52 protein-coding genes and 4 pseudogenes (2 of these 56 cut by a window edge) are annotated in these 53715 nt (G+C 74.2%); 24 read left to right on the top strand and 32 right to left on the bottom strand.

Features of this window, described 5'->3' with window-relative positions; translation table 11 throughout:
* A protein-coding gene (locus ACFY00_RS13310; protein WP_388030586.1) for a M56 family metallopeptidase crosses the window boundary here: on the top strand, positions 1-263 show its 3' end. The gene continues 685 nt to the left of window position 1, outside the view; only the last 263 of its 948 coding nucleotides appear in the window; its start codon lies beyond the left edge, outside the window; the stop codon is at positions 261-263.
* A gap of 95 nt (positions 264-358) precedes the next feature.
* On the opposite strand, the gene ACFY00_RS13305 is transcribed toward ACFY00_RS13310, so the two are convergent.
* The 4 genes from ACFY00_RS13305 to ACFY00_RS13290 form a co-directional block, all read right to left on the bottom strand.
* Positions 359-1207, bottom strand: coding sequence for an SDR family NAD(P)-dependent oxidoreductase (locus tag ACFY00_RS13305; protein ID WP_388030584.1), 849 nt, complete (start codon positions 1205-1207; stop codon positions 359-361).
* Positions 1204-1803 (bottom strand): TetR/AcrR family transcriptional regulator, encoded by a 600-nt coding sequence (locus ACFY00_RS13300; protein ID WP_388030582.1) that lies wholly within the window; start codon positions 1801-1803, stop codon positions 1204-1206. The genes ACFY00_RS13305 and ACFY00_RS13300 overlap by 4 nt, the downstream gene beginning before the upstream one ends.
* A 145-nt stretch (positions 1804-1948) precedes the next feature.
* Positions 1949-2701 (bottom strand): aminoglycoside phosphotransferase family protein, encoded by a 753-nt coding sequence (locus tag ACFY00_RS13295; RefSeq protein WP_388030579.1) that lies wholly within the window; start codon positions 2699-2701, stop codon positions 1949-1951.
* A 178-nt stretch (positions 2702-2879) separates the two neighbouring features.
* Positions 2880-3515, bottom strand: a complete 636-nt coding sequence (locus tag ACFY00_RS13290) for an NAD(P)-dependent oxidoreductase (protein ID WP_388030576.1) — start codon at positions 3513-3515, stop codon at positions 2880-2882.
* Positions 3516-3662: 147 nt separating this feature from the next.
* Here ACFY00_RS13290 and ACFY00_RS13285 point away from each other — a divergent pair, with 147 nt between their 5' ends.
* The 3 genes from ACFY00_RS13285 (at position 3663) to ACFY00_RS13275 (ending at position 5879) form a co-directional block, all read left to right on the top strand.
* Positions 3663-4430, top strand: a complete 768-nt coding sequence (locus ACFY00_RS13285) for an SDR family NAD(P)-dependent oxidoreductase (protein WP_388030573.1) — start codon at positions 3663-3665, stop codon at positions 4428-4430.
* Positions 4431-4503: 73 nt separating this feature from the next.
* Entirely contained in the window at positions 4504-5121 is a 618-nt protein-coding gene (locus ACFY00_RS13280; protein WP_388030571.1) for a TetR/AcrR family transcriptional regulator, read from the top strand.
* 335 nt (positions 5122-5456) lie between these two features.
* Entirely contained in the window at positions 5457-5879 is a 423-nt protein-coding gene (locus ACFY00_RS13275) for a hypothetical protein (RefSeq protein WP_388030570.1), read from the top strand.
* Here the strand turns inward: ACFY00_RS13275 and ACFY00_RS13270 are convergent.
* Both ACFY00_RS13270 and ACFY00_RS13265 read right to left on the bottom strand, forming a co-directional pair.
* A pseudogene (locus tag ACFY00_RS13270) lies at positions 5798-6100 on the bottom strand (transposase); the annotation flags it as partial. The gene ACFY00_RS13275 and the pseudogene ACFY00_RS13270 sit on opposite strands and share 82 nt — an antisense overlap.
* An 83-nt stretch (positions 6101-6183) precedes the next feature.
* On the bottom strand, positions 6184-6747 hold the full coding sequence (locus tag ACFY00_RS13265; protein ID WP_388030568.1) for a hypothetical protein: 564 nt from the start codon (positions 6745-6747) through the stop codon (positions 6184-6186).
* Here ACFY00_RS13265 and ACFY00_RS13260 point away from each other — a divergent pair.
* Positions 6746-6868 carry a hypothetical protein gene (locus ACFY00_RS13260; RefSeq protein ID WP_388030566.1) on the top strand — a complete coding sequence of 41 codons (123 nt, stop codon included), beginning with the start codon at positions 6746-6748 and terminating at the stop codon, positions 6866-6868. The genes ACFY00_RS13265 and ACFY00_RS13260 overlap by 2 nt on opposite strands.
* Positions 6869-7017: 149 nt before the next feature.
* On the opposite strand, the gene ACFY00_RS13255 is transcribed toward ACFY00_RS13260, so the two are convergent.
* The gene (locus ACFY00_RS13255) at positions 7018-7524 is read right to left on the bottom strand and encodes a DUF6542 domain-containing protein (RefSeq protein WP_388030564.1); all 507 of its coding nucleotides are present in this window, start codon (positions 7522-7524) and stop codon (positions 7018-7020) included.
* Positions 7525-7758: 234 nt separating this feature from the next.
* Between ACFY00_RS13255 and ACFY00_RS13250 the strand changes: the two genes are divergently transcribed.
* The 3 genes from ACFY00_RS13250 (at position 7759) to ACFY00_RS13240 (ending at position 9590) form a co-directional block, all read left to right on the top strand.
* On the top strand, positions 7759-8424 hold the full coding sequence (locus ACFY00_RS13250; RefSeq protein WP_388030562.1) for a transglycosylase SLT domain-containing protein: 666 nt from the start codon (positions 7759-7761) through the stop codon (positions 8422-8424).
* An 84-nt stretch (positions 8425-8508) separates the two neighbouring features.
* Positions 8509-9087: an EF-hand domain-containing protein gene (locus tag ACFY00_RS13245; RefSeq protein WP_388030561.1), complete on the top strand. Its 579-nt coding sequence runs from the start codon at positions 8509-8511 to the stop codon at positions 9085-9087.
* Positions 9088-9164: 77 nt separating this feature from the next.
* Positions 9165-9590 (top strand): Clp protease N-terminal domain-containing protein, encoded by a 426-nt coding sequence (locus ACFY00_RS13240; protein ID WP_388030560.1) that lies wholly within the window; start codon positions 9165-9167, stop codon positions 9588-9590.
* Here the strand turns inward: ACFY00_RS13240 and ACFY00_RS13235 are convergent.
* The gene (locus tag ACFY00_RS13235) at positions 9571-9966 is read right to left on the bottom strand and encodes a hypothetical protein (protein WP_388030559.1); all 396 of its coding nucleotides are present in this window, start codon (positions 9964-9966) and stop codon (positions 9571-9573) included. The genes ACFY00_RS13240 and ACFY00_RS13235 overlap by 20 nt on opposite strands.
* Before the next feature lie 101 nt (positions 9967-10067).
* On the opposite strand from ACFY00_RS13235, the gene ACFY00_RS13230 reads away from it, so the two are divergent.
* Positions 10068-10811, top strand: coding sequence for a VIT family protein (locus ACFY00_RS13230; RefSeq protein ID WP_388030556.1), 744 nt, complete (start codon positions 10068-10070; stop codon positions 10809-10811).
* 111 nt (positions 10812-10922) lie between these two features.
* On the opposite strand, the gene ACFY00_RS13225 is transcribed toward ACFY00_RS13230, so the two are convergent.
* Complete coding sequence (locus tag ACFY00_RS13225) at positions 10923-12020, bottom strand: chemotaxis protein (protein WP_388030555.1); 1098 nt, start codon at positions 12018-12020, stop codon at positions 10923-10925.
* Positions 12021-12103: 83 nt separating this feature from the next.
* Entirely contained in the window at positions 12104-12556 is a 453-nt protein-coding gene (locus ACFY00_RS13220; protein ID WP_388030553.1) for a DUF2809 domain-containing protein, read from the bottom strand.
* A 150-nt stretch (positions 12557-12706) separates the two neighbouring features.
* On the opposite strand from ACFY00_RS13220, the gene ACFY00_RS13215 reads away from it, so the two are divergent.
* Positions 12707-13231 (top strand): 2'-5' RNA ligase family protein, encoded by a 525-nt coding sequence (locus tag ACFY00_RS13215; protein WP_388030550.1) that lies wholly within the window; start codon positions 12707-12709, stop codon positions 13229-13231.
* Positions 13232-13238: 7 nt separating this feature from the next.
* Here ACFY00_RS13215 and ACFY00_RS13210 read toward each other — a convergent pair whose 3' ends face one another.
* Positions 13239-14324: an epoxide hydrolase family protein gene (locus ACFY00_RS13210; protein WP_388030548.1), complete on the bottom strand. Its 1086-nt coding sequence runs from the start codon at positions 14322-14324 to the stop codon at positions 13239-13241.
* Positions 14325-14435: 111 nt separating this feature from the next.
* On the opposite strand from ACFY00_RS13210, the gene ACFY00_RS13205 reads away from it, so the two are divergent.
* The gene (locus ACFY00_RS13205; protein WP_388030546.1) at positions 14436-14900 is read left to right on the top strand and encodes a MarR family winged helix-turn-helix transcriptional regulator; all 465 of its coding nucleotides are present in this window, start codon (positions 14436-14438) and stop codon (positions 14898-14900) included.
* 52 nt (positions 14901-14952) lie between these two features.
* On the opposite strand, the gene ACFY00_RS13200 is transcribed toward ACFY00_RS13205, so the two are convergent.
* The 4 genes from ACFY00_RS13200 to ACFY00_RS13185 form a co-directional block, all read right to left on the bottom strand.
* Positions 14953-16215, bottom strand: coding sequence for a hypothetical protein (locus ACFY00_RS13200; protein WP_388030544.1), 1263 nt, complete (start codon positions 16213-16215; stop codon positions 14953-14955).
* Positions 16208-17749, bottom strand: coding sequence for an alkaline phosphatase D family protein (locus ACFY00_RS13195; RefSeq protein WP_388030541.1), 1542 nt, complete (start codon positions 17747-17749; stop codon positions 16208-16210). Before ACFY00_RS13195 ends, ACFY00_RS13200 begins: the two co-directional genes overlap by 8 nt.
* Before the next feature lie 105 nt (positions 17750-17854).
* Positions 17855-18481 (bottom strand): hypothetical protein, encoded by a 627-nt coding sequence (locus ACFY00_RS13190; protein WP_388030539.1) that lies wholly within the window; start codon positions 18479-18481, stop codon positions 17855-17857.
* Between the two features lie 240 nt (positions 18482-18721).
* Positions 18722-19504 carry a hypothetical protein gene (locus ACFY00_RS13185; RefSeq protein ID WP_388030537.1) on the bottom strand — a complete coding sequence of 261 codons (783 nt, stop codon included), beginning with the start codon at positions 19502-19504 and terminating at the stop codon, positions 18722-18724.
* A gap of 196 nt (positions 19505-19700) precedes the next feature.
* Here ACFY00_RS13185 and ACFY00_RS13180 point away from each other — a divergent pair, with 196 nt between their 5' ends.
* On the top strand, positions 19701-20477 hold the full coding sequence (locus ACFY00_RS13180) for a methyltransferase domain-containing protein (RefSeq protein ID WP_388030535.1): 777 nt from the start codon (positions 19701-19703) through the stop codon (positions 20475-20477).
* A gap of 373 nt (positions 20478-20850) precedes the next feature.
* Here ACFY00_RS13180 and ACFY00_RS13175 read toward each other — a convergent pair whose 3' ends face one another.
* Positions 20851-21213 carry a DUF6194 family protein gene (locus ACFY00_RS13175; protein WP_388030691.1) on the bottom strand — a complete coding sequence of 121 codons (363 nt, stop codon included), beginning with the start codon at positions 21211-21213 and terminating at the stop codon, positions 20851-20853.
* Between ACFY00_RS13175 and ACFY00_RS13170 the strand changes: the two are divergent.
* A pseudogene (locus tag ACFY00_RS13170) lies at positions 21157-21300 on the top strand (MerR family transcriptional regulator); the annotation flags it as partial. The gene ACFY00_RS13175 and the pseudogene ACFY00_RS13170 overlap by 57 nt on opposite strands.
* Before the next feature lie 264 nt (positions 21301-21564).
* Here ACFY00_RS13170 and ACFY00_RS13165 read toward each other — a convergent pair.
* From ACFY00_RS13165 to ACFY00_RS13140, 6 genes are all read right to left on the bottom strand, one after another.
* Positions 21565-22356 (bottom strand): hypothetical protein, encoded by a 792-nt coding sequence (locus tag ACFY00_RS13165; protein ID WP_388030532.1) that lies wholly within the window; start codon positions 22354-22356, stop codon positions 21565-21567.
* 112 nt (positions 22357-22468) lie between these two features.
* The gene (locus tag ACFY00_RS13160) at positions 22469-22837 is read right to left on the bottom strand and encodes a transcriptional regulator (RefSeq protein ID WP_388030531.1); all 369 of its coding nucleotides are present in this window, start codon (positions 22835-22837) and stop codon (positions 22469-22471) included.
* Positions 22834-23574 carry a hypothetical protein gene (locus ACFY00_RS13155; protein WP_388030530.1) on the bottom strand — a complete coding sequence of 247 codons (741 nt, stop codon included), beginning with the start codon at positions 23572-23574 and terminating at the stop codon, positions 22834-22836. Before ACFY00_RS13155 ends, ACFY00_RS13160 begins: the two co-directional genes overlap by 4 nt.
* Positions 23575-23699: 125 nt before the next feature.
* Positions 23700-24101 carry a pyridoxamine 5'-phosphate oxidase family protein gene (locus ACFY00_RS13150; RefSeq protein WP_033252168.1) on the bottom strand — a complete coding sequence of 134 codons (402 nt, stop codon included), beginning with the start codon at positions 24099-24101 and terminating at the stop codon, positions 23700-23702.
* Positions 24102-24205: 104 nt separating this feature from the next.
* Positions 24206-26569, bottom strand: coding sequence for an amidohydrolase family protein (locus ACFY00_RS13145; RefSeq protein WP_388030527.1), 2364 nt, complete (start codon positions 26567-26569; stop codon positions 24206-24208).
* Positions 26566-27909, bottom strand: coding sequence for a uracil-xanthine permease family protein (locus ACFY00_RS13140; protein WP_388030524.1), 1344 nt, complete (start codon positions 27907-27909; stop codon positions 26566-26568). Before ACFY00_RS13140 ends, ACFY00_RS13145 begins: the two co-directional genes overlap by 4 nt.
* 325 nt (positions 27910-28234) lie before the next feature.
* Between ACFY00_RS13140 and ACFY00_RS13135 the strand changes: the two genes are divergently transcribed.
* The 4 genes from ACFY00_RS13135 (at position 28235) to ACFY00_RS13120 (ending at position 32277) form a co-directional block, all read left to right on the top strand.
* Positions 28235-29755 carry a DUF2252 domain-containing protein gene (locus ACFY00_RS13135; RefSeq protein WP_388030522.1) on the top strand — a complete coding sequence of 507 codons (1521 nt, stop codon included), beginning with the start codon at positions 28235-28237 and terminating at the stop codon, positions 29753-29755.
* 135 nt (positions 29756-29890) lie between these two features.
* Positions 29891-31045: a hypothetical protein gene (locus ACFY00_RS13130; RefSeq protein WP_388030520.1), complete on the top strand. Its 1155-nt coding sequence runs from the start codon at positions 29891-29893 to the stop codon at positions 31043-31045.
* A 54-nt stretch (positions 31046-31099) separates the two neighbouring features.
* Positions 31100-31672, top strand: coding sequence for a GNAT family N-acetyltransferase (locus tag ACFY00_RS13125; protein ID WP_388030518.1), 573 nt, complete (start codon positions 31100-31102; stop codon positions 31670-31672).
* The gene (locus ACFY00_RS13120; RefSeq protein WP_388030515.1) at positions 31669-32277 is read left to right on the top strand and encodes a TetR family transcriptional regulator; all 609 of its coding nucleotides are present in this window, start codon (positions 31669-31671) and stop codon (positions 32275-32277) included. The genes ACFY00_RS13125 and ACFY00_RS13120 overlap by 4 nt, the downstream gene beginning before the upstream one ends.
* Positions 32278-32285: 8 nt before the next feature.
* Here ACFY00_RS13120 and ACFY00_RS13115 read toward each other — a convergent pair whose 3' ends face one another.
* Positions 32286-33476, bottom strand: coding sequence for an IS110 family transposase (locus ACFY00_RS13115; RefSeq protein WP_388030513.1), 1191 nt, complete (start codon positions 33474-33476; stop codon positions 32286-32288).
* A 533-nt stretch (positions 33477-34009) separates the two neighbouring features.
* Between ACFY00_RS13115 and ACFY00_RS13110 the strand changes: the two genes are divergently transcribed.
* From ACFY00_RS13110 to ACFY00_RS13095, 4 genes are all read left to right on the top strand, one after another.
* On the top strand, positions 34010-34801 hold the full coding sequence (locus ACFY00_RS13110; protein WP_388030511.1) for an ATP-grasp domain-containing protein: 792 nt from the start codon (positions 34010-34012) through the stop codon (positions 34799-34801).
* A 110-nt stretch (positions 34802-34911) separates the two neighbouring features.
* A complete protein-coding gene (locus tag ACFY00_RS13105) occupies positions 34912-35316 on the top strand; it encodes a RidA family protein (protein ID WP_388030509.1) in 405 nt (134 codons plus the stop codon).
* 138 nt (positions 35317-35454) lie between these two features.
* Entirely contained in the window at positions 35455-36723 is a 1269-nt protein-coding gene (locus ACFY00_RS13100) for a cytochrome P450 (protein ID WP_388030506.1), read from the top strand.
* Positions 36720-36956, top strand: coding sequence for a ferredoxin (locus ACFY00_RS13095; RefSeq protein ID WP_388030503.1), 237 nt, complete (start codon positions 36720-36722; stop codon positions 36954-36956). Before ACFY00_RS13100 ends, ACFY00_RS13095 begins: the two co-directional genes overlap by 4 nt.
* A 130-nt stretch (positions 36957-37086) precedes the next feature.
* Here ACFY00_RS13095 and ACFY00_RS13090 read toward each other — a convergent pair whose 3' ends face one another.
* The 5 genes and pseudogenes from ACFY00_RS13090 to ACFY00_RS13070 form a co-directional block, all read right to left on the bottom strand.
* Positions 37087-38136: a LacI family DNA-binding transcriptional regulator gene (locus ACFY00_RS13090; protein ID WP_388030501.1), complete on the bottom strand. Its 1050-nt coding sequence runs from the start codon at positions 38134-38136 to the stop codon at positions 37087-37089.
* 163 nt (positions 38137-38299) lie between these two features.
* Entirely contained in the window at positions 38300-38884 is a 585-nt protein-coding gene (locus ACFY00_RS13085) for a hypothetical protein (RefSeq protein WP_388030499.1), read from the bottom strand.
* Between the two features lie 101 nt (positions 38885-38985).
* Positions 38986-39858, bottom strand: a pseudogene (locus ACFY00_RS13080) (DUF1996 domain-containing protein); the annotation flags it as partial.
* Between the two features lie 105 nt (positions 39859-39963).
* Positions 39964-40383: pseudogene (locus ACFY00_RS13075) on the bottom strand (discoidin domain-containing protein); the annotation flags it as partial.
* A 133-nt stretch (positions 40384-40516) separates the two neighbouring features.
* Positions 40517-44008 (bottom strand): discoidin domain-containing protein, encoded by a 3492-nt coding sequence (locus tag ACFY00_RS13070; protein WP_388030496.1) that lies wholly within the window; start codon positions 44006-44008, stop codon positions 40517-40519.
* Between the two features lie 304 nt (positions 44009-44312).
* On the opposite strand from ACFY00_RS13070, the gene ACFY00_RS13065 reads away from it, so the two are divergent.
* Positions 44313-45626 carry an extracellular solute-binding protein gene (locus ACFY00_RS13065; RefSeq protein ID WP_388030494.1) on the top strand — a complete coding sequence of 438 codons (1314 nt, stop codon included), beginning with the start codon at positions 44313-44315 and terminating at the stop codon, positions 45624-45626.
* Between the two features lie 166 nt (positions 45627-45792).
* On the opposite strand, the gene ACFY00_RS13060 is transcribed toward ACFY00_RS13065, so the two are convergent.
* Positions 45793-47409 carry an MDR family MFS transporter gene (locus ACFY00_RS13060; RefSeq protein ID WP_388030491.1) on the bottom strand — a complete coding sequence of 539 codons (1617 nt, stop codon included), beginning with the start codon at positions 47407-47409 and terminating at the stop codon, positions 45793-45795.
* Between the two features lie 209 nt (positions 47410-47618).
* Here ACFY00_RS13060 and ACFY00_RS13055 point away from each other — a divergent pair, with 209 nt between their 5' ends.
* Positions 47619-48215 (top strand): TetR/AcrR family transcriptional regulator, encoded by a 597-nt coding sequence (locus ACFY00_RS13055; protein ID WP_388030490.1) that lies wholly within the window; start codon positions 47619-47621, stop codon positions 48213-48215.
* Positions 48216-48263: 48 nt separating this feature from the next.
* On the opposite strand, the gene ACFY00_RS13050 is transcribed toward ACFY00_RS13055, so the two are convergent.
* The gene (locus tag ACFY00_RS13050; RefSeq protein WP_388030487.1) at positions 48264-49313 is read right to left on the bottom strand and encodes a M23 family metallopeptidase; all 1050 of its coding nucleotides are present in this window, start codon (positions 49311-49313) and stop codon (positions 48264-48266) included.
* 340 nt (positions 49314-49653) lie between these two features.
* Between ACFY00_RS13050 and ACFY00_RS13045 the strand changes: the two genes are divergently transcribed.
* Positions 49654-50760, top strand: a complete 1107-nt coding sequence (locus tag ACFY00_RS13045) for a threonine aldolase family protein (RefSeq protein WP_388030485.1) — start codon at positions 49654-49656, stop codon at positions 50758-50760.
* A gap of 95 nt (positions 50761-50855) precedes the next feature.
* Here the strand turns inward: ACFY00_RS13045 and ACFY00_RS13040 are convergent, their stop codons facing one another.
* Positions 50856-53135, bottom strand: coding sequence for an immune inhibitor A domain-containing protein (locus ACFY00_RS13040; RefSeq protein ID WP_388030688.1), 2280 nt, complete (start codon positions 53133-53135; stop codon positions 50856-50858).
* 439 nt (positions 53136-53574) lie between these two features.
* Positions 53575-53715: the end of an ATP-dependent Clp protease ATP-binding subunit gene (locus tag ACFY00_RS13035; protein ID WP_388030484.1), read on the bottom strand. It continues 2379 nt past the right edge of the window; the window shows 141 of its 2520 coding nt (coding positions 2380-2520); its start codon lies beyond the right edge, outside the window; the stop codon is at positions 53575-53577.

Genomic DNA, 53715 nt, shown 5'->3' with positions numbered 1-53715 from the left:
CCCGCGCGGTGGCCCGGGCCGCCCTGGTCACCCGTGGCAGCGGCCCGGCCCCGTCCTTCGCCGCCTTCGCCGCCCCCGGTCCGGTGCCCCGCCGGGTCACCGCCCTGCTCAGCCCCGCCCTGGGCGAGGCCTGGCCGCCGCCCGCCTCGCCCGCGGGCCTGGCCGCGATGGTCGCCGCCGCGGGCACCGCGGTCTCGGCCGTCTCGGCCCTGAACGCGGCGGTGGCGCTGCTGCTGCTGGTCAAGGCGGCGACGCCCTGGTGAGGACCGGCCGCCGCTGAGGGCCGCCCGAGGGGCGGGCACTCACCGCACTCACTGTCCCGTATCGCCCGTGCCGCCCCCGCCGGCCCCGGGCGCGGTCAGGCCGGCTCGGGCAGCGGGAAGCTGCGGCGCATCAGGGCGTCGAAGGCCGCGTCCGGCAGCAGGCGCTTGGCGAGCATGGTGGAGCGGGCCAGCGCGCCGATCGCGTACCGGGCGCGCGGCCGGGCGACGGTCGCGGCGCGGACGATCACCTTGGTCGCGGCCTCCGCGGGAACGGCGCCGTTGCGACGGGTGAACGTCCGCTGGGCGTACATGTCGACGAGCCGGGTGCGGAAGGAGCGGTACGGGTCGGCGGGGTCGGCGGCGGGGTGCATGGTGCCGACCGCGGTGGCGCCGAACTCGGTGATGGTGGGCCCGGGTTGGACCACGACGACCTCGATGCCGAACGGTGCGACCTCCAGCCGCAGCGAGTCGCTGATCGCCTCCACCGCATGCTTGCTGGCGTGGTAGAAGGCGCCGCCGGGCGGAGAGAAGCGGCCCGCCATCGAGGAGATGTTGACGATCCGGCCCCGCCCGGCGCGGCGCATCCCGGGCAGCACCAGCTGGGCCATCCGGACCAGGCCGAAGACGTTGGTGTCGAACTGGGCGCGGACCTGGTCCGGGGTGGCGGACTCCACCGGCAGGTGCAGCCCGTACGCGGCGTTGTTGATCAGGACGTCGACGCTGCCGTGCGCGGCCTCGACCGCGGCGACGGCGGCGGTCATCGAGCGCTCGTCGGTGACGTCGAGCGGCAGGGTCGCGATGCCGAGCGCGGCCAGGTCGGCGAGGGTCTCGGGGCGGCGGGCGGTGGCGTACACCCGGTGGCCGAGGCCGTGCAGGGCCAGGGCGGCCTGGCGGCCCATGCCGGAGGAGCAGCCGGTGATCAGGACGGTCCGGGGCGGGGTCATCGGTCGGCCTTTCGGTGGAGGAGGTCCCAGACGGCGGCTTCGGCGCGGTCCAGGTCTTCGGCGGGGAGGGCGTCGAGGCCGCCCGCCGGGCGGAGGAGCTTCACCAGGCCGGCGAAGGCGCCGAGGGCGAGGCCGACCAGCTGCTCGGCGTCGCCGTCGCGGATCGCGCCGGCGTGCTGGCCGCGCTCGATGAAGTCGGCGGCCAACCGGTGCAGTTCGTCGGCCAGGGCGCGGCTCTCGGGGTCGAGGAAGGTGTCGTGCTGCTGGTGCTCCAGGAACACGAAGGCGTCCGGATGGGCGCTCGCGTAACGGGTGAAGCCGCGCCAGAAGCGGGCGAACTCCTCCCGGGTGGTGCCGGTCGGGCCGCCGTCGGCGAGCGCTCCGGCGAGGGTGTCGAGCAGGGTGCGCTTGGCGTGCCGGAACGCGGCGTTGCCCAGCGCCTCCTTGCTCGGGAAGTACCGGTAGATGCTGCCCACGCCGACGCCCGCGCGCTGGGCGACGGCGGGCATCTGGGTGCCCTCGTAGGTGCGCTCGGCGAACAGCGCGAGGGCGGAGTCGATCAGCAGCCGGTCCAGGTCCGTTCGTTTCGGCGTCACGGAATGAATGTTCATTCCGCTGAGTGGCGGATGTCAAGCAATCTCGCTCCCTCGGGCACCGGATCCCCGGAGGTCGTACCGAGCACGTCTCCTCGCGGACCGGTCGCCCTCCACCGGACCGCGGCTCTCGGCGAACGCGGCACCGCTAGTCGATCGAATGCCGGTTGGCCCGACTCCACGCGACCCGGCCCCGGAGCTCCTCCAGACGGCCTTCGGCAACCCAGGTGGCCTGGGGTTCGTGGCCCTGCTCGGCGAGGCGGCGAACAGCGTCGACGCTCTCCTCCTGGACGGCGATGACGGCGTCGACCAGCCCTGCCGTGCCCGTGACACCGTACGCGGCGGCGAACACCTCGAGGCGGCGGCGCCGGTCGGGCGGGCGGGGGTGGCGCAGCCAGCGCACGCACTCGGCGTCGTCCCGGAACGGAACGGCGTACTCGAGCGCGTAGGCGACGTCGTGCAGCCGCCGTGCCGGACGGGCGTGGTCCCAGTCGAGGATCCCGATCGGCCGGCCGCCCCGCCAGACGACGTTCCACGGCCCGAAGTCCCCGTGGCAGATCACCTCGTCGCCCACCGGCCCGGCGGTCCCGGTGGACCAGCGGGTCGTACCGGCAGGACGGTAGTCGGCGACGGCGTCGTGGTACTCGCGCAGCAGACGGGCGAAGGCGATCAGGCCCCGGTCGTTCACGACCCCGGCCCAGCCGTCCGGACCGGATGCGCCGTCGATCCAGGTCAGCACCTCCCTGCCCTGCCCGTCGAAGCCGAGCACCCGGGGCGCCCGCTCGTAACCGACGGCCTCCAGATGGCGGAGCAGCCCGTGGACCGCCGGTGTCCACGGCCCCGCCGGTCGGTGCACCGTGTTGCCGATCCGCTCCACGCGGCCGAGGTCCCGAGAGGTCACGTGGCCAAGGTGACGAAGTATCGGCCGGGACGCAACCGACTGTCGCCTGCGAACCGTGGAGGCCGCCGGGTCGAGGCGGACGGACCGCTCGGCCGTCGGCCGCCCCGAGGTGCGCCGCCCGTCCGGCAACGGGCCGCGCAAGGAGAGCGGGCCCTCGTCCCGGCAGGGCCGCGCCCGGTCACGCGTCGGCGACGTGGACGACCCTCCTGAACGTCTCCGCGTCCCGCAGGTGGGCGACGATCCACGCGGCCACCGTGGCCCGGGCGGCGGTGCCCGCGCGGGGGAGCGGGTGGTCGTACGAGGTCCGCGGGCGCGCGGAGGCCGGCCCGTCCTTGAGCACGGGGACGCGCACGACCGTCCACGGGGTGTCGGACTGCGCGAGCCGGGCCTCCATCCGGACGAGGTCCTGGTGGATCTCCCGGTACAGCCGGTCGACGACGAGAGTGGTCACCAGCCGCTGGGCGAAGGGCAGCCGGGAGGTGTCCAGCCCGGCCGAACTCATCGCGACCAGGTGCCCGACGCCGCCCGAGGCGCAGGCGGCGGTCAACTCCCGTGCGCCGTCGGAGAAAACGGTGGTCGCTCCGCGTCCGGCCGTGCCGAGCGCGGCCACGACGGCGTCCTGTCCGGCCAACACCCCGTGCAGGGAGCCGGGGCGGCCGACGTCGGCACGGGCGGTGAGCGGGGTGCCGCGGGGGAAGGCCGGGATCTTGGCGGGGTCGCGGGCGACGGCCGTGACGGTGTGCCCGGCGGCGAGGGCGAGGTCGACGACCAGACGGCCGGTGCGACCGTTGGCGCCGACGACGGCGATCTTCATCGGTTCCTCCTACGTGACGGTGGGGGCGGTCCTCGCGATCCGCGACCCGTCCTTGTGATTCATTCATACGAGCTGTATGAATGAATGAGTTTCACCACAGGGAACCAGCAGCGGACAGCCGGCGCAAGCCCGAAGGAGCGAGCGGACATGGGAGTTCAGCACACCGACCTGGACGGCAAGGTCGTCGTCGTCACCGGGGGAAGCCGGGGCATCGGCGCGGAGACCGCCCGCGCCTTCGCCCGCCAGGGGGCCGCCGTCGCCGTCCTCGGCCGCGACGGGGCGGCGCTCGCCGCCGTCACCGCCGAACTGCGCGGGATCGGGGACGCGGGTGCCCTCGGCCTGGTCGCCGACTGCACCGACGCGGCGGCGCTCGCCGAGGCCGCCGAGCGGATCGAGGGCGAGCTCGGCCCGGTCGACGTCCTGGCCGCCTTCGCCGGGGGCGACGGCTACCCGGTGCCCACCGTCCGGGAGACCGAGGAGCACTGGCGCTCGGTGGTGGACGGCAACCTCCACGCCACCTTCCTCACCGTCCACGCCTTCCTGCCCGGTCTGCTGGAGCGCGGCACCGGTTCGATCGTCACCATGGCCTCCACGGCCGGCCGGCTCCCCGGCGGCTCCTCCGCCGCCTACGCGGCCGCCAAGGCGGGGGTGCTGATGTTCACCCGCCACCTGGCCCTGGAGGTCGCCGGCCGGGGCGTGCGGGTCAACGCGATCGCACCCGGCGCCGTCCGTACGGAGACCACCGCCGAGCGGATGCCGCCCGAGGTCCGGGCGGCCGTCGCCGCCGCCCACCCGCTCGGGCGCCTGGGCGAGCCCGAGGACATCGCTTCGGCCGCGCTCTTCCTGGCCTCCGGGGCGTCCTCCTGGATCACCGGCCAGACCCTGGACGTCAGCGGCGGCCGGGTCATCCTCTGAGCGGCCCACCGCCGGGATCGGGGATACTGCCGACGCGGAGCGCGCACGTGCTGGCAGGGCGGAGGAGGACGGGATGAGCCCCCGGTCGTACCGGATGGGACAGCGGCAGGCCGAGGTCGACGAGACCAGGGCCCGGATCGTCGCGGCCGCGAGGGCCCAGCTCACCGAGAGCGGGACCCTCTCCCTCGACGCCGTCGCCCGCCGGGCCGACGTCGCCCGCGCGACCGTCTACTACCAGTACAAGTCCAGGACGGGGCTGCTGGAGGCCCTGTGCGACGCCCTCGCGGCCGAAGGCGGCATGGCCCGCCTCGCCGAGGCGTTCGGGCACCCCGACCCCTGGACGGCGGTGGACCGCTTCGTCGAGGTGATGGCGGGCTTCTGGTCGGTCGACCCGGCCTGCACGCGACGGCTGCGCGCCCTCGGGGCCCTCGACGAGGAGGTGGGACGGATCATCGTCGAGCGTGACGCCCGTCGGCGCCAGGGCGCCTCCGTCCTCGTCGGCCGACTGCCCGACGCCCCGCCCGGTGCCGCTTCGCTGCTGTACGTCCTGACCTCCTTCGAGACCTTCGACGCGCTCGCGTCCGAAACCCCCTCCGCGGCCCCCGGGGGCCCCTCCCCCGGATCCCTCGAAGCCGCCGTTCCGTCCGTCATCAGGCTCGCCCGCGCCGCCCTCGGCGCGGCCTCGGGTTAGGCCGCTTCTTTCCGATCATCGGATCGTTGGTTTGATGTGTCGCCGCCTGATGCCCAGTGGGCGCGGACAGAGCCGTTGCCGCCGGACCGGAGCCCGTCAGAAGGGGCCCGGCCGGCGAGCCGCCCGACCATGTCCCCGGACGCTCCCGCGGCGGACCGACCGCCAAGGTCCACCTCGTCGCCGACGGACGCTGCAGGCCGCTCGCGCCGCCAGGACCGACGTCCCGGTGCTGTGGCCCGATGCGGAATTGATATGAACACGCCACTTCATGTTCATGATCACCGGTGATCGTACACCGCGGGAACGACCGTTCACTTTTCGTGGAAAGAGGGACGATGCGCAGGGTTTTCACGGCACTTGCGACCGGGGCGATCACGGCGGCGCTGGGGCTGGCCACCGTACCCGCCCACGCTGCCACGACCGACGTGAACATGTCCTTCGGCATGTCCTACGGCAACAGCACCACCTCGGGAACGATCCACTTCACCGACGGCTACACCGCCACCGTCTCGGGCGCGGTCCACGCCGCCAGCGGACAGCGGAGGATCTGCAGCGAAGCGACGAACGGCGACTACTACCTGAGCGGCCCCTGCAGCGCGTGGGCATCCGCAGGGGGCGCGAACCAGCCGTTCACCTTCGACCTGCGCATCCCCCTCCCGGGCGGCGTCCAGCGCGTCTACCTCACCATGTACGACGAGGGTGGCAGCGGAGTGGCCCGTGAGTACTGCACCCGCAACGGCTGCACGAGGGTGTACTGACCGAGCGGCTTGAGGCGGTTGATCCCGCACTCCGCCGCGTGGCGCTTCTGGGCCTGCTCGGCCTGCACCGTCCCCCATGGTCCGTAGCGCGCCGACAGGTCCCTCCACGGCATCCCGGTGCGGGTGCGGAACCGTATGCCGTTGATCAGCGGCCGCTTGGTGCGCAGCGGAGGCCGGCCGGGCTCGACACCCTGCGGCAGCAGCGGTTCCGGCGCGGCCCACTGGGCGTCCGTCGGATCTCCCCGGGCCGTGGAACGTGATCATCGCATGGCCTTGGTCCACTTCTGGGGGCGGGCCGCTTCCTTCAGCCGGTCCTCGGTGACGGCTCCACGGGTGGCGGCTCGGATGAGTAGCGAGCCCTGTTGGCGTTGAAATGGGCGAGGTAGTAGGTGACACCGTCGAGGTGCAGCTCCATGGGCGGAGGATCGGTGACCAGGGGGGACCAACTGTGCCGACCGTCCAGCTGCGCCTCCATCTTCGGCGTGTTCCAGGAGCGCGCCCACCTCTCCGCCTCTTCCGGGGACCACAGGAAGCGGGCGCCGGACTCCTTCTCCTCGCCGGGCTCCGCCGCTGTCAACGCCCTCACCAGCGCCGGGCTGTAGACGGCGCGGACCCGGAAGTTCACGAGGAACCGCCTCTTGATCACGATTCGCGCGTAACGACGGCTGTTGCCCCGGTGCCGCCCGGCCACGATGACGCTTTCGCCGCCGTCGCCCCAGACCGGCGGTGCGACCCACACCTTCGCCCCCGGCGCGAAGTGCCGATGCCCCTTGCGAATCTCCAGCCCGCCTTCGCCCTGGCTGGTCTCCGGGGCGATGTTGGCCACGATGCACAGGCCCAGCGGCTCAGGTCCGGTTCCATCCGTCATGGCTGCCATCATCGCCAGGCCCGCACACGGTGTCGCGTTCTTTTTGCGGGCCGGACTCGTGGCGCGGAGCCGTCGCGACGCCGGGAGCGTGCTGGGCGCAGCCATCGACGAGCGGCTGTGACCAGCACTTTCACGACACGCCCCAGGGCCCGTCCGGGACTGCGGGGCGCGCGGCCGGTCTCGGTCGACGCGGGGGACGCCGCCCGCCTTCAGCCGGTGGGCCTGCATCTGCCGGGTGGTCGCGGGGGGACGGAGGCGGGGCCCCGGCGTTCAGGTGCGGCGGGCCCTCCGGGTGCGGAGCGCGCGCAGGCCGACGGTCAGCAGGGCGGCGGCGAGGGCGGCGAGCATCCACGGAAACTGGGCGCTGACCAGTTTCAGGCCCTCGGTGCCCAGCCCGGTGCCCCGGTACTTGTCGCCGCGGGCCAGGCAGTCGACGCCCCCGGCCGCCAGCAGGGTGACCACCGGGGCGCCGCTGACCACCCACCACCAGCCCGCCCGGCTGCTGACCAGCGCGGCCACCACCGGCCCGAGCACGGCGCAGACCGCGTAGCCGGCGCCCAGGCCGGGGCCGGCCAGTTCGTCGGCGAGCGCGCCCAGCACCGGGAGGCCGAGCGCGGGCAGGACGGCGGGCGTCCGGTTCCACGCCCGGCCGCCGCGCCCGGCCGCCCGGCGGGACCCGCCGCCGCCGTCGGGGGCGGGCCGCTCCTCCCGTTCGTCCCGCTCGTCCCGTGGCAGCGGTGCGCCGCCGTGCGTGCCGACCGGCCCTCGCCCCGTCATCGCCACCTCTCGTCCACTGCCGCGCCGCGCCTGCGGCGTCCGACCGTTCCGGGCTACAGACGCGTGGCGGGCACCCCCGGTTCCTCTACGCCGCCGTAGAAGTTCGTGCGAGGCGCACAAATCCGCTCCGGGTACGTAAGCTCGCCCCAGGTCGCCGCCCGGCTTCGAACGGCGACCGGCAGAACGCGACAGCCCGGAGAACTCCGGCGACACGTACGGGAGAAGGAGTCAGCGGTGGCGGAACGCGGCGCGAAGTGGCCGTGGGCGGTACTGGCGCTGGCCGTCCTGGGGATCTGGCTGTACGAGCGCGGCGACGACCACCCCGCGCCGCCCGACGCCGCCCCGGCCGCCACCGCCTCCCCCTCCCCTTCGCCCTCCGCCTCCCCCGCGACCGCCTCGCGGCCCCCGGGCGACTACGCGCCGCGGTACTTCGCGGCCGAGGTGAAGCAGTACGCGGCCGAGGCGGGGGTCAACCCGCAGCTGGTGATGGCCGTCCTGTTCAACGAGGCGTACAAGCCACACGGCCCGGACGTCGAGCGCGCCTGGCAGAAGATGAAGCCCGACGCCTCGTTCGGCATCGCCAACATGCACCGCGCCGCCTACGAGGAGACCCGGCAGGGCCGCCCCTTCGCCGACCGCCCCTGGGAGGACCTCCCGGACGACCCGGCGCTGGCCGTCCGCGCCGCCGCCTGGTACCTGCACGACCTGGGCGCCCAACTGCCCGCGCACCCGGCGGCCGCGCTGAGCCGCGACGAGCTGATGGCCCTGGGCTACAACACCGGCGCGGGCAACATGCTGCTCTTCGCCCGCGGCACCAAGCCCGGCGCCGAGGCCCGCGCCTACCTCGACAAGCTGCACGGCAACTGGTCCAGATCCGCGGAGGCCCTCGCCGCGCACTGACACCCGCCGACGGCGCACCGGCAGCGCGGCGCAACGGTCGGATAGGATGACGCTCCGTCAACTACCGCACAACGGAGGGTCACCGTGTCCGACGACCTGCTCATCGCGAAGATCAGCCACGGCTTCGACCACCTCGACGCCGACGGGGACGGGCGGCTGACCGAGCACGACCACGTCCTGATGGGGCAGTCGGTGGCGCGCGCGCTCGGGCACCCGGCCGGGTCCGCGGAGGAGCAGCGGATCGTCGGGGCGTACGTGGCGATCTGGCGGGAGCTGCACCTGCCGTACCTGCCCGCGGGGGCGCAGGAGATGGGCCGGGCCGAGTTCCTGGCATCCACCGCCTCGCTGGCCGACGACCCGGAGGCCGCGGAGGCGACGCTCGGGGCGCTGGCCCGGGCGTTCCTGGCGGTGGCGGACGCGGACGGCAACGGGCGGGTCGACGCGGACGAGTTCTTCGCCTTCCAGCGCGGCCACTTCCCGCAGTTGCGGCGCAGCGAGGCCGACACCGCCTTCGCGCACCTGGACCGGGACGGCGACGGGGAGCTGTCCGCGGCGGAGTTCGAGCGCGCGATCGTCGAGTACTGGACCAGCCGCGACCCGGCCGCCCCGGGCAACTGGTGGGCGGGCAGCCCGCAGGGCGCCCCGGACCCGACCGCGTCCTGACGGCCGCCCCGGCGCTCAACTGGTGCCCGCCGGTTCCGGTTTGACCGGGCGGCGGCGCCCGGGAGAGCCTGAGCGGCATGACGGAGCACGCCCTCGAGCCGACCGACGGCCCCCACGCGCTGGACGACCTGCTGGACGCCGCCCGCGCCGTGGCGGTCGAACGCGGTCACACCGAAGTCACCACCGCGCACCTGCTGCTGGCGCTGCGCGGCCAGGTGCCCGGCGTCGCGCCCGGTGCGCTGGCGGAGGCGGTCGACCGGGCCCTGGCCACGCACACCTGGTGGCCGTTCCCGGTGCCGCCCGGCGAGTTCCCCCCGCTCTCCCGGTACGCGGGCGAGGTCCACGCGCGGCTGCTGGAGGGCGGGCCCGGCCCGCTGGCGGCGCGGGTGCCGCTGGCCGTCCTGGAGTGCGAGCTGGCCGGGCCGGGTCGCCTGGCGCTGCACGCGCTGGGCCTGACGACCCGGCGGGCGCACCGCGAGCTGGTCAGCGCCGCGACCGGCTGACCTTCGGCACCCGCCGGGCGGCGGACCGGCGCTCGGCGAGGTCCGCCACGTCCCGGGTGACCAGGGCGCGGGCGACGGGCAGGCCGGTGCCCGCGGCGGCGGCGAGGCGTTCGCGGACCTGGCGCGGGGTGCGCGGCCGCCAGCCGGGGCCGCAGTCGCAGGCGCCGGAGTCGAAGCGGACGCCTGCGTGCAGCAGTGCGGTGAGCGCCCGCCAGGCTGCGGCGTCCCGGCGGCGGGGGACCTCGAGGTGGCGCCCGGCGTCGATCAGCGGGCCGCGGCAGCGCGGGCAGAGCGCGGTGGTGCCCGTCCGCTTGTAGGAGGCGCGGCAGGGCGGGCAGACGTGGTGTCGGCCGGGCGCGGTCGGGGCGGTGCTCATGCCCGCCATCCTGACGCGCCGCCACCACCAGCGGCCACGCGTTTTCCGGCGACCCGCCCGGGCTGCGGGGTGGAACGGCGCCCGGCGGGCACACTGGCGGCATGACCGATTCCCGCACCGGGGGCACGGGCCCCGCACCGCCGCCGGACCACGACGAGGCGCACGGCGGGGGGCTGGGCGGGCGGTTGAACTGGCTGCGGGCCGCGGTGTTGGGGGCGAACGACGGCGTGGTGTCGACGGCGGGCCTGGTGGTGGGTGTGGCGGGCGCGAACGCCTCGTCCACCGAGCTGTTGACGGCGGGTCTGGCGGGCCTGCTGGCGGGTTCGCTGTCGATGGCGGCGGGCGAGTACGTGTCGGTGAGCACCCAGCGGGACGCCGAGCAGGCGGCGCTGGCGCTGGAGCGGCGGGAGCTGCGGCTGACGCCGGAGGCGGAGCTGGCCGAGCTGGCGGGCCTGTACGAGGCGAAGGGGCTGGATCCGGAACTGGCCCGTCAGGTGGCCGTGCAGTTGACCGCGCACGATGCGCTGGCGGCCCACGCGGAGACCGAACTGGGCATCGATCCGGACGAGTTGACCAATCCGTGGCACGCGGCGTGGGCGTCCTTCGCGGCGTTCACGGTGGGTGCGCTGCTGCCGCTGCTGGCGATCGTGCTGCCGCCGCAGTCGGTGCGGGTGTGGGTGACGGTGCTGGCGGTGCTGGCGGCGCTGGTGGTGACGGGGTGGGCGAGCGCCCGGCTGGGCGGGGCGGAGCCGCGGCGGGCGGTGCTGCGCAACGTGCTGGGCGGCGGGGTGGCGATGGCCGTGACGTACGCGGTGGGGGTGCTGATGGGGGCGTCCACCGGCTGAGGGTCGGACGGGCGAGGGGCCCGCGGCCGGGTTCGGTTCGTCCCGGTGGCGGGCCCCTGGTGGGCGCGGAGGTCAGTGGCGCAGACCAGTGGCGCAGGTCAGTAGCGCAGGTCAGTAGCGCAGGTCGGCGGCGATCCGTCCGGCGTCGGAGAGGGTGCCGTCGGGGACGAAGCTGACGGTGGCGCCGGTGTCGAGGACGCGTTCGATGACCTCGTCGACGATGTCCGCGCGGGCGCCGGGCTCGTCCTCCTCGGCGGGGACGAGGTGGTCGCCGTCGTCGCGGGCGGTGGTGCGGAAGTTCTCCTCGACCACCAGCAGGGCGATCCGGCCCTCGGCGGCGGTCTGCCAGACCTCGTCGAGCCCGGCGGCGAAGGCCTGGCGGCCGCGGGCCTTGTCGAGGCGGGCGAGGGCCTCGGTGATCTCCTGGTCGGCGTGCGCGCGGACGGCGGGCTCGACCGTCTGGCGGACGGTCTCGGCGGTGGCCTGGGCCAGGCCGCCGTGCGGGATCTGCGAGGTGGTGGCCTTGGTGATCGGGCCGACGGCGTCCAGCAGGGCGAGCGCGGGGGCGTCGCCGACCACGTACAGCGGGCGGGGGTCGGCGGCGAGCACCTTGCCGATCGCGGTGTCGGCCTGCCGCAGGAAGGTCTTGGTCTCCTCGTCGCGGAAGGTGCTGGGGGTGTCGCCGATCCGCTCCTGGCGCTCGGGGTCGGGGTTGTCGTAGACCCGCACCAGCGGGAAGCCGTGGGCCTGCTCCTCGGTGACGCGCTCCTGGTTTCCGCCCCACAGGACCACCCGGTCGGCGGCGACCGCGAGCACCCAGTACGGGCGTTCGGCGATCTGCGAGGAGACCAGGTTGCGGGTCAGGAAGGTGTCGGACAGGACCACCCGGGCGGGGGCGGTGCGGCCGAGTGACCAGACCTGGTGCTCGCCGGGGGCGACCAGGATCGCCAGGCCGTCCTCGGCGTGCACCAGGTCGACCTCGGCGACCGCCCTGTCGAGCTGCTCCAGGACGTCGATCCGGGTGGCGCGGGAGACCTCGGGGTCGGCCTGGACCCTCTCCTTCGCCTCCGCCACCAGGTTGCGCAGGCGCACCGGGTCCTGCGCGTTGTCCGGCTCGCGACGGTGCGTGGGCATCAGGATCGACACCGCCGGGTACGGGCGGGGCCGACGCAGCTCGGCGAGGACGGCGGGGCTGAGGGCGGGGTGCATGGAGACCCTTTCCGAAGGCGGTTCGGCCTTCTGTGCGTGGACGCGCGAAGCCTGTGTTCTGCTCCCGAATGTCCCAAATGTACCTATCCGCCCCCTGGCTTGCCCTTCGGCGCGTCGAACCGCCGGACGCGTCGGGCCCGGCGGCGGGCCAGCTGGTGGACGGCGACCAGGGCGGCCGCGCCGAGGGCGTAGCCGGGCAGGTCGGACGGGTCGAAGGTGGTGCCCAGGACGAGGCGGGCGAGCAGGCTGTGCCGCCCGAGCCCGGCGGGCAGCCCGCTCGCCTGGAACAGCTCCACCGCCCAGCTGGCGGCGAGCGCGCTGCCGCCCGCGGTCCACGGGCCGAGGCGGGGCGCGGCGGCCATCAGCACGGTGTAGAGCAGCGCGGTGTACAGCGCCCCGCCGAGCAGGGCGGCCGCCCGCCCCGGCACCAGCCCGGGCAGCGCCAGCCCGAGCAGCAGCACGGCGGCCGCGCCCGCCAGCCAGTACGCCCGGGCCCGTCGCTCCCCCGGCGGATCGGCGCCCTGACCGTGCGCCATTTCCGGTGCGGGGCCCGGTCGGTGGCTCTCGGGGCGGGGCGGCGGGCGCCGGTCGGTGGTGCGCATCCGCCCAGCCCATCACACGGGGCGGCGGGCGCGGCCGCCGGGGCGGGTTCCCGCCGACGCGGGGGCGACCCCTACGGTGTGGGCATGCGGACCATCGAGTTGACCTGCGACCCGGCCTTCGACCGGGCGGTGCGGGCGGTGTGGCGGCTGCTGGCCGACGGCGGGGTGGACTCCCTCGCGGACAACCCGCACCCGGGGCACCGCCCGCACCTGACCCTGGCGGCGTGCGGGGAGATCGCGCCGGACCGGCTGGCCGCCGTGAGTGAACTCCTGTCCGCCGCACTGCCGTTACCGGTGCGGCTGTCGGGCCTGCTGTCCTTCTCCGCGCGCAGCCGCCGCCGGGTGCTGACCTGGGGCGTGGTGCCGGGCCCGGAGCTGGTCGACCTGCACCGCGAGGTGTGGCGGCTGCTGGCGGACGCGCCGGACCCCGACCCGCACTACCTGCCGGGCCGCTGGATGCCGCACCTGGGCCTGACCCGCCGGGTGAAGCCGGAGGCCCTGGCGCTGGCGCACCGCCTGCTGGGCCGCCACCCGGACCTGGTGGGGGCGTTCGACGCGGCCCGCTCCTTCGACGCGGGCAGCCAGTCGACCGTCCCGCTCGGCGGCTGACCCGCCGTCAGGGGGCCGCGGTGAGCGCGGTGAAGAACCGCCGGACGTCCTCGGCGAGCAGGTCGGGCACCTCCATCGCGGCGAAGTGGCCGCCGCGGTCGAACTCCGACCAGTGCCGGACGCGGTAGCGGCGTTCGACCAGCGGGCGGACGGCCAGGGTGATGTCGTGCGCGAAGACCGCGACGCCGAGCGGGACGGGGCAGGGGGTGGCGCCGCGCGGGGTCTCGCGGGCGAGGCGGGCGGAGGAGGCGGCGGTGGCGGTCAGCCAGTACAGGCTGACGTCGGTGAGCAGGCGCTCGTCGTCGACGGGGGTGGCCGGGTCGGTCCAGTGCGCGAAGCGTTCGGCGATCCAGGCGAGTTGGCCGACCGGGGAGTCGGTGAGGGCGTAGCCGAGCGTCTGCGGGGTGGTGGCCTGCAGGGACTGGTAGGGCGGCCGGTTGGCCTGGAGGGCGCGGACGGTGTCGAGCCGGGCCTCGTCGGCGGCGGAGAGCGGTCCGGCGTCCGGGTCGGGCGGCAGCGGCAGGTAGGTGACGTGCGCGCCGACGACCCGGTCGGGGGCGTGCGCGGCGAGGGCGGTGGAGATGCCCGCGCCGAAGTCGCCGCCGTGGGCGCCGTAGCGTTCGTAGCCGAGGCGGTGCATCAGTTCGGCCCAGGCGCGGGCGACCCGGGCCACGTCCCAGCCGCGTTCGCGGGTGGGGCCGGAGAAGCCGAAGCCGGGGATGGACGGGACGACCAGGTGGAAGTCGCGGCGCAGCGGTTCGAGGACGTCCAGGAACTCCAGGAAGGAGCCGGGCCAGCCGTGGGTGAGGACCAGCGGGAGGGCGTCGGGGTCCTCGGCGCGCAGGTGCAGGAAGTGGATCCGCTGGCCGTCGATCTCGGTGGTGTGGTGCGGGAGTTCGTTGAGCCGGGCCTCGTGGGCGCGCCAGTCGTAGCGGGTGCGCCAGTGCTCGGCGAGTTGCCGGAGGCGGGCCAGCGGGAAGCCGTAGTCCCAGCCGGCGCCGTCGATCTCGTTGGGCCAGCGGGTGCGGGCGAGGCGGTCGGCGAGGTCGTCGAGGTCGGCCTGCGGGACGTGGATGCGGAAGGGCTCGATCATGGGGTGTCACCTCGGGGTGGCCGGTGGCGCAATCGTTAGCGCCACAAACGTTCGTCGCACTAATGAAGGTAGACTGTTAGTGGCACTAACGCAACAGTGGGAGGACCGAGCATGAGCCCCGCACCCGAGGACGCCACGCCCGAACGGCTGCGCGCCATCCCCAGCCGCCTGCTGGCCGGGGCCGCCGCGGCCGCCGACCGGCTGGTGAACGAGCGGCTGGCCGCCGAGGGGGCCCGCAAGTGGCACTTCGCGGTGCTGGTCGCGCTCGCCGAGACCGGCCCCGCCAGCCAGTCCGAGCTCAGCCGCCGCACCGGCGTCTACCGCAGCGACATGGTCGCCGTCCTGAACGAGCTCGCCGAGGGCGGCTACCTGGTCCGCGACCCCGACCCGGTCGACCGGCGCCGCAACGTCATCACCCTCACCCCCGCCGGCCGCGACCGGCTGCGCCGCCTCGACGCCCTGGTCACCGCCGCCCAGCAGGACCTGCTCGCCCCCCTCTCCCCCGCCGAACAGGCGGAACTCACCCGCCTGCTCGCCCTGCTGGACGCCCGCCACCGCCCCCCGCACGAAGGCTGACGGCCCGCCGGGGGGGGACCCGGCGGGCCGTCGGACGGCCGTCAGGACGCCGTCACCAGTCCGAGTTGCTCGCGCCCAGGCCCAGCAGCACCTGGTCGAAGCCGTTGCCGTCGTTGTCGTCGGTGTACGACAGCGCGAGGGTGCCGAACGGGGAGGAGGCCACCGCGAGCTGCTCCTGGCGGCCGGTGGTGTCCCGGCTGACCGACTGGGCGGGCAGGCGGCCGGTAGTGCTGCCGTCGGGGTTGAGGCCCCGGGCCCACACCGCCGGGTCGGCCCCGGCGACGCTCCAGCCGACCACCACGGCGCGCTGGTCGTCGATGCCGATGCTCGGGCCGCCGGCCCCGGTGCCGGTGGAGACCTCGACCTCGGCCGCCCCCGGGGTCCCGGCCGCGGTGAAGGACCGGGCCCAGACGCTGCGGGTGCCGGTGTGGTCGGACTCCCAGGCCACCGCGAAGTCGCCGTTGAAGTCGGCGGCCACCGCCGGGTGCTGCTGCTGTCCGGCGCTGATGCCGTTGGCGCTGCGGCGGGTGAGCGTGACGGCCCCGTTCGCCTTGGCCAGCCCCACCAGGCCGATCTGGTAGTAGCCGTTGCCGTCGGTGTCCTCGTCCCAGACCACCACCGCGTCCCCGGAGGCGGAGGTCGCCACGTCCGGGTTGTGATGGGCCCCGCCGGTCGCGTTGACCGTCACCTCGTACGCCTTGGTGGTCGTCCCGGTGAACCCGGCCGCCTTGACGGTGGCCGCCGCGGTGCCCTGGACGTCCTCCCAGACCACGGTGAACGCGACCGCGCCGGTGCTGCCCGGGGCGCCGTCCGGGTCGACCGCGACGCGCGGGTGGACCTGCTGGCCGTCGGCGTTCGCGTTGGCCCGGCCGGAGCCGAGGACCGCGCCGGTCGGGGAGAGCACCCGGTAGACCACGTTGTAGTAGCCGTTGCCGTCCGGGTCCTCGGCCCAGACCACGACGGCGTTGCCCCGGTCGTCCAGCCCCACGTCGGGCTGGAGGTGGCGCCAGGCGGTGCCCGCCGTCCCGCCCGCGGAGAGCTTCTGCTCGTAGACCGCCGTGCCGTCGTGGAACACCCGCACCCACACGTCGCTGTGCGCGTCGTCGGCCGGGTCGGTGGTGTCGCGGTCGTCCTCCCAGACCACCGCGGTGTCGCCGCGGCGGTTGGCCGCGACCGCGGAGGTGTCCTGGTCGCCGGTGGCGTCGCTGTTCGCGGCCGTCCAGCTGGTGGGTCCGGCCGCGGCGGCCGGGCCGGTCAGGGCGAGGACCGCGGCGAGGGCGGCGGCGAGCGTGCCGAGCAGCGGGAGCTTACGCATCGGCCAACCCCGGCTTCCCGTCGTGGATGACGAAGGTCCGGGCGGTGGTCGCCGCGGCGCCGTGCTCGGTCACCGTGGCCACCGACCGGAAGTCGGCGGTGATCTGCGCGGGCGTGATCCGGGTGCGGACGTAGCCGCGCCGGTCGGAGTAGAAGCGCAGGTGCGGGTTGAGCGACCCGTTGGGTACCGCCGTGGTGGCGCTGCCGTTGCCGCCGCTGGTGATCGAGGTGCAGACCAGTTCGGAGCCGATCGTCGCCGACGACGGGTTCGCGTAGTCGGCCTTGAGGTCGTTGCCCCAGGAGGCGTGCACGTCGCCGGTGAGGACGACCGGGTTGCGCACCGCCCGGTCGACGATGCCCTGCTGGATCCGCGCCCGGCTGGCCCGGTAGCCGTCCCAGGCGTCCATGTTCATCGCCCCGGCCGAGTTCACGTTGCGGGCGAAGAAGACCTGCTGGCCGATCAGGTCCCAGGTGCCCAGGCGCTGGCCGAGCCCGTCGAGCAGCCAGGCCTCCTGGGCCGCGCCGGTGATCGAGCGGGAGGCCAGGTCGGCGTCGGCGCAGACCTTCGTCCCGTCGCCGCAGGCCTGGTCGTCGCGGAACTGGCGGGTGTCGAGCATGTGGAAGGTGGCCAGGGTGCCCCAGCGGACCCGGCGGTAGAGCTGGATGCTGTTGCCCGAGGGGGTGGCGGCGGCGCGCAGCGGCATGTTCTCGAAGTACGCCTGGTACGCGGCGGTGCGGCGGGCCGTCCACTGGGCGGCCGTCAGCACGGGGCTGCTGTCGGCGCGGACCATGCCCGCGTAGTTGTTCTCCACCTCGTGGTCGTCCGGGACGACCAGCCACGGCGCGATCGCGTGCGCGGCCTGCAGGTCCGGGTCGGTGCGGTAGAGCGCGTAGCGGCGGCGGTAGTCGGCCAGCGAGACGATCTCGCTGCCCAGGTGCTGGCGCACGCCGTTGGTGGTGGCGCCGCCCTCGTAGATGTAGTCGCCCAGGTGCAGGATCAGGTCGGGGCGGTCGTCGGCCATCCGGCGGTAGGCGGTGTAGTAGCCGCTCTCGTAGTGGGCGCACGAGGCGAAGGCCATCGTGAAGTCGCGCCCGACGGTGGTCGGCGACGGCGCGGTGCGGGTGCGGCCCACCGGGGAGACGAACCCCTGGGCCCGGAACCGGTAGTAGTACTCCGCGTCCGGGGCGAGGCCGCCCGCCAGCACGTGCACCGAGTGGGCCTGGGCGTAGCGGGCGGTGGCCGTGCCGGAGGCGACCAGGGTGGCGAAGCTCTCGCTGGTGGACACCTGCCAGTCGACCGCGACGTCGGCGTCGGGCATGCCGCCCTGGCCGTCCGCGTTGGTCGGGGCCGGGGCCAGGCGCGTCCAGAGCACCACGCTGGTGTCGTCCGGCTCACCGGAGGCGACGCCGAGCGTGAAGGGGTAGGGGGTGGTGGCGGCGGCCGACGACTGTGCCGACGCCCCGAGTTGGAGCGCGGCGGCGCCCGCGGTGGTGAGCCCGCCGAGCAGGAAGATGCGGCGACTGAGGTTGCTCATGGCCGCCCATGCTGGCGGGCCCGGGTGAACTCCCGACCCTTCCGAGGAAGCCGTCAAGTGTCGTGGTGGAGGCGCGAGTTGACATGTGCTGACGGTGCGTCGGGATCAGTGCGCCCGGCAGGGGGCGTACGCGTACGGGGCCTTGAGGCCCTGGACGGGGCGCAGTTCGGCCGTCCACTCGCCGGAGATGACGCCGCGGCGCAGCAGGAACAGCTGGTTGGCGCGGCGGCGCAGCAGGGCGCGGTACCGCTCGGCGGTCTCCTCGCCGTTGACGGCGAGCTCGGTGACGAACTCCTCCAGCAGGCAGCTGCCGCACGCCCCGCCGAGGTGGTGCCGGTCGCGGGAGATCCCGGCCGCCTCCAGGCCCCGGACGGTGACGGTGCCGTCGGGGCCGACGCCGACCAGCAGGGCCTCCGGGGAGCCGTCCGCGGTGCAGACCGCCAGCAGGCGGGCCCGGAACGCCTCCGGGTCGACGGCGACCAGCGGCTGGGTCATCCGGCGGGCGGCCACCGCCAGCAGGTGCGCCAGCACCGTGGCGACGGCCGTCACGCAGCCCGCGGCCAGCAGCCAACCGGGGCCGTCGCCGAGACCCAGGCCGACGGCGACGCCCGACCAGAACAGCGCGGAGAGGTAGTCCCGCGCGCGGGCGCCCTGCCACGCGAAGATCCGCAGCGCGGACCAGCCGGCCAGCACCGGGATGACCACCAGACCGACGGTCTGCCACACGCTCATGCCTGCCCCCTGACTTCCCCTCAGCTGAGGATGTCCGCGCAACGGGACCGCCAACCTCCACCCGGGGACGGGGTGGGACGGGCGCTGCGCGCGGCGGGCCGGGCCGGCGGTGGCCCGTTCGTTCCTCGGCAACCGAGGCAGGCGGACGCTGTTCGAGGTGCGCCCGGCCCGGGCGGTGGCGCTGACCGAGTCGGCGGACGGGCCGCTGGTGTCCTGAGCGGCGCGCGGAGCGCCGGTCGGTCAGCAGTGGCAGGAGACGTCGAGCAGCACGGTGTCCGGGTCGAGGGCGTCCAGGTAGGCGTTGGCGTCGGCCAGGTAGTCGGGGTCGTCGTGCTTGTCGGTCCAGCTGCCGTCCAGCCGCAGCAGGGCGTACCCGGGGACCGCGTTGGCGCGGGCCAGTGCGGTGTTCCGGGCCCGGTCGCCGGTGAACCGGAAGGGCCAGTGGAGCGGGGCGGGGCCACCGGCCTGCCAGGCGTCGTGGTGCTCGGCGGCGAGCCGCTCGTGGGTGGCGCGCAGCGCCTCGAAGTCGAGCAGGCCGCGCGGGCCGCCGTCGCAGCGGTCGGGCAGGCCGAGCAGCAGGTCGCGCTCCTCGGGCACGTCGCCGTAGCCGTCGTACCTGGCCAGCAGCGGGCTCGCGGCGGCGTCCGGCCGGTGCAGCAGCCGCGGGCCGCCCAGGCGCAGGGCCAGGCCGTCCCACTTGCCGCGCGGGTTGTGGGTGGCGAGGAAGTAGCCGCGTCCGGCCTCGTCGACGTAGAGGTGGCTGCTGTGGCCCGGAGCGTTGCCGGTCCAGGCGTTCATCGCGCGGGCGACCTCGGCCCAGCTGACGTCGTCGCGGTCCGGGACGATGCCGCGTTCCCGGTTCGCCCGCACCCAGTACTCGTCGTTCGGGTCCTCCGGCTGGTAGTCGCGGTACTCGGGCACCTCCAGCTCGCTGAAGTAGGGCCGGAGGGCGGCGACCGCGGCCTCCCGGTACTGCGCGGGCGGCATCGGGGGCAGGACGACGAGCATGTCGTACGAGGACACCGGGCGCTCCTCTCCGTTCGTCGGCGGATCCGTTCGTCGGCGGACCACATCCTGGCGGACGGGGGTGCGCCGTCGCACCCGGGTTTCCGGGCCGGGCGGCGGGTGCGCCCTGCGGGACGGCGTGCGCCCCTTGTCGCGGCCTCCGGCAGGTGCCGGGATCTTCCCTGCCGGGGGCTGGTTTGGTTGACTGCCCGTCATGACCTCCCGTGTGTTCGAGTCCGTGCCGCCCGATCCGATCGCCTACCTGGACCGGCTGGCCGTCTCCGAACTGGGCCGGGAGTACAAGGCGGCGATGCTGGCGGCGCTGGCGGTCGAACGGGGGCAGACGGTGGTCGACCTGGGCTGCGGGCCCGGCACCGACCTGTCCGCGCTGGCCGAGGCGGCCGGGCCGGAGGGCACCGTGCTGGGGGTGGACCACGACCGGGAGGCGGTGGACACCGCCGCCGAGCGGACGGCCCACCTGCTGCAGGTCGACGTCCGGCTGGGGGACCTGCACGAGCTGCCGCTGGCGGACGGGAGCTGCGACCGGGCCCGCACCGACCGGGTGCTGCAGCACGTGGCCGACCCGGCGCTGGCGCTGCGCGAGGCCCGCCGGGTGCTGCGGCCGGGCGGGCTGCTGGTGCTGGGCGAACCGGACTGGGGCACCCTGACCGTCGACCACCCGGACGCGGCGCTGACCGCCGCGTACACCCGGTACGTCACCGACCAGGCGGTGCGTCACGCCCGGATCGGCAGCCAGTTGCCGCGGCTGGCCGCCGGGGCCGGGCTGGAGGTGCTGGACGTGCGGCCGCTGACCCCGGTCTTCCGCGAGGTGTCCGCCGCCGACCGGGTGCTGGGCCTACAGCGGGTCACCCAGCGCGCGGTGGCGGCGGGCTACTTCACGGCCGAGGACGCCGACCGCTGGCTGACCCACCTGGCGACCGGGACCTTCCTGGCCACCGTCACCTTCCACGTGGTGACGGCCCGCGCCTGACGGTCCGCCGTCCAGGGGGAGGGCGAGGGCGAGCAGCTCGGTGAAGACGCCGATCGGGTCGTCCCAGCCGCTCGCCGGATCGGTCCGTCGCCGTTGGTGTTGACGGTGAGCCGACGGGTGCCGTCGGCGGTGGCGAAGGCGTACGTCCAGGAGCCGATGGTGGCACCGCCCATGCCCCGGGGGGCCTCGGTGTCGCCGGGCGGCTCCCCGGCGCGGTCGGGGCGGGGCGGTCGGCCTCGGTGGGGAGGCACACGGGGACGAGCCGTTCCGGGAACTCGTCCCCTCCGGGGAGAGCGGCGCCGGAGCGCCGCTGACCGTGCCGCTCCCGGTCCGCCCGGCCGCCACCCTGCTGCGGCACATCCGCCCTGACGCGTCACTCCCCCGGCCGGGCCCGCCGTCCGTGGCGGGTACGGGCCAGCCGGTGGGCGGTGCGGAGCAGTTCGCGGGTGGCCGCGGCGGTGCGCTCGGCGGGGTTGGTCACGGCGAGCCAGCCGGCGGCGCCGTAGCGGGGGTGCGCGATCAGGGTGTCGTCGGCGGGGAACGACGGGTCGGTGTCCGCGGCGCAGTGGGCGAGTTCGGCCTGCCCGACCGCGATGTCGGCCCGGAAGGCGCCCGGACGGTCCGGGCGGGAAGCCGTGTCGCCGGGGAGCCGATCGGCGAGGCGAGTGCCTCGGACGCGATGGACGTCTCGGAGCTCGCCGCCGTCCTGGGCGTGCGCCCCTCCGCGCTGCGGCACCGGGACGCGGAGGGCCTGGTCGTCCCCGACCGCGATCCGGTGCGGGGCACCCGGCGTTACAGCCCCGCCCAGGTCCGCGACGCCCGGATCGTCCGCCAGTTGCGCCTGGCCGGACACCGGATCGGGCCGCTGCGCGCCCTGCTGCCCGAACTGCGCGGCGCCTGCGGCCCGGTGGAGGTCACGGCGGTGCTGGCCGCCCGGGACGAAGGGCTGACCGCCCGTTCGCTGGCCCTGCCGGAGGGGACCGCCGCGCTCGGCGCGCTGCTGGCCTGCGCCCGGGCCGGGGCCGAACCGGACGGGACCGAGCCGGACGGGGACCGAGCCGGACGGGGACCGAGCCGGGCCGGGCGGTCAGCAGTGACAGGAGACGGAGAGGACCACGGCGTCCGGGTCGAGGGCGTCCAGGTAGTCGTTGGTGTAGCTCCAGAAGCGGTCGGGGGCGTCCATCGGGTTCGGCCGCCAGTCGTTGGCGTCGGTCCAGCTGCCGTCCAGCCGCAGCAGGGCGAAGCCGGGGACGGCGGAGGCGCGGGCCCTGGCGATGTTGTCGGCGCGGTCGGTGGTGAACCGGAACGGCCAGTGCGACGGTTGCCAGCCGCCGGCGGTCCAGGCGTCGTGGTCCTCGGCGGCGAAGCGGGCGGCGGCCTCGCGCAGCGCGTCGAGGTCGAGCAGGCCGCGCGGGCCGCCGTCGCAGCGGTGGGGCAGGGCGGCCAGCCGGTCCGGCCTGCCGTAGCCCTCGGGGTGGTCGGTGTCCCACAGCCGCGGGTCCCCGGCGGCCTCCGGGCGGTACGGGAAGTGCGCGCCCTCCGTCCGGTACAGCAGGTAGGCGTCCCACTGTCCGTTCGGGTTCCACTCCCGCTGCCAGAAGCCCCGGCCGTTCCCGTCGAGGTACAGCTTCCGGTCGTCCAGCCGTTCGTAGCCGTGCGCGGAGTTGTACGCGTCGGCGACCTGGGCCCAGGTCAGCACGGCCTCCCGGGGCAGCGCTCCGGTGGCACGCAGTTCCTCGACCCAGGGGACGCCGTTCGGGTCCTCCGCGTCGTACTTGCCCTCCAGGGCGGAGTAGGGCTCCATCGCCTCGGCGAGCGCCTCCGGGTACCGTTCCGGCGGTGTCGGCGGCAGGACGACGATCACCTCGAACTTGGACATCCGTTCCCCTCCGGGTGGTCCGGCCCGGTCGAACGCGGGCGACCGGCGCAGCCTGGCACCCGTCCGGACGGGGATACACCCGGTTTTCGGGCTGCCGGGCGCGTTCGGCCGGTCAGTCGGTGTGGTCCCCGCCCGCGGTCTCGATCTGGTGGATCAGGCGCTTGAGGTGGGCGACCTCTTCGCGCAGGGCGCGTTCACCGGCGGGGGTGAGGGTGATCCAGGTGCGGGGGCGGCGGCCCTCGTAGCCCTTCTCGACGGCGATCAGGGCGGCCTTCTCCAGGACGGTGAGGTGCTGGCCGAGGTTTCCGGCGGTCAGGTCGAGGGTGGTGCGCAGGAGGCCGAACTCGGCGCGCCGGGCCTGGTGGGCGACGGTGAGGATGCCGAGGCGGATGCGCTGGTGGACGGTGTCGTCCAGGGCCTTGGCGGGGTGCTGCTCGGCGTCGTCGCCCACGGCGCCCGCGGCGGTTCCGGCGGGACTCATGCGGCGGCCTGCGGGCGGGCGCGGCGGTTGGCGAGGGCGAACAGGAGCGCGCCGGCGAGCAGGTACAGCGCGGGGACGCCGTGGCGGCTCAGCGCGATCCAGGGGCCGGCGGCCGCGCCCCACCAGCCGAAGGTGACGGGGGTCAGTTCGATCAGCAGGTAGCCGAGGGCGAACAGGGCCAGGGCGCGGCTGCGGTCGATCCGGGCGAGCACCAGCAGCGGGACGCCGATCGCGGCGGCCCCGCCGAGGAACTGCTGGACCAGCCGGGTGCTGCGGGTGTCGGCGGCCAGGTGCAGGCCCCAGAGGTCGAGGTCGGCGCCGGGTGCGGGCTGGGAGGCGCCCCACCAGGTGGTGACGGCGAGGGCGGTGACGGCGGCGGCCCCGGCGAGCACGTAGGGACGGACGGGGGTGCCGACGCCGCGGCGGCGGGAGCGGCGCAGGTACCACCAGGCGGTGGCGGTGTACGCGGCGATCAGGGCGATCGTCCAGTAGGCGGGGGAGCCCTGCCGCATCACGGTGCAGGTGCCGCCGGGGCCTGCCGGGCCACCGGGGCAGGGGACGGTCCCCTGCTGGAAGGTGAGTCGGCCGACCAGGACCCCGCCCAGGGTGACCAGGCCGAACAGCAGCAGCGGGATCCAGGCGTCGCGCTGGAGGGCTCGCACCCGTCGGGTCAACTCACCGAGGCCGGACAGGACTTCACGGGGGGTGCCGGGCAGCGGCACCGAGGCGTCTGTCATGCAGTCAGCTTTGCATCACAGAGCTATCGCCGCAAGAGAGCTGGCGGCGGGCAGGTGCGCGAAAGGGGCGGGCACCCGGTGGGTGCCCGCCCCTGGCGGCCGTGCCGGGCTGCGGCGCCGGTGCCTCAGGCCCGGCCGAGGGCCCGGTCGACGGCGATCTCGATCACCACCCGCTCGGGGTTCTCCCGGGGCTGGCGGTAGCGCTCGGCGTAGCGGCGTTCGGCGTCGGCGACGGAGGCGGCGTCCTGGCGGATCACGGCCCGCCCCTCCAGGGTCGCCCAGCGGGCCCGGTCGACCTGGCAGAGGGCGACCCGCTGCCCGGCCTCGCCCGCGGCCAGCACGTTGCGGACCTTGCGGCTCTCCCGGCTGCTGATCACCCGGGCGGTGCGGGTGGCCGGGTCGAAGGTCGCGCCGACCGGGACGACGTGCGGAGTGCCGTCGGGGCGCAGCGTGGTGAGGGTGCACAGCTGGTACTCGCGCCAGAAGGCGAGGTAGGCCGGGTCGAGGTCGTGGAGGTCGTGTGCCATGCCAGGCATGCTAGGCCAAGCGGTGGCGCGGGCCCGGCCGCCCGCCGCGGCCGGGCCCGCGCGTCCTGCCGGGCGGCCGTCACCACCGCCGCCGGACGTACTGACTAGCGGGCGAAGTTCGCAGCGATCCGCTGCTGGAGGTAGTCGGCCGCGGTGATCGGCGGGTAGCGACCCTCCGGGCCCTCGATCACCACGTCGCGGTCGGCCTGGGCGAAGAACGCGATGCTGTGGCGGGCCGACCGGTCGTCGTCGGGCCCCGGCGACCTGACCCGGTGGAAGTTCGACGGGAGCCGGTCGTCGCTCCACCGCATCAGCATGTCCCCGATGTTGCAGGTGATCACGGAGTCCGCGGGCTCGACCCGCGTCCACTCCTGCGCCTCGGCCTCCTTGCCCGGGCACACCTGCAGGCCGCCCTGCCCGTCCCGCTGGAACAGCAGCGTCAGGCAGTCGAAGTCGGTGTGCGCCCCGGCCCGCCACACGTTCGCGGGGATCACGGCGTCCTCGGGCACGGCGAAGTAGTGCAGCATCCGCAGGGTGGACTGGTACTGCGGGCTCGCCGGGTCGTGGGCGCGCGCGAAGAACCCGTCGGGCAGCCCCAGCCGGTCCGCGAAGCAGGACAGCACCCGCATCGCCAGCTCCCGGCAGCTCGCCTCGAACGCCAGCACGCGCTCCTGGAACCCGGGCAGCGCGTCGTCCGGCCACAGCCCGGCCATGTGCGGGCGGGTCACCTGGTACGACTCCTTCTGGTCGGGCGTCCCGATCGAGGGGCGCACCTGGGTCATCGACTCCCAGCCGGAGTTGAGCCCCCTCTTCAGGGCGTGCCGTGCCTTGGTCCGCTCCGGCAGGGCGAAGAAGGCCTCGGCGTCGGCGAACGCGCGGTCCACGACGCCGGGTTCGATGCCGTGGTTGACCAGTTGGAAGAAGCCGATGTCGGTGGCGGCGGCCCACAGCTCCTCGGTGATCTCCGCCTTGCGGTGCTCGAAGTCGGTGAGGTCGATCCGGCGGATCTCCCGGGCGGTGGTCTCCGTCCCGGCCCCGCCCATGCGGGTCTCCTTGGCCAACTCGTCGAGCGTGTACGCGGTGCTGGTGGTGTTCGTCATGGTGGCTGTCGCTCCTCCGGCAGGAAGTGGGGTACGGGGTGCGGTGACCGCGGGAGTCCAACAGGCGAGGCCGGCCGCCAACCGGCGCGACGGCAGCCGGACGTGCTCCCCGTCGCGCACCAGCACCTCGCCCCCGACCAGCACGGCCGCCACCGTCCTGCTGCCCGCGCAGGTCAGCAGCGTCGCCCCCGGGTCGCGGACCGGGAGGCAGGCGTAGTCGCGGTCGAAGCGGTGCAGGACGAGGTCGGCCCGCATCCCCACCCGCACCCCGCCGTCCGGGTTCTCCTCGATCCCGAGCACCCGGTTGGCGCCGCCCGCCGCCAGCGCGAACATCTCGGGGAACCCGAGCAGGTCCGCCGCGCGGTGCGCGGCCCGCTGCAGGTAGGCGCCGATGCGCAGCGCCTCCAGGATGTCCTGGGTGTCGTTGCTGGCGGCCCCGTCGACCCCGAGGCCGACGCTCAGGCCGGCCTCCAGCATCGCGGGCACCGGCGCGATCCCGCTGCCGAGCCGCATGTTGCTCAGCGGGTTGTACGAGACGCCGACGCCGTGCCGGGCGAGGGTGGCCCGTCCTTCGGCGTCGAGTTCCACGCAGTGCACGGCGAGCAGCCGCTCCCACAGGAACCCGGCCCGTTCCAGGTACGCGACGGCGCCGACCCCGGCGTGGTCGCGGCACGTCGTGTCGTCCGTGGTGGTCTCCAGCAGGTGCAGCGAGACGGGCAGTCCGCGCTCCTCGGCGTACGCGCGCACGGTGCCCATGCCCTCCGGCGTCAGGCAGCGCGGGTTGGGCACGGCCACGCCGATCTGCACCCGGCTGCCGCGCGTCCGGGCGATCAGTTCGTCGGTGTGCGCGAGGGCCTCCTCCAGCGGCTGCATCAGCCGCGGGTCGAAGCCCCACCGGCGGCTCGGGTCGGCCCGGTCGGCGACGCCCCGGCACAGCACGGCCCGTACGCCGCTGTCCTCGAGGGCCCGCAGGACCGCGTCGTGCACCTCGGGCGACGGGTGCGGCCACATGTGCTCGACGAGCGTGGTGGTGCCGCTGCGCAGGGCTTCGGCCGCGGCCGCGGCGGCGGCCGCGTAGGCCCGCTCGGGCGTGAGCCGCGCCGCCTCCTCGCCGACGGCGCGCAGCCAGGCGAGCAGCCCGAGCCCCTCGCCGGTGCCGCGCAGCCCGGCCTGGAAGAGGTGGGTGTGGGTGTTGACGAGACCGGGCGTCAGGTGTCCGCCGTGTCCGGCCAGGACCTCACCGCGGTAAGGGAGTTCGCCGTGCGCCGCGAGGGCCGTGACCCGTCCGTCGGCGAGGTGCACGTCCGTCCCGGGCAGCCAGCGGCCCCCGCTGTAGACGGTGACGTCCGTGATCGTCGCGAGCGTCATCGGGCGGACTCCTTCCGGCGCCGGGCCGCGCCCGTGTGGTGGAACAGCAGGTTGAGCAGGAACGCCGCGATCCCGGTGGCGGCGATGCCGCTGTCCAGGACGGTGCGCAGGTACGAGGGGAGCGGCGCGTAGAAGTCGGGCGCGCCGAGGGGGAGCATGCCGAGCCCGAAGGCGAGGGCGACGGTCAGCAGGTTCCGCGGCTCGGTCAGGTCGGCGCGGGCGAGGATGCGGAGCCCGACGGCGCCCACCGTCCCGAACATGACGAGCGAGACCCCGCCGAGGACCGGCCCCGGCACGGCGGCGACGGCGGCCCCGAGGACGGGCACGAACGCGAGCAGCACCATCAGCGCTCCGGACAGCGCCACCACGTGGCGACTCCTCACCCGGGTCACGCTCACCAGGCCCACCGACTGCCCGAACGTCACGACGGGGAAGGAGGCGAGCGCCCCCGACAGCGCGGTGGCGGCCCCGTCGGCGCGCAGCGCCCGCACGACGGTGGGCGCGTCGTCGCCGCGGCCGACGATCTGGCCGACCGCGAGGGTGTCGCCGACGGACTCCACCATGTTCACGAGCTGCACGACGAGCATCGCCGCGACGGCGGGCAGCACGAGGACGGGTGCCCCGAAGGCGACCGGATCGGGCACCGTGACGACGCGCGCGTCCGCGACCCCCGACCCGTCGAACAGCCCCAGCGGCACCGCGGCCGCGGTGCCGACGGCCATGGCGAGGAGCACCGAGAAGCGGGCGAGCGCGGGCGGCGCGGCGCGTTCCAGGACGACCGCGACCAGCACCGTCCCGGCGGCGAGCGCGAGCCCGCGGCCGCCGCTGCCACCGGCCCCCTCCCCCGCGACCAGACCGGCCGCCGAGGGCACCAGCGAGAACCCGATGACGGCGATGACCGTCCCGGTGACCAGCGGCGGGAACAGATGCAGGCAGCGTCCGAACCAGGGGGCGACGGCCAGCGTCACCAGGCCGGAGACGACGGTCGCCCCGAAGACGGCGGCGAGCCCGTGCTGCTGTCCGATGAGGACGGCGGGGGTGATCGCGGTGAACGTGGAGCCCATCACGATCGGCAGCCGCGCCCCGAACCACTTCAGGCCCAGCGACTGCAGCACCGTGGCGATCCCGCTGACCAGCAGGTTCGCGCTGATGAGCAGCCGGATCCGGTCCTCGGGCAGGTGCAGCGCGGTTCCCACCAGCAGCGGCATGGTGGCCAGGCCCGCGTAGGCGACCAGCAGGTGCTGCAGGCTCAGCGGTACGAGCCGTCGCCACGGCGGCCGTACGTCGACGGGGTGGGGTTCTCGGTGGGCGGGTGCGACGGCGTGCTCGACGACAGCCATCGTTCCTCCTCGTAGCTCGGCGGAAGACGGCTGGTTAGCGCCCGGGCGAGCCCAGCGCCCGGACGCGCACCGGCCGTTGCAGCCATGACCGGTGTGGGGGTGACGGTAGGGAGGCGGTGTTTCGGGGGCGTTGCGCTCCGGAAACCGCGGCGTACCCGACCGCGCAGGACGGCGCGGTCGGTGCGCGGCCCGGTGCGCGGCCCGCCGGACGGGCGGCGGCGGCGCAGTGGTCCGGTGGGCGGACCCGGGCGCGTCGTCGTCCGTCCGGCCGGGTAGCGTCACCGCTGGTGGGGGCGGCCCCCGCCGCGGTCGGAGGGGAGTGCGGGTGTCGGCGGTCGAGGTCTGGGCGGAGGGTCCGGAAGCTTCGGGGGCGGCGGAACTGCTGCCGCGGTCCAGGGAGTTCGCGGTCGAGGGCTTCGCGGGGGACGCCTCCGCGGTGGCGCCCCGCCCGTCGGCGGCGCTGCTGGAGGTGGACGGCCTCGCGCTCGCGGAGGGTCCGAAGCGGCGCGGCAAACTGCTGCGCGAGCGGGTGCCGTTGGCGTCGCACGCGCAACTGGTGCTCTCCGCGTCGCGCCCGGAGGTGGTCGCGGCGGTGGAGTCGGCGAACGCGGGCCGGCTGCCGCACCTGGTGCCGCTGCGGGTGGGGCGGATGGCGGCCTCGCCGTTCGCGTTCCTGCGCGGTTCGGCGGGGCTGATGGCGCACGACCTGGCGACCACGCCGGTCAGCGGGATCGCGGCGCAGCTGTGCGGGGACGCGCACGCCGCCAACTTCGGCCTGTACGGGGACGCCCGGGGCCGGTTGGCGCTGGACCTGAACGACTTCGACGAGACGGTCTCGGGCCCGTGGGAGTGGGACCTGAAGCGGCTGGCGGCCAGCCTGGTGCTGGCGGGGCGGCAGACCGGGGCGGACGAAGTCGCCTGCCACCGGGCGGCGTTCGACGCGGTGGCGACCTACCGGCGGACGGTGCGGCAGCTGGCGAAGCTCCCGGCGCTGGAGGCCTGGAACGCCTGGGACGCCATCGCGGAGCACCAGTTGGTGGAGTTCGCGGGCGCGCACGAGCTGAGCGAGCTGCTGGCGGCGGTCTCCGCGAAGGCGCTGCGCAACACCGGGGCGAAGTTCGCGGCGCGCTCCACCGTCCGTACCGGGGACGGGGGTTGGCGGTTCGTCGCGGCGCCGCCGATCCTCAGCGAGGTGACGGACCGTCAGGCTGCCCTCGTGGCCGACTCGTTGGCCTCCTACCGGCACACCGTCCCGGCGGAGCTGCACCCGCTGCTGGCCCGGTTCCGGGTGCAGGACGTGGCGTTCCGGGTGGTGGGCACCGGCAGCGTCGGCACCCGCTCGTACGTGGTGCTGCTGACCGACCGCAGGGGCGGGCCGCTGGTGCTGCAGGTGAAGGAGGCCCGGGCGTCGGTGCTGCTGCCGCACCTGGTGCGGGCCGGGTTCCCGGTGCCGGACGGGGGCGGGCACGAGGGGCGCCGGGTGGTGCTCGGGCAGAAGCGCATGCAGGTGGTGTCCGACCCGCTGATGGGCTGGACCAGCGTCGCCGGACTCCCGTACCAGGTGCGGCAGTTCCGCAACCGCAAGGGCAGCGTCGACCCGGCCGCGCTGACCGCCTCCCAGCTCGACGACTACGGCCGCCTCACCGGCGCGCTGCTGGCCCGCGCCCACGCCCACACCGCGGACGCCGCGCTGATCGCCGGGTACTGCGGCAAGGACGACCGCCTGGACGAGGCCGTGGCCCGGTTCGCGGTCGCCTACGCCGACCGGTCCGAGGCCGACCACGCGGCGCTGCTGGCCGCGATCCGCACCGGCCGCCTCGCCGCGGAGCCCGCGCCGGGCGCCTGAACGGGGTACCCGGGCGCGGCGCGGTGCAACCGTCCGGGTTGCGGTTCCGTCTCCATTCCCGCACACCGGTGCGGGCGGTGACCGTGTGCTGCCACATTGGTGGTCGAACTGAGCATCTCGGACAGGAGATTGACGATGGTTACGGGGGACGGGGCCGTGTCGGCCGAGGTCGTGGTCGACGCGCTGCTGCAGCCAGACGGGGCCGCCTCGGCGGCCCTGGAGGCGGAGTCGGTGGCCCGGGTGCGCCACGAACTGCAGCGCCTGCCGCGCTGGCAGCAGGCGCTGGCGGCCGCCACGGCGGCACCGCAGGACGCGGCGGCCCGCGCCGCGCTGACCGGGGCCGTCGACGAGGTGCTCGGCTTCAACTCGGCGCTGGCGCAGTCGCTCCGCCTGGCCCCCGGGGCGGCCGCGGCCACTGCCACCGCTGCCACCGCCCCGGGCGGGGGTGCGCCCTCGTTCGAGAAGGCTCCCCCGCCGACCGTGCCCGCCGCCCCCGCCGCCCCGCCCGCTCCCCCGGTCCCGCCGTCCGCGGCCCCCGCCGCCCCGCCGTTCGCCCCGCCGTCCGCCGCCCCGTTCGCGGCCCCCTCCGCACCGGGACTGCCGCCCACACCGCCGCCCGCCCCGCCCGCGGCACCGTCCGGCGCACCCTTCGCGCCCGGCGTACCCGTCTACCCGGCGCTGCCCGCCGGTGCGCCGGTCGACCCGGCGGTGCTGGCCAAGCGCAAGCGGATCGCGCTGGGCGTCGGCGCGGTCGTCGTGGTGAGCGGCCTGATCCTGCTGGGGAGCACCCTGTTCGGTGGCGGCGACGCCCCGCACCTGCCCGGTTCGGTGGAGGGCGAGAAGCTGCGGGCCAGTTCGGCGAAGGGTGACCTCCCGGACTGGAAGGACATGAACTCGAGCATGACCAAGCTGGGCGTGCAGGACCTCCAGGGGGCGGCGTACGGCGCGGTGCCGGAGGCGGAGGCCGACAGCCCGTTCGGGGGCAGCGACCGCGAGGCGCGCTGGAAGGTGGTGATCGGCAAGCCCGGCCCGGGCTTCCAGCAGTGGATCGCCGAGATGGCCTCGTCCGCCGACGAGAGCGACGCCCCGCACGTGGTCAAGTCGGGCCTGGACGGCACGATGTACTGCGACTCGTACGATCCGGACGACAGCGCGCGGACGCGGGCCCGCAAGGAGATCACCTGCGTCTGGTCCGACAGCGACCACCTGATCATCGTCATCGGCACGGGCGTCGACGAGAACCTCCCGCCCAAGGTCCTGGAGCGCGTCCACCGCGGCAGCGAGCACTGACGCCCCCGCGGAGCACCGCCCCGCACCCGGAGCGCGCTCGCGCACAATGGGGTGATGCGCACACGTGAGGTACGGGTCGAGGAACTGCCGCTGCTCCAAGAGATCGAGCGGGCGGCCGGGGGCTGCTTCCGCGAGGTCGGGATGGACCCGATCGCGGACGACGAGCCGTTCTCCGTCGCGGAGTTGACGGCGTTCCTGGACGCGGGCCTGGCCTGGGTCGCGGTGGACGACGCCGACCGCCCGGTGGCGTACCTGGTCGCGGAGCGGGTCGACGACGCGCTGCACGTCGAGCAGGTCTCGGTGCACCCCTCGCACGCCCGCCGGGGCGTCGGCCGCCGCCTGCTGGAGCACCTGGCCGCACGGGCCGCGGCCGAGGGCGTGCCCGCGCTGACCCTCACCACCTTCGCCGACGTCCCGTGGAACGCCCCGTACTACGCCCGCTGCGGTTTCCGCCCCGTGCCGGAGGACGCCCTGGGGCCCGGCCTGCGCGAGGTCCGGGCCCGGGAGGCGGCGCACGGCCTGGACCGCTGGCCGCGCCTGGTGATGCGCCGCCCGCTCCGACCGGCCGTCGGGCCCGGCGCCGCCGAACCGAACCGGACGGTTCGGTCCGGTACCGTGGAGGCATGACACCCCCGCCCGGAGCCGACTCGACCCGCGACCGCATCGTCGCCGCGGCCACCGCCGAGTTCGCCCGGCACGGGATCGCCGGGGCCCGGATCGAGCGCATCGCCAAGGCCGCCCGCACCAGCAAGGAGCGCCTGTACGCGCACTTCCGCGGCAAGGAGGAGCTGTACGCGACCGTCGCCGCCGCCGAGTTGACGGCCGTCGCCGAGGCGACCCGACTCGACCCGACCGACCTCCCCGCGTACGCGGGCCGCCTCCACGACTACTTCTCCGCGCACCCGGACCGGCTGCGCCTGATGTCCTGGGGCCGCCTGGAGCTGTCCCCGGACCCGGACGGGGCGGACGCGGCAGGCGCGGCGGACGACCCGGTGCGGGCCACCGTGCGGCACAAGACCGAGCAACTGCGCCTGGCCCAGCAGGCGGGCCACCTCGACCCGGCCTGGGACCCGCTGGACGTCCTGGTGCTGCTCAACCAGCTCGCCACCGCCTGGGTCGGCCAGTCGGAGTTCCTGCCCACCGACGAGGAGCAGCGCACCGCCTTCCTGGCCGAACGCCGGGCCGCCGTGGTCCGAGCCGTCCAACGCCTCTTCCCGGCCACCACCTCCTAATGCTGTTGTCAAGCCGCTGTTGCGACCGGGAGTCCACGTTGGAAGCACTGTCCGTCACGGATGAGAGCCCACAGGACGTTGACGCGTCGGCGGGCCAGGGCGAGGACGGCCTGGGTATGGCGCTTGCCTTCGGCGCGCTTGCGCTCGTAGAACCGGCGGGACTCCTCGCAGCTGCGGATGCTGATCAGCGCGGAGGTGTAGAAGACACGCTGGAGGCCGCGGTGGTAGCGCCGGGGCCGGTGGAGGTTGCCGCTGACGCTGCCGGAGTCCCGGGGCACGGGCGCGACGCCGGCGAAGCTGGCGAGGCGGTCGGCGCTGCCGAAGCGGCTCATGTCTCCGGCGGTCGCGGCGAGGAACTCGGCGCCCAGCAGGGGGCCGATGCCGGGCATACTGGCGATCAGTGCGGCGAGGTCGTGGTCGCGAAACCGGGCCGCGATGAGCTTGTCGATCTCGGCGATCTGCTCGCCCAGGCCCATCACCTCCCTGGCCAGGGTGTGGACCATCTGCGCGATGACCTTCTCCCCGGGAACGGTCGAGTACTGGCGATCGGCCGCTTCCAGGGCGGCCTGGGCGAGCTCTGCCGCGCCGCGGACCTTGCGGTTGCGCAGCCAGGTCTCCAGGCGGCTGCGGCCGGCGCGACGCAGGGCGGCCGGGGTCTGGTAGCCCGTCAGCAGGACCAGCGGGCCGACGTTGCCGAGATCCAGTGCGCGCTCCAACGCCGGGAAGGAACCCGTGAGTTGGCCGCGCAGGCGGTTGGTCCGGCGAGTGCGGTCGGCGACCAGGTCGGCCCGGCGACCGGTGAGGATCCGCAGCTCGGCGGACAGCTCGTCGTCCGGGTGGATGACGGCCAGGTCGCGGCGCATGCGGGCCTGGTCGGCGATGACAGTGGCGTCCTTGGCGTCGGTCTTGCCGGTGCCCCGGTAGCCGGCCGAGGCCCGGTTGACGGCCAGGCCGGGTATGTAGACCAGTTGCTGGCCGTGGTTGAGCAGGGTGTTGATCCACAGAGCGGCCATGCCGTCGGCGACGTCCACCGCCCACACCACGTCCTCGTCGAGGGCGAGGACGTCGGCGAGCAGGGCCAGCAGCTCCGGCTCATCGTTCAGCACCCGGCGCGAGAGCAACTTCCTGCCCTCGCTGTCGAGGACCACGCAGTGGTGGTGGGTCTTGCCGATGTCCGTGCCCACCCAGATCCGGGCCACCTGTTCCTCCGGTCGTTCGATCGTTCTCGTGCTCCGGACGACCTCGCCAGCGTGGTCCTACTCAGCGATGCACCCGAGGGGCCCGCAGCTCCTAATCAGCGGTCGAGTCGTCGTGAGACGCCGGGCGGCCAGGTGATGGGAACCATCGTGGGCAACCCCCTGAAAGCCATGCCCGGCGTCTCTGGGCCTCTGGACCTTACGACGGCCCGTCCAACCCACCAACAACGTAGGACCCCCTGACCCCTCCTCCCCCGCCACGCGGCCCGGCAGGCCCGCTCGGCCCGGTCGGCCCCGGCCGCGGGCGAAGGTCGCAGCGACCGGGACGACGTGCGGGCCGCCGTCGGGGCGCTGCGCGGCACGGCGCGGCACGGCACGATCGCGGACGCGCCCACCACCGCCCTGGTCAGGACCCCCCAGCACCTCTTCCCAACCGCCACCCCCTGCCCCCTCCTCCCCCGCCACACGATCCGCCGAGGACGCACGGGCGGAAAACCGCTGGCCGGGGCGGTGCGCGGCGCGGCACGATCGCGGGCATGTCCGCCGCCACCCTGCTCCTCGCACCCCGGATCAACGAGACCGGCCTGCAGTTGCGCACCGCCGCCGGGCGGCGCGGGCTGCGGGCGTTCACGGCGGCGTCCTGGCGCGCCCCGCGGGAGCTGGCGGGGGCGCCGGTCCACCTGTACGGCGGGCCGCTGTTCGCCGACGCGGTGGGGCGGGAGCTGGGGCTGGGGCCGGTGGAGCCGTCGGACGGCTGGCTGGCCGCGCTGCCGCGCGAAGTGACCGGCCGCCGGGTGGAGTTGACGACGCTCGCCGCGGCGCGTCGGCTCTCCGGCCCGGCTTTCGTGAAGGCCCCGGCCGACAAGCACTTCGCCGCCCGGGTCTACCCGGACGGCGCCGCCCTGCCCGGGCCGGAGCTGCTGGACGGCGACACACCGGTGCTGGTCAGCGAAGTGGTCCGGTTCGAGGCCGAGTTCCGCCTGTTCGTCCTGGACGGCGCGGTGCGCGCCGCCTCCCGCTACGCCCTGGACGGTGAGCTCGCGATCGCCGAACCGGGGCCGGACGGACCGGAGTTGCTGGCGTTCGCCGCGGAGGTGCTGGCCGCGGCGTCCGGCCCGGCCCGGCTGCCGAGCGCCACCGTGGTCGACCTCGGCCGCACCGGGCGCGGCTGGGCGGTGGTCGAGGCCAACGCGGCCTGGGCCAGCGGCGGTTACGCCTGCGACCCGGACGCCGTGCTGGACGTGGTGCTGCGCGCGGCCGGTCCGCTCGCCGAACTCCCGTCCGCTGACCGCCCGTTCCTCCGCCCGCTGCCCGAGGTCGTCCGCTGACCGGAGCCGTCCGCCAACCGGAGCCGTCCGCTGACCGCAAGCGGCTCCGACGCGCTCCCCCGCCGAAAGTCCGGTGCGCCCGGCGCCCGGCGTGGGCGAGGATGGCCGCCATGAGCTCTTCTCACCTCACCCACATCAACGAGCCGCCGGGCGTCGCTCCGGGCACCGGCTACACGCAGGTCGTCACCGGGACGGGGCGGCTGGTCCAGGTCTCCGGGCAGGTCGCGTTCGACGAGCGGGGTGAACTGGTCGGCGCGGGCGACCCGGAGGCCCAGGCCCGGCAGGTGTTCGAGAACCTGCGGCGCTGCCTGGCGGCGGCCGGGGCCGGGTTCTCGGACGTCGTGAAGTTCACCGTCTTCGTCACCGACGTGGCGTACCTGCCCGCCGTCCGCAAGGCCCGCGACGAGCACGTGGACACCGCGCGGCCGCCCGCGAGCTCGGCCGTCCAGGTCGCGGCGCTGTTCCGGCCGGAGGTGCTGATCGAGGTCGAGGCGCTGGCCGTCGTCGCCGACTGACGAGGTCCTCCACCCGTCCGGCCCGCGGGTGGCCGGTTTGCGTCCTACGCGCGGGCGGGCGGGCCGCCTACGGTCGGTGGTGGGGACCGCCGCCCGGCGGCGGGCCCCGGTCCTGCAGGTGCCTTGTCAGGAGGACGGATGACCACCGACGCGACCAGCGACGCGACCACCGACGCCACCGACGCCCCCGGCGCGCAGCCGCTGGTGCCGCTGCACTGCCTGCTGCGGGCCGAGGCCGGTCCGCCCCGGCTGGCCGCGCTGCCGACCGGGACGCCGGTGTGGGTGCTGACCCGGCACGCGGACGTCCGGCAGGCGCTCGCCCACCCGGACCTGGGCCGGGCCCCGCTGTACGCGCCGGACGCCCCGCCGGTCACGCTGACGCCGAACATCCTGGACGACCCGTCCTCGATCCTGAACAGCGACGGGCCGGAGCACCAGGCGATCCGCCGCACCGTCCAACGCGCTTTCACGCCACGGGCGATCGAGCGCTGGCGGCCCTGGGTGGACGGGGTGGTGCGGGAGCTGGTGGGCGACCTGGTCGCCGCGGGGTCGCCGGTCGAGGTGGTGGAGGCGCTCACCAAGCCGCTGCCGGTGCGGGTGATCAGCCGGCTGATGGAGCTGGAGGGCCTGGACACCGAGCGACTCGGCCGCTGGAGCGACCACGCGCTGTCGACCACGGCGTACAGCGCCGAGGAGATCGGGGCGGCGATCCGGGAGTTCGGCGCGTTCGGGCACCAGTTGGTGCAGGAGCGCCGGAAGAACCCGGGCGAGGACCTGGTGAGTTCGCTGGTGCAGGCCGCCGACCAGACCGGCGGCATGACGGAGGCCCAGATCACCTCGCTCACCATCGGACTGGTGATCGCCGGTCACGAGACCACCATGACCAGCTTCGGCAACGCCCTGGTCTACCTGCTCGACCCGGACCGCACCGAACGCCCGGACCAGCCCGGCCACCCGGACCGCGCCGGGGCCTGGCGGCGGATCGGCGCGGACCCGGCCGCGGCCGCCGCGGCGACCGAGCAGCTCCTGCGCACCGTCCCGCTCGGCGACCGCACCACCGCGCCGGGTTCGCTGCGCCGGGCCACCGCCGACGTGGAGATCGGCGGCGTGACCATCCCGGCGGGCGCGGTCGTGGCCGCCGACGCGGTGGCCGCCAACGCCGACCCGGAGGTCTACCCGCCCGGTCCGCTCGACCTATTCGCCCCGCTCGGCACCCCGTCGCTGACCTTCGGCGCCGGACCGCACCACTGCCTGGGCGCCTGGCTGGCCCGGATGGAGCTCGAACTCGGCCTGCACCACCTCGCCCGCGCCCTGCCCGACCTGCGGCTGGCCACCCCCGTCGACCGCATCGAGTGGCGCACCGGCCTGGTCACCCGCAGCCCGCTCCGCCTGGAGGTGTCCTGGTGAGCGACGCCCCGCCCCTGGTCGTGACGGTCGACCGGGTCCGCTGCATCGGCAGCGGCCTGTGCGCCCGCACCGCCCCCGCCGACCTCTCCCTCGCCCCCGACGGCCGCGCGACCCCCGCCCGCCCGGCCACCGAGGGCTCCGCCGAACTGACCGAGGCCGCGGAGATGTGCCCCGTCGAGGCCATCACCGTCCGCGACGCCGCCACCGGGGAGCTGGTCGCCCCCGTCTGGTGACCTACCGCCGACGGCCGGGGCCCGCTGCCCGGCCGCACCCACCGCCGACGGCCGGGGCCCGCTGCCCGGCCGCACCCACCGCCGACGGCCGGGGCCCGCCGCCGGGCCCCGGCCGCGCCCGGCGTGCCGTTCAGGCGGACTGGCGCTCGATCAGAGTGGGTTCGAACAGGACGGTGGTGGCGGCGCGGCCGGGTCGGGCGAGGTGGTCGAGCAGGACGCGGGTCATCTCGGCGGCCATCTCCTCGACCGGCTGGCGGACGGTGGTGAGGTGGGGGCGGCCGGCCGTCGCGGCGGAGGAGTCGTCGAAGCCGATCACCGCGATGTCCTCGGGAACGCGGCGCCGGTGTTCGGCGAGGACGGCGAGGGCGCCCTGGGCCATCAGGTCGTTGGCGGCGAAGACGCCGTCCAGGTCGGGGTAGCGGCGCAGCAGCGAGGCCATCGCGCGTTCGCCGTCCTCGCGGGTGAAGTCGCCCTCGACGTGCGGGAGTTGGTGGATCCCGTGGTCGGCCATCGCCTCCCGGAAGCCGGAGAGCCGGTCGCGGGCGGCGCGGACGCCGAGCGGGCCGGAGATGGCGGCGACGCGGTGGCGGCCGCGGGCGTGCAGGTGGTCGGCGGCGATCCGGCCGCCCTCGCGGTTGTCGAGGTCGACGCAGGAGAGCGAGAGCGGCGTCGGGGGGCGGCCGAACAGGACGGTGGGGATCCCGGCGGCGAGGAGTTGGGCGGGGAGCGGGTCGCGGCTGTGGGTGGAGACGACCATGGCGCCGTCGGCGTTGCCCTGCCGCAGGTAGGTGAGCGCCTTGTCGCGGGCCTCGGCGCTGTCGGCGAGCATCAGGACGGGGTGCAGGTCGAGCGGGCGCAGGCCGGTGAAGACGCCGCTGACGACGCGTCCGAAGAAGGGGTCGGCGAAGATCTCGCCGCCGACGTGGTGGTCGGGGGTCTCGGGGGCGTCGCTGCCGGAGATGACCAGGGCGAGGGCGCCGGTGCGCCGGGTGACCAGCGAGCGGGCGGCACTGTTGGGGACGTAGCCGGTGCGGGTGATGGCCTGGCGGACGGCGTCCTGGATCGCCGGGTCCACGTTGCGGACGCCGTTGATGACGCGGGAGACGGTGGCCCGGGAGACGCCCGCGACCCGCGCCACGTCCTCCAGGGTGGTGGCGCGCTTGAGGGCTTCGCTGCTCATGGGGCCCTTTATAGCACGCTGGGAGAGCGCTCTCCCAGCCCGCTCCGGAGCCTGGTCGCACCGGTCTCCCCGACACCCGCCAGGGCACGCCCGATCCGGGCGCGGCCGGGGGCGCTCCCCCGGTCGCACCCGGTCGGCAGCGGCCGTCCGGTGCCGCGTCCGGTCAGGAACTGTGCTCCTGCCAGCAGATCATGACGGTGGTGGCGGTCATCACGGCGACGTCGGCGCGGCTGCGCGGGGGCGTGCCGAAGGTCTCGGGCAGCTTGGCGACGTCGACGGTGAGCACGAAGCTGTCCTTGCGCACCACCGTGGTGCCGTCGGCGCGCTTGTACGCGGCCTCGCCCAGGCCGTTCAGGTCGGTGACGGCCCCGGCACTGCCGCGCAGGCCGTCGTACTGGGCGAGCGCGGTGGCGGCGTCGGGCAGCTCCTTGACCGAGAGCGTCATGCTGCCCCGGGCGTAGCGGTACTCGCAGCTGTAGACGCGCTTCTCCCAGGTGGGGGCCAGGGGTTGGGCGATGTCGGTGCCGAGCGCTCCGGCGAGTTCCTGCCGGAAGTACGGGTTGCAGATCATCGAGGTGGCGTCGGAGGGCCGGTCGGGCGCGCCGGACGAGGGCGCCGCGGACGACGAGGGCGCCGCGGCGGACGGGGCGGTGGGCGGGGGCCCCGCCGCGGGGGTCGTGCCGGACCCGCAGCCGACGGCGGCGAGCAGGGGCAGCAGGAGCAGCGCGGCGGTGCGGCGAAGCCTCATCGGTGGTCCTCCGTGGGGGTGGGGCGCGGGCCGGCCCCGCCGCCGGATGTGGGGTCCGTGGCGGCGGGGCCGGGGTCCGCGGTGGGGCTACGGCTCAGGGCTTACGGCAGAAGGTACTGCTCGTTGAGCGCCGCGCCCTTGCCGGGCTGGTTCTGGTCGTAACCGCGGGGGTCGCACTGCAGGCCACCGACGATGCAGTGGTTGACCATCGCGGCCAGGGTCGGAGCGTCCCAGGCGTTGAAGAAGTCGTAGTGGAAGGAGAATCCCCGTCCGCTGGAGAGGTGGAGCTGGGAGAGGTGGTCCAGGTTGGCCGGGAAGGCCATCTTGAACTCGATCATCGGCAGCGCGACCGGGTGGTCGGCCGGGCAGACGCCGTCGATGGGGTAGGCCATGTGGCTCTTGTGGTCGGGGGTGTCCAGGTACAGGCCGTTCCAGCAGCTGGGGGCCTGGAAGCGGATGCCGATCTGGCCGCCGCCGGGGCACTCGGTGGGCAGGTCGGAGGTGCGGTAGCTGGTGCCGCACTCCCAGCCGGCCACGTACCCGGGGTGGGTGGCGAAGTCGGTGGCACTGTCGGTGGGGCTGGCGACGACGAACCGCAGGCCGGCCGGGAAGGGGCGGACGGCGGTGTAGTCGTTGATGCCGCTCTTGTAGTAGATGGTCTGCAGGCCGACCGGGTCGACGGGGGTGTTGCCGTCGTACATGGTGGGCATCCAGTAGCCGGACCTGTCGCCGGGGGCGAGGCAGCTGGTGGTGCTGGCCTGCAACGACTCCAGGGTGGAGTTGGCGTTGGTGTTGAGGGCGCCCATGAAGGTGTGCATGTGGGAGGCGCCGGGCTTGCCCGGGTAGACGATCGGGTCGTCGGGCAGGTCGTGGGTGGCGGTGCAGTTGGCCTGGAACTCGTGGAAGTAGGCGTGCGGCGGGTTGCCGGTGGCCGGGGTGGCGCCGGTGACCTGGGGGTTGGCCAGGACGTAGCCGGTGGTGGCGGTGGAGACCTGGCCGTAGACCTTGAACTCCTCCACCGAGTAGCCGTAGCCGGTGGCCCGCTTGGTGAGGTTGAGCCGGACGTACCGTCCGCTGCCGGCGAGGTCGATCTGCTCGGTGCCGCCGGTGCCGTTGGCCTTGGTGTAGACGGTGGTCCAGCTGGTGGCGTCGTTGCTGGTCTGCAGCTGGTAGCCGCTGGCGTACGCGGCCTCCCAGTCGAGTTCGACGTGGCTGATGCTCGCGGTGGCGCCGAGGTCGATCTGGACCCACTGGGAGTCGGTCCAGGCGCTGGCCCAGCGGGTGGCGAGGTTGTTGTCGGCGACGGCCGCGGCGGGGAAGTTGGCGCTCTCCACGGACGAGGCGGTGACCGGCTTGGACTGGCTGATCAGCGGGTCGGTCGCGGCGGTCGCCTGCTGGGCGAGGACGCCGCCGGTGAGGGCGCCGGCCGCGAGGATCGCGGCGACGGCTCCGGCGAGCGCGGTGCGGTGGGGCGCGCCGCGCGAGGTGCGGTGTTTCATCGGACCTCCGGGTGAGGAAGGGTGGGTGGGGGCCCGGTGCCGCGCGGCGCTCCCTGCCGCGCGGCACCGGGTGCTCTTCGGCGGGGCGTCCGGTCCGGTGGCACGGTCCGGACGCCCCGGCGTCGTCCGGTCGTCAGGCGTAGACGCCGAACTCGTACATCGAGTAGCCGTAGGCGGTGCCGCGCTGGGTCATGGCGACCCGGACGTAGCGTCCGCTGCCGTTGACGTCGATGTCCTCGATGCCGCCGGTGCCGTTGGCCTGGGTGTACACCGTCGTCCAGGTGGTGCCGTCGTTGGAGGTCTGGATCTGGTACGCCTTGCCGTACGCGGACTCCCAGCCGAGCTGCACGTGCTTGAACGAGGTGCTCTGGCCCAGGTCGACCTGGAGCCACTGCGGGTCGGCCCAGTCGCTGGCCCACCGGGTGGACCAGTTGCCGTCGGTGGTGTTGGACGGCGGGTAGGGGGCGCCGTTGCCGGTGGCCTGGTAGGTCGAGGCGGTGGTGGCCTTGCCCTTGGCGACGTTGGTGCCGCCGGGCGTGGGGGCGACGGTGCGGAAGGACTTCGACTCGATGCCGACGTTGCCGTGGCCGTCGTAGGCGTAGACGTAGACCTTCCAGACGCCCAGGGTCCTGGGCGCGGTGGCGGTGAACTGGCCGTCGCCGGTCTGGGTGAAGCGGACCTGGCTGAAGCCGGTGCCGCCGTCCACGTACTTGGAGCTGTTGTACAGCTGGTAGCGGACCAGGTCGCCGTCGGGGTCGGTGGCGGGCGCGCTGATGGTGAAGGTGCCGCCGGCCGGGACGTCGGAGGTCCTGCTCAGGGTGACGTTCGGCATCACCGGCGGGGTGTTGCCGCTCTTCGCGCTGCCGCCGTAGGACTTGGCGACGGAGTAGTACGCGGGCTGCTTCCAGCCGCCGGGGATCAGGTTGAACCAGGTGCCGCCGAAGTCGTTCTCGGTGCCGTAGTTGAACAGGGTGGCGCCGAGCGAGACGCCGGTGTGCCCGGTGATGCAGTTCCAGGCGCTGGTGTAGCCGTCGCGCTTCTGGGTGTCGGTGGGCTGGGTGGGGACGCCGTTGGCGTCGCCCGGAACCTCCCACTCGCCCGCGTCGCCGGACTCGGTGACGATGTACGGCTTGGTGTAACCGCCGTTGATCCAGTCCTGCTTGACGTTGCAGACCGCGCCGTAGGAGTTGACGGCCAGCAGGTCGAGGCTGGGGGCGTACTGCTTGTAGTAGGCCCAGGCGCCGGTGTAGGCGTCGGTGGAGGTGACCGGGTGGTCGGGGTCGATCGCGTGGATCGCCTGGGCGACCTGCTCGACGAACTGGGCGTAGGCGACGCGCTCCTGCTCCACCGTGGCGCCGTTGTAGGCGTGGTCCTGGGTGGTGAGGATGACCTCGTTGCCGACGTCCCACATCAGCACGCCGGGGTGGTCCTTGTAGGTGGTCACCCACTGCTTGACGCTGTCGAGGGTGCTGGTCTTGTAGGCGGTGTCGTTGACGTAGTCGGCGCCCTGGTTGAGCCAGAAGCCGTTGACGACCTTGAGCCCGTACGCGGCGGCGGCGTCCAGCAGCGGCTTGCTGGCCGCGTCGGTGCCCCAGGTGCGCAGGGTGTTGACGCCCATCGCCTTGAGGTCGCGCATGTGCGCGTCGGCGGTGGACTGGGCGGGGCCCCAGGTGACGCCCTTGAGCTGGTAGGGCTGGCCGTTGACGCTCAGCGCCCAGTTGCCCTGGCTGCCGGTGACCTTGACGGTGCTCTTCCCGGTGGGGACGGGCGGGTCGGCGAGGGCGGCGGGGGCGGTGCCGGTGGTGGTGGCGACGGTGACGGTGCCGATGGACAGCGCGCCGCCGGAGGTGGTGGTGGCGGCGGGCGTGGTGCAGCCGCAGACGCTGTCGGGGAAGGAGCCGCCGATGCCGAGGTTGAAGACCAGCTTGAAGCCGTGGTCGACGGCGTTCTTCCAGTCGGTGGTGCCGACCTGGGACTCGTTGACCTGCCAGATCTGGCGGCCGTCGAGGTACCAGCGGATCTGCTCGTCGCTGACGGTGCGGTCGATGACCTGGCTGTAGGTGTGGTAGTCGCTCTGGCAGCCGGGGCAGGAGGCGAGGCCGCTGGTCATGCCGTTGTACTCGTTGCAGTTGCCGCCGGGGGCGGTGCCGCAGTGCAGGGTCGCGGAGGTCTGGCTGCGGCCGTTGACGTCCTCCATGATGTCGCTCTCGCCGGTGCCGGGCCAGCCGCCGCTGCGGTCGTTCGCGCCGATGGCGCGGAAGGACGGCCAGTAGCCGGTGGCGTCGGCGACGCCGGGCTGCTTGAGCTGTGCGGAGATCAGGAGTTGGCCGCCCGCGGGGGCGGCGAAGTCGCCGCGCTTGCTCTCGATCCGGCCGGAGGTCCAGTTGCCGCCGCCGTCGCGGACGGCGGTCAGGTTGAGGTGGCCGTTGCCGTCGATCGCGACGTTGGCCGGGTTGGCGGTGTCGTTCTGGATCTCGCCGGTGCCCCAGTTGGCGGCGCCGCCGGGCTCGGAGGTGCCGGTGCGCACCGTCCAGTTGTCGGCGGAGGGGGCGCTGCCGGGGCCGCCCGCGAAGCCGTCGCTGAACACGGTGGTCCAGTTGCCGGGCGGGGTGGTGCCGGTGGGGGTCGGGGTCGGGGTCGGGCTGGGGCCGGTGCTGCCGCCGGAGCCGGTGAACACCTGGAACTCCCAGACGGAGTACCCGTACCCGGTGGCCCGGGCGGTGCCGTACAGGCGGACGTAGCGGGCGGTGCCGGTGACGTCCTGCTTCTCGGTGCCGCCCGCGCCGTTGGCGGTGCTCCAGGCGTCGGTCCAGGTGGTGCCGTCGGTGGACAGCTGGATCCGGTACGCCTTGGCGTAGGCGCTCTCCCAGCTGACCGAGGTGCCGCAGACGCTCTGCGCGGAGCCGAGGTCGACCTGCAGCCACTGGGGGTCGGCGGCGGCCGAGGACCAGCGGGTGCCGGTGTCGCCGTCGACGGCGTTGGACGCGGGGGTGCCGTAGTTCTCGGTGCTGGAGGCGGTGGCGGCCTTGCCCCGGGCGGCGTTCGCGGTGCCGCAGCCCTGGCCGCCGCCGGTGGCGCCGTAGACCTGGAACTCCCAGAGCGAGTAGCCGTAGCCGGTGGCACGGGCGGTGCCGTACATCCGCACGTAGCGGGCGGTGCCGGTGACCGGGACGGTCTCGGTGCCGCCCGCGCCGTTGGCGGTGGTGTACGCGGTGGTCCAGGTGGTGCCGTCGGTGGACAGCTGGATCTGGTAGCCCTTGGCGTACGCCGCCTCCCACTGCAGGGTGACGGAGCTGAGCGCGGCGGGCGCGCCGAGGTCGACCTGCAGCCACTGCGGGTCGGTGTTCGCCGAGGACCAGCGGGTGCCGGTGTTGCCGTCGACCGCGTTGGACGCGGGGGTGCCGTAGTTCTCGGTGCTGGAGGCGGTGGCGGTCTTGCCCTGCGAGAGCAGGACGGGGGCGGCCTGGGCCCGGCCGGCGGGCAGCAGCAGGACCAGCGCGGCGACCAGCGCGGCGGCGAGGGCCGCGGCCAGGGTGCGGTGCTGGGTGCGGTGCGGGGTGCGACTCGGGGGTGCGGAGGTGGTCGGCCGCACGGGCCGGGGGGCGGGCGGGGGCGGGGCGGGCATCGGGGCTCCCGATCGGGTGGGGGTGGGGGCGGCACCGTCGAGGGCCGGTGCCCGGATCAGGGAGAGCGCTCTCTCACTACGCCAGTGATGGTTGCCCCGTTGTTTCGTCCGTGTCAAGGGCGGCGACAGTTCGTTCGCCAGCGAAGTGTGGTCGAAAACCGACTACAGCAGTGATGTTCCGCTGCTCGACCCCTTGACGGGGGACGGGTGGAGCGACCAAGCTCCGGATGCCACCCGGGAGAGCGCTCTCCGAGAGCATGCCTTCCCGGGCCTCCACCTGCCATCCCTCGCGAGGAGCCGTTCCATGCCCGTTGCCCTGCCCCGCACCGGCCCGAGAGGCCGCCTGCTCGCCAGCTCCGCGCTGCTGGTGCTGGCCCTGACCGCCGCGACCTCCTGCTCCAGCGGCACCGGCGGCGGCTCGTCCGCGGACGAGGACCCCAACGCGAAGATCACCCTCACGGTGAACCTGTTCTCCGACTTCGGCTACGCGGACCTGTACAAGGAGTACGAGCAGGCCCACCCGAACATCACCATCAAGGAGAACCGCGCCGACATGGGCGCGCACCACCAGAACCTGCACGCCCACCTGCTGGCCGGCTCCGGCACCGCCGACGTCGAGGCGATCGAGATCGGGCAGGTCGCGGGCTTCCAGCCGGAGGCCGGGAAGTTCCTCAACTTCCTGGACGACGGCGTCAGCAAGGACCAGTGGGTGCCGTCCAAGACCGCCCCCGCCTCCAGCCCCGACGGCAAGGTGCTGTTCGGCCTGGGCACCGACATGGGCGGCATGGCGCTGTGCTACCGCAGCGACCTGTTCAAGGCCGCGGGCCTGCCCACCGACCGCGAGGCGGTCGCCGCGCTCATGAAGGACTGGCCGTCCTACCTGGCCGCGGGCAAGCAGTTCCTCGCCAACAGCCCGAACAAGGACGTCCGCTGGTTCGACAGCGGCGGCAACCTGTTCACCTCGATCCTGGCCCAGGCCCCGCAGGGCGTCTACGACGCCGAGGGCAAGGTCGTGGTCACCACCAACCCGGCCGTCAAGCAGTCCTTCGACCTGGTGGCCGGGGCCATCAAGGACGGCGAGTCCGCGGGCGTCCAGGCCTTCACCCCCGCCTGGGACACCGGCTTCCAGAAGAGCCAGTTCGCCACCGTCGCCTGCCCGGCCTGGATGAGCTACGAGTTCAAGGCCAACCCGCCCGCCGACGGCGGCAGTTGGGACATGGCCAGGATCCCCGGCGGCGGCGGCAACTGGGGCGGCTCCTACCTGACCGTCCCGAAGTCCGGCAAGCACACCAAGGCCGCCGCCGAACTGGCCAAGTGGCTGACCGCCCCCGCGCAGGAGGCCCGGCTCTTCAAGGAGAAGGGCTACTTCCCCTCCGACCAGGCGCTGTGGACCCAGCCCGACATCGCCGAGCACACCGACCCGCTGTTCAACAACGCCCCGACCGGCAAGATCTTCTCCCAGTCGGCCCGCGACCTGAACCCGCAGCCGCTCGGCGCGCACGGCGCGGAGATCGGCACCGCCCTCGGCAACGCGCTGACCTCGATCGAGCAGGGCAAGACCGACGCGGACGGCGCCTGGAAGCAGGCCCTCAAGGACGTCGACAACATCGTCAACTGACGGTCCGCTCCCCCGAGACCCGGGGGGGGGGGGGGGGGGGGGGGGGGGGGCCCGCGCCCGCCCCGGCCCCGCCCCCCCCCCCCCCCCCCCCCCCCCCCCCCCCCCCCCCCCCCCCCCCCGGGGGGGGGCGCCCCCCCCCCCCCCCCCCGCGGGCCGCGGGCGGACCTCAGAGCGCACCCTCCATGGCGGCCTCGGCCTTGGCCTCGGCGGCGTCCGCGCCACCGCGGAGCTTGACCTCGCGGATGAACAGCGAGGCGGCGATGGCGACCACGCTGATCACCGCGCCCCACAGGAAGACGGTGTGCATGCCGTTGGCGATGCCGTGCTGGTAGGCGCCGATCGCCTCGGGCGGCAGGTTCTTCATGGTGGCCGGGTTCATCGCCGACATGCCCTCGCCGCCGCCCTGCTGCGCCATCTTCTGCAGCACCTCCGGCGGGAGGTGCTTGACCGAGCCGTTGACCTGGTTGACGAAGAGCGTGCCGAACAGGGCCACGCCGAAGGAGCCGCCGATGGTGCGGAACAGGGTGGCGGAGGACGAGGCGACGCCCATGTCCTTCATCTCCACGCTGTTCTGCGCGACCAGCATGGTGACCTGCATCAGGAAGCCCATGCCGGCGCCGAGCACCACCATGTAGCAGGAGGAGGCGAACTTGCCGGTGTCCACGGCGAGGGTGGACAGCAGCAGCGAGCCGCCCGCCATCACGGTGGTGCCGATGATCGGGAAGATCCGGTACTTGCCGGTCTTGGTGATGGCCTGGCCGACCACCAGCGAGACCACCAGCATGCCGAACATCATCGGCATCAGCAGCAGGCCGGAGTTGGTCGCCGAGGCGCCCTGCACGATCTGCTGGTAGGTGGGCAGGAAGGTCACCGCGCCGAACATCGAGAAACCGACGATGAAGCCGATGATCGAGACCATGGTGAAGTTCCGGTTGCGGAACAGCTGGAGCGGGATGACCGGCTCGGCGACCCGCTGCTCGACGTAGCAGAAGCCGATCAGCGAGGCCACGCCGAGCGCGCCCAGGCCGAGGATCTGCTTCGAGCCCCAGGCGTACTCGTGGCCGCCCCAGGTGGTGATGAGCACGGCCGAGACGATGCCGACGGTGAGCAGGATCGCCCCGAAGTAGTCGATCTTCGCGGTGGAGCGGACCTTGGGCAGCTTCAGCACCACGACGATGAAGACCAGCGCGATCGCGCCCAGCGGCAGGTTGACGTAGAACGTCCAGCGCCAGTTCAGGTGGTCGGTGATGAAGCCGCCGATCAGCGGGCCGCCGACGGTGGCCAGCGCCATCACGGCGGCGAACATGCCCTGGTACTTGCCGCGGTCGCGCGGGGCGACCAGCGCACCCATGATCGACATCACGCCGACCATCAGACCGCCGGCGCCCAGGCCCTGGACGGCGCGGAAGATGATCAGCTGGGTCATGCTCTGCGACATGCCCGACAGCGCCGAGCCGAGCAGGAAGATCACGATCGAGACCAGGAACGAGCCCTTGCGGCCGTACAGGTCGCCGACCTTGCCCCAGATCGGGGTGGAGGCGGCGGTGGCCAGGGTGTAGGCCGTCACCACCCAGGACATGTGCTCGGCGCCGTTCAGCTCGCCGACGATGCGGGGCATCGCGGTGCCGACGATCAGGTTGTCGAGCATGGCGAGCAGCATGGTGATCACCAGGCCGACCATCACCAGGCGGATCTCGCGGTGCGGGCGCTGCTCGAACTCGTCGGGCTTCCCGAGTTCGACGACGGGTTCCTCCGGAACCGCCGCTGACTGCTGGGTTGTCATGGTGCGTCTCTCCCGGGGCGCAGGTGCCGCGGGGTGCCGCGGCGGTACTTACTTGACGACCGGCTAGTTAATCGTCGTCCGGCACGGTAGGTTGTTCCCTAGCCGGTCGTCAAGCCAGTTTCGGAACAGCGCCCCTGGGCAGGGAGAATGCCAACAGAACCGCGCCTTGACACCCGTCCCCACCCGCTCACCGAGGCAGGCCTCCCGCGATGACCACCACCCAGAGCCCCCGCAGCGACACCAGAGCGCGGATCATCGACGTGGCCCTGGAGTTGTTCGCCGAGCACGGCTACGAGAAGACCTCGCTGCGGGAGATCGCCGACCGCCTCGGCGTCACCAAGGCGGCCCTCTACTACCACTTCAAGACCAAGGACGACATCGTCCGCGGCATCGTCGAGAAGATGGCCGCCCCGCTCGACGACGCGATCGCCTACGGCGAGGGCAAGCCCTGGTCGCCCGCGCTGCGCGACGAACTGCTGCGCCGGTTCGCGGCCGGGATGGGCGAGCGGGCCCCGCTGCTGCGCTTCTTCCACGAGAACCAGCCCGCGCTGCGGGAGTCCGCGGCCGGGCTGGCGTTCAAGGACCGGATGATCCGGATGATCACCCTGCTGCACGGGCCGGAGCCGACCTTCCGCGACAAGCTGCGCGCCACCGTCGCGCTGACCTCCATGCACTCGGCGATGTTCCTGCTCAAGGCCGAGCTGTGCGAGCCCGGCCAGCCGGTCGCCTCGGTCGAGGAGGCGATGGACGCCGCGCTGGAGGTCGCCCTGGAGGTCGCGGCACGCATCGAGCCGTCCGCGCGGTAGGCGCGGACGGCTCGGAGGCGGGGCGGCGGGGGAGCGGCGGGCGGCGGATCAGAAGTTGCTGGCGCCGTGCTGCTTCAGGTAGCCGACCGGGTCGATCACCTTCGCGTACTGGTTCGCGGTGCGGATCTCGAAGTGCAGGTGCGGGCCGTGCGAGTTGCCGGTGTTGCCGGACTTGCCGACCTGCTGGCCCGCGTCCACGTGCTGCCCGGCCTTCACGCCCAGCTGCGACAGGTGCGCGTACTGCGCGAAGCGGCCGTCGGAGAGCTTCAGCACGATCTGGTTGCCGTAGGCGCCCGCGTAGCCGGAGGACACCACGGTCGCGTCACCGACCGCCAGCACCGGGGTGCCGACCGAGACCGCGAAGTCGGTGCCGGTGTGGTAGCCGGCCGCGTACGCGGCGTTGGTCTTGTGGTACGGGTTGCTGATCGTCGCGCCCGGCGCGGGGGAGGACCAGGACGGCTTGGCCGGCTCCGGGGCGGGAGCGGGGGCCGGGGCGGGAGCCGGCGCGGGGGCCGGGGCCGGCGCGGGGGCCGCCTGCTGCTCGGCGGGCTGCTCGGGGGCCGGGGTGGCGGCCTGCGGCTGCGCGCTCTGCTGCTGCTCGGCGGCGGGGGCCGCGGCCTGCTCGGTGGCCTGCTGGCCCGGGGCCGGGGCCGTGCTCGGCGCCTGCCCGGGGACGACCAGCCCGGTGCGCTGCTCGCTGCGGCTGGCCTGCTCGTCCTGGCCGCCGCCGTGCTGCGCGGTGCTCTGCTCCAGGGCCGCGGCGAGCGTGTCCTTGACGCTCTTGGTCTGCGCGCTCTCGGCGGCGGGCTCGTTCGGCAGGTGGAAGGACTGCGTGCTGCCGCTCTCGGTGCCCTGGGCGCCCTGGGCGGTGGCGGTGACGGTGGTGGCGGCCTGGTCGGCCGGGTGCGAGCCCTGCGCGAGGGCCTGGCCGGTCGGGACCAGCAGCGCACCGGCGGCGACCACGGCCGCGCCGGAGGCGAGCGCCTTGGCGGGGGCCAGTCGGGCCGTGGTGAGCGGGCGGGCGGACAGCACCGAGCGGACGTGGCGAGTGGTGGTCGCCTGGAGAAGCCGGCGGCCGGTGGCGGGGAGAGAACGCATCGGGAGTCGGAACCTCACGGACGGGGCCAGCGCGGGGCCGAGCCGGTGCGGCTCGCCGAACTGGTGCAACGACTCCGGTGTAAACGACCCGGACGCGCAGGCCCAAGAGTGTGACCTACGACGGTCGGTAGTGCACAAGTCGGGCAAAAGGGCCCTCCGGGTCAACGGGCAGCCCGGGTTTTCCCGCCCCAAACCTCCTATCCCGGGTCGTATGTCGGAAATGTGCTGTGAGCAGCGCCACCGGAAGCCGCCCGGTTTGGGGCCGAACCGGGCCGGGTACAACCGGCTTTCGCACCAGCTGCACCATCCGATCCACCCCACCGTCGGAGATGATCAGCTGATGAACGACACCCCTGTTCTGGACCGCCGCTTCCGCACCCGCCGCCAGGCCGACCGCCTGCTCTCCGGCAGCCGCCCGCAGACCGTCCGCGAGTCGCTGGCCGCCCTCGCCGCCCTGGCCGACGGCCCCCACCCGCTGGACGAGCCCGTCGACATGTACGGCAACGGCATCGTCCGCACCCTGGAGCGCCGCACCGCCGAACTGCTCGGCAAGCCCGACGCCGCCTACTTCCCGACCGGGACGATGGCCCAGCAGGCCGCCCTGAAGACCTGGGCCGACACCCACGGCCCGGTGGTCGCCATGCACCCGCTCGCCCACCCCGAGGTGCACGAGCGCCGCGCCCACCAGGTGCTCTCCGGCCTGCGCAGCGTCCCGCAGCCCGGCGCCCGGCGGCACCCCACCGCCGCCGAGCTGGCCGCCCTGGACGAGCCGTACGACGTGCTGATGCTGGAGCTGCCGCTGCGCGACGCGGGCTTCGTGCTGCCCGACTGGGCGGAGCTGGAGGCGCTGTACGAGCTGGCCGAGCGGCAGGGCCGACCGGTCCACCTGGACGGCGCCCGGCTCTGGGAGTCCGCCCCGCACCTGGGCCGTACCCTGCCGGAGGTCTGCGCCCGGGCCGGGTCGGTGTACGTCTCCTGCTACAAGTCGCTCGGCGGCCACAGCGGCGCCCTGGTCGCGGGCGAGGAGGAGTACGTCCGCCGGATCAAGGTCTGGCGGCACCGCTACGGCGGCAACCTCTGGCAGCAGTGGCCCGCGGCGCTCTCCGCGCTGGCCGGCCTGGAGCGCGAGCTGCCCCGCCTGCCCGGGTACGTGGCGCACGCCAAGGTGGTCGCCGCCGCCCTCGCCGAGGCCCCCGGTGCCCGGGTCAACCCCGCCCCGCCGCACACCCACCAGTTCCAGTTCTGGCTGCCGCACCCCGCCGACCGGCTGAACGAGGCAGGCTACCGGCAGGCCGAGGAGCAGGGCGTCGCGCTGTTCGGCGGCTGGCGCGAGCCCGGCCCGCTGCCCGGCCTGTCGATGACCGAGGTGACGGTGCTCGCCGACGCCGAGCAGTGGAGCGCCAAGGAGGTCGCCGAGGCCCTGGAGGCCTTCCTCGCCCTGCTCTGACCCGCCCCGCCCCCGGGCCGTACCCCCCCCGGGCACGCGAAGGGCCCCGGCGGTCTGGAGACCGCCGGGGCCCGCACGTTTTACCGATCAGACGGTCACTTCCGGACGGGAGAGACCTTGATCATGGCCTCCAGGTTGTTGCCGGACTGCCACAGCACCTCGATCTGGGTGCGGGTGTCCGGGACCTGGACGCCGCTGTACGGGTTCTCGTTGAACCAGTACTTGGTGGTGTGGTCGTTGAAGACCGTCACCCCGCGCGAGCTCGGGATCTTGGTGAGCGCGTCGGCCTTGTGCAGGCTCAGGCCGTCGGTGCGCTCGAAGCCGAAGGTCGCGTCGTACGACTGGAAGCGCGGACGCATCAGCGTGCCGTCGTTCCACTTGATCGGCGCCGGGTGGGCGTCGACCGGCAGGATCAGGCCCTGGCCCGGGTGGGTGGCCACGTTGTTGTCGGACTGCGAGGAGTCCCACAGCCAGATCAGGATGCCGTTCTGGTTGGCGTAGTGCTCCACCCAGTCCGGACGCGCGGCCGAGCCGAAGTTGTACGGGCCGGTCTTCAGCGTGGTGTCGAACGAGACGTACTGGCGGTTCTCGACCAGGTAGTGCTGGTCGTAGTCCTTGGAGAACTTGCCGGAGATCCGCGAGAAGCCGTCCGCGGTCCAGCCGTTGTCGCCGTTCTCGGCGCCGTCGGTGAACAGCGCAGCGCCGTCCGCGGTCACCGCGATGTTGTCCAGGGCCAGGCCCTTGTAGTGGACGCCGCCGTCGGTGGTGTTGTGGAAGCGGACCTTGACGGCCTGCCCGGCGTACGCGTTCAGCGAGAAGGACAGGTCGCCCCACGCGCCGTTCGAGCTGCCGTTGATCGCGTTGTCCGGCAGCGCGGCGCCGTTGAAGGTGCCGGCCAGCGCGGTCCAGTTCTTGCCGCCGTCGGTGGAGACCTCGGCGTACGCGTAGTCGTAGTCCGTCTCCAGCTCGTACCAGGCCTTCGCGGTCAGCGTGGCCGAGGTCTTGCCGGTCAGGTCGACGTCACGGGTCAGCGAGACGTTCAGGTCGTCCGCGCTGCCGCTCCACCACTCGTTGCCACCCTCGAACGGGGTGTTGATCTCGGTGGTGACGGTCTTCGGCGGCAGGTTGACGACCAGGCCCTGCTTGCGCTTGGTGTTGTACTCGACCGGGCCCAGCAGCGAGAGCGAGGTCTGGCCGGCCTTGGCGGTGTCGTAGTTCAGCCAGCCCAGCTTGAGCTTCGACCAGACGTCCAGGTCGTTCGGCATGTCGCCGATCTCGTTCTTGCCCTCGCCCAGCCAGGAACCGGAGGACATCAGCGACCAGAAGCCGACCGAGTTGTCGACGCCGGGGGTGCCGGTGGTGTCGTACAGGTCCGGCAGGCCGAGGTCGTGGCCGTACTCGTGGGCGAACACGCCCAGGCCGCCGTTCTCCGGCTGCATGGTGTAGTCGCCGACCCACAGGCCGGTGGCGCCGATCTGGGTGCCGCCGAGCTTGTTGTTGTCCGGGCCGGTCTTGCCCGCCTGGTTGGCGTACGCGTACGAGCGGTGCGCCCACAGCGCGTCGGTGCCCTGCACGCCGCCGCCGGCCGACTGGTCCTCACCGGCGTGGACGATCTGGAAGTGGTCCAGGTAGCCGTCCGGCTCGTTGAAGTTGCCGTCGCCGTCGTAGTCGTAACGGTCCCACTGGTCGTACTGCGCCAGGTCGGCCTTGATCTGGGCGTCGGTGCGGCCCTTGGCCTTCTGGTCGGCGACCCAGGCGTTGATGCCGTCGCGGATCAGGTCCTGCGCGTTGGCGCAGACGTGCTGGCCGCAGTAGTCCGAGCCGTAGCGGGCCTCGTTCCACGGCACCCGCACCCAGTCGGTGACCAGGCCGTCGACCGAGTACCGGCCGGAGGACTGGCGCTCGTAGTAGGTCTTCAGCGAAGGCTTGTCCTTCGCGAAGTAGACGTCCTGGTAGTGCGCCTGGTTGTAGTCCGCCTGCCAGGCCGTCGAGTTGTCCTTCGCGCGGTCCGGAGCGGCGATCTGGTTGTGCGCCGGGCCGGGCGTGCCACCGTACTTGACCTTGCCGTCGGCGGTCTTGGTGGTGGTGTCCACCTGGTCGCCGAAGTCGACGAGGATCGTGAAGATCTTGTCGGTGCGCTCGCGGGACAGCTCGACGTACTTGTCACGGCCCAGCTTGATCGAGGAGCCGCTGCCGTGCTGCTCGACCTTCGCGGTGCCGTTGACCAGCTGCTCCACCGCGGCGGTCTGCTCGGCCTGCTGCTTCTCGGCCAGCGGGCTCTGCAGCTCGCGCGGGACGCTGTCGTTCTGGATGACGTCGGCCGGGTCGGTGATCCTGGTGTCGGCCGGGGCGGCCGCGGCCGTGCCCGGCAGCATCCCGGCGCCCAGCGCGGCGGTCACCGCGACGGCGGCGGAAGCCGCGACAGCCCTCTTGGTTATTTTCAACGTGGTGACGTCCTCCCCTTACCGGTGGGGCTGGTGGCCGGACCGGTGTACCAATGCAAGACAGGTGGACGACATTTGACCCAAGGTCCGGTAAAAAAGAAAGACCTTGACCATGGCATGGCCACGCCGCTATGCTCCCGCAACTCCGATCGACTGACGATCCGTCAATCTACTCGCATCCCGTGGAGGGCGCGGTTCGGTCGTGCCCGCACCGTGGCGTGTCGCACCCGTTCGGCGGCTCCCGGGGCCCGCATTCACAGCACACGGAAACCTAAACAGTTTTTCAACTGAAGAGCGGGATGCGAAAAAGCCGCCGCCCCCGACCTGGTCGGGTCGGGGGCGGCGGCTTGCGGAACGCTTTGCGGCGCTATTACTTGGTCAGGTCCGGCCCGGTCGCCGAGACCGCCGCCGGAGTGTCCGCCACCGGGGACTTCTCCTCGCCGCGGAAGGTGAACTTGGCTTCCTTGCCCTCGCCCTCCACGCCGACGACCACGATGTGGCCGGCCCGCAG

Origin of the sequence: Kitasatospora sp. NPDC001540, from assembly GCF_042894345.1 — a bacterium.
Classification (GTDB): domain Bacteria; phylum Actinomycetota; class Actinomycetes; order Streptomycetales; family Streptomycetaceae; genus Kitasatospora; species Kitasatospora phosalacinea_C.
Note: the sequence above shows the minus strand (reverse complement) of the source record. Positions and strands in the feature narration are given on the sequence as shown.

Bases quoted from the DNA above. Each gene is read 5' to 3' on its own strand.
- ACFY00_RS13305 (WP_388030584.1), bottom strand. From the start codon at position 1,207: ATGACCCCGCCCCGGACCGTCCTGATCACCGGCTGCTCCTCCGGCATG.
- ACFY00_RS13290 (WP_388030576.1), bottom strand. From the start codon at position 3,515: ATGAAGATCGCCGTCGTCGGCGCCAACGGTCGCACCGGCCGTCTGGTC.
- ACFY00_RS13285 (WP_388030573.1), top strand. From the start codon at position 3,663: ATGGGAGTTCAGCACACCGACCTGGACGGCAAGGTCGTCGTCGTCACC.
- ACFY00_RS13280 (WP_388030571.1), top strand. From the start codon at position 4,504: ATGAGCCCCCGGTCGTACCGGATGGGACAGCGGCAGGCCGAGGTCGAC.
- ACFY00_RS13275 (WP_388030570.1), top strand. From the start codon at position 5,457: ATGCGCAGGGTTTTCACGGCACTTGCGACCGGGGCGATCACGGCGGCG.
- ACFY00_RS13260 (WP_388030566.1), top strand. From the start codon at position 6,746: ATGGCTGCCATCATCGCCAGGCCCGCACACGGTGTCGCGTTCTTTTTG.
- ACFY00_RS13265 (WP_388030568.1), bottom strand. From the start codon at position 6,747: ATGACGGATGGAACCGGACCTGAGCCGCTGGGCCTGTGCATCGTGGCC.
- ACFY00_RS13255 (WP_388030564.1), bottom strand. From the start codon at position 7,524: ATGACGGGGCGAGGGCCGGTCGGCACGCACGGCGGCGCACCGCTGCCA.
- ACFY00_RS13240 (WP_388030560.1), top strand. From the start codon at position 9,165: ATGACGGAGCACGCCCTCGAGCCGACCGACGGCCCCCACGCGCTGGAC.
- ACFY00_RS13235 (WP_388030559.1), bottom strand. From the start codon at position 9,966: ATGAGCACCGCCCCGACCGCGCCCGGCCGACACCACGTCTGCCCGCCC.
- ACFY00_RS13230 (WP_388030556.1), top strand. From the start codon at position 10,068: ATGACCGATTCCCGCACCGGGGGCACGGGCCCCGCACCGCCGCCGGAC.
- ACFY00_RS13225 (WP_388030555.1), bottom strand. From the start codon at position 12,020: ATGCACCCCGCCCTCAGCCCCGCCGTCCTCGCCGAGCTGCGTCGGCCC.
- ACFY00_RS13220 (WP_388030553.1), bottom strand. From the start codon at position 12,556: ATGGCGCACGGTCAGGGCGCCGATCCGCCGGGGGAGCGACGGGCCCGG.
- ACFY00_RS13215 (WP_388030550.1), top strand. From the start codon at position 12,707: ATGCGGACCATCGAGTTGACCTGCGACCCGGCCTTCGACCGGGCGGTG.
- ACFY00_RS13210 (WP_388030548.1), bottom strand. From the start codon at position 14,324: ATGATCGAGCCCTTCCGCATCCACGTCCCGCAGGCCGACCTCGACGAC.
- ACFY00_RS13205 (WP_388030546.1), top strand. From the start codon at position 14,436: ATGAGCCCCGCACCCGAGGACGCCACGCCCGAACGGCTGCGCGCCATC.
- ACFY00_RS13200 (WP_388030544.1), bottom strand. From the start codon at position 16,215: ATGCGTAAGCTCCCGCTGCTCGGCACGCTCGCCGCCGCCCTCGCCGCG.
- ACFY00_RS13195 (WP_388030541.1), bottom strand. From the start codon at position 17,749: ATGAGCAACCTCAGTCGCCGCATCTTCCTGCTCGGCGGGCTCACCACC.
- ACFY00_RS13190 (WP_388030539.1), bottom strand. From the start codon at position 18,481: ATGAGCGTGTGGCAGACCGTCGGTCTGGTGGTCATCCCGGTGCTGGCC.
- ACFY00_RS13180 (WP_388030535.1), top strand. From the start codon at position 19,701: ATGACCTCCCGTGTGTTCGAGTCCGTGCCGCCCGATCCGATCGCCTAC.
- ACFY00_RS13165 (WP_388030532.1), bottom strand. From the start codon at position 22,356: ATGTCCAAGTTCGAGGTGATCGTCGTCCTGCCGCCGACACCGCCGGAA.
- ACFY00_RS13160 (WP_388030531.1), bottom strand. From the start codon at position 22,837: ATGAGTCCCGCCGGAACCGCCGCGGGCGCCGTGGGCGACGACGCCGAG.
- ACFY00_RS13155 (WP_388030530.1), bottom strand. From the start codon at position 23,574: ATGACAGACGCCTCGGTGCCGCTGCCCGGCACCCCCCGTGAAGTCCTG.
- ACFY00_RS13150 (WP_033252168.1), bottom strand. From the start codon at position 24,101: ATGGCACACGACCTCCACGACCTCGACCCGGCCTACCTCGCCTTCTGG.
- ACFY00_RS13145 (WP_388030527.1), bottom strand. From the start codon at position 26,569: ATGACGCTCGCGACGATCACGGACGTCACCGTCTACAGCGGGGGCCGC.
- ACFY00_RS13140 (WP_388030524.1), bottom strand. From the start codon at position 27,909: ATGGCTGTCGTCGAGCACGCCGTCGCACCCGCCCACCGAGAACCCCAC.
- ACFY00_RS13130 (WP_388030520.1), top strand. From the start codon at position 29,891: ATGGTTACGGGGGACGGGGCCGTGTCGGCCGAGGTCGTGGTCGACGCG.
- ACFY00_RS13125 (WP_388030518.1), top strand. From the start codon at position 31,100: ATGCGCACACGTGAGGTACGGGTCGAGGAACTGCCGCTGCTCCAAGAG.
- ACFY00_RS13120 (WP_388030515.1), top strand. From the start codon at position 31,669: ATGACACCCCCGCCCGGAGCCGACTCGACCCGCGACCGCATCGTCGCC.
- ACFY00_RS13110 (WP_388030511.1), top strand. From the start codon at position 34,010: ATGTCCGCCGCCACCCTGCTCCTCGCACCCCGGATCAACGAGACCGGC.
- ACFY00_RS13105 (WP_388030509.1), top strand. From the start codon at position 34,912: ATGAGCTCTTCTCACCTCACCCACATCAACGAGCCGCCGGGCGTCGCT.
- ACFY00_RS13100 (WP_388030506.1), top strand. From the start codon at position 35,455: ATGACCACCGACGCGACCAGCGACGCGACCACCGACGCCACCGACGCC.
- ACFY00_RS13090 (WP_388030501.1), bottom strand. From the start codon at position 38,136: ATGAGCAGCGAAGCCCTCAAGCGCGCCACCACCCTGGAGGACGTGGCG.
- ACFY00_RS13085 (WP_388030499.1), bottom strand. From the start codon at position 38,884: ATGAGGCTTCGCCGCACCGCCGCGCTGCTCCTGCTGCCCCTGCTCGCC.
- ACFY00_RS13070 (WP_388030496.1), bottom strand. From the start codon at position 44,008: ATGCCCGCCCCGCCCCCGCCCGCCCCCCGGCCCGTGCGGCCGACCACC.
- ACFY00_RS13065 (WP_388030494.1), top strand. From the start codon at position 44,313: ATGCCCGTTGCCCTGCCCCGCACCGGCCCGAGAGGCCGCCTGCTCGCC.
- ACFY00_RS13060 (WP_388030491.1), bottom strand. From the start codon at position 47,409: ATGACAACCCAGCAGTCAGCGGCGGTTCCGGAGGAACCCGTCGTCGAA.
- ACFY00_RS13055 (WP_388030490.1), top strand. From the start codon at position 47,619: ATGACCACCACCCAGAGCCCCCGCAGCGACACCAGAGCGCGGATCATC.
- ACFY00_RS13050 (WP_388030487.1), bottom strand. From the start codon at position 49,313: ATGCGTTCTCTCCCCGCCACCGGCCGCCGGCTTCTCCAGGCGACCACC.
- ACFY00_RS13045 (WP_388030485.1), top strand. From the start codon at position 49,654: ATGAACGACACCCCTGTTCTGGACCGCCGCTTCCGCACCCGCCGCCAG.
- ACFY00_RS13040 (WP_388030688.1), bottom strand. From the start codon at position 53,135: ATGCTGCCGGGCACGGCCGCGGCCGCCCCGGCCGACACCAGGATCACC.